Source organism: Anabaena catenula FACHB-362, assembly GCF_014698735.1.
GTDB lineage: Bacteria > Cyanobacteriota > Cyanobacteriia > Cyanobacteriales > Nostocaceae > Anabaena > Anabaena variabilis_A.
This window is the reverse complement of sequence record NZ_JACJTQ010000023.1, coordinates 1-57,671: the sequence shown is the minus strand read 5'-3', so window position 1 is coordinate 57,671 and position 57,671 is coordinate 1. Positions and strand designations below refer to the sequence as shown.

The 57,671-nt window shown below is 40.4% G+C and carries 46 protein-coding genes and 1 pseudogene (1 of these 47 running past the window's edge); 18 read left to right on the top strand and 29 right to left on the bottom strand.

Going from position 1 to position 57,671, the window contains the following annotated elements; translation table 11 throughout:
- On the bottom strand, window positions 1–224 hold the 5' portion of the coding sequence (locus H6G68_RS15680; RefSeq protein ID WP_190907474.1) for a chemotaxis protein CheB. It extends 4,000 nt beyond the left edge of the window; only the first 224 of its 4,224 coding nucleotides appear in the window; its start codon is at window positions 222–224; the stop codon falls past the left edge of the window.
- An 845-nt stretch (window positions 225–1,069) separates the two neighbouring features.
- Between H6G68_RS15680 and H6G68_RS15675 the strand changes: the two genes are divergently transcribed.
- Window positions 1,070–1,363: a 4a-hydroxytetrahydrobiopterin dehydratase gene (locus H6G68_RS15675; protein ID WP_190907501.1), complete on the top strand. Its 294-nt coding sequence runs from the start codon at window positions 1,070–1,072 to the stop codon at window positions 1,361–1,363.
- Window positions 1,364–1,484: 121 nt separating this feature from the next.
- Here H6G68_RS15675 and H6G68_RS15670 read toward each other — a convergent pair whose 3' ends face one another.
- The 3 genes from H6G68_RS15670 to H6G68_RS15660 all read right to left on the bottom strand — a co-directional run bounded on the left by H6G68_RS15670 (window position 1,485) and on the right by H6G68_RS15660 (window position 4,083).
- Window positions 1,485–2,498 carry a hypothetical protein gene (locus tag H6G68_RS15670; protein WP_127052789.1) on the bottom strand — a complete coding sequence of 338 codons (1,014 nt, stop codon included), beginning with the start codon at window positions 2,496–2,498 and terminating at the stop codon, window positions 1,485–1,487.
- 404 nt (window positions 2,499–2,902) lie between these two features.
- Entirely contained in the window at window positions 2,903–3,733 is an 831-nt protein-coding gene (locus tag H6G68_RS15665; protein WP_190907473.1) for a FecR family protein, read from the bottom strand.
- Window positions 3,734–3,738: 5 nt separating this feature from the next.
- Window positions 3,739–4,083, bottom strand: a complete 345-nt coding sequence (locus tag H6G68_RS15660; protein WP_190907472.1) for a hypothetical protein — start codon at window positions 4,081–4,083, stop codon at window positions 3,739–3,741.
- Window positions 4,084–4,204: 121 nt separating this feature from the next.
- Between H6G68_RS15660 and moaA the strand changes: the two genes are divergently transcribed.
- Entirely contained in the window at window positions 4,205–5,191 is a 987-nt protein-coding gene (moaA, locus tag H6G68_RS15655; protein WP_190907471.1) for a GTP 3',8-cyclase MoaA, read from the top strand.
- A gap of 141 nt (window positions 5,192–5,332) precedes the next feature.
- Here the strand turns inward: moaA and rpsD are convergent, their stop codons facing one another.
- Window positions 5,333–5,941, bottom strand: a complete 609-nt coding sequence (rpsD, locus tag H6G68_RS15650; protein WP_127052685.1) for a 30S ribosomal protein S4 — start codon at window positions 5,939–5,941, stop codon at window positions 5,333–5,335.
- 515 nt (window positions 5,942–6,456) lie between these two features.
- On the opposite strand from rpsD, the gene H6G68_RS15645 reads away from it, so the two are divergent.
- Window positions 6,457–7,044: a hypothetical protein gene (locus tag H6G68_RS15645; RefSeq protein ID WP_190907470.1), complete on the top strand. Its 588-nt coding sequence runs from the start codon at window positions 6,457–6,459 to the stop codon at window positions 7,042–7,044.
- A gap of 445 nt (window positions 7,045–7,489) precedes the next feature.
- On the opposite strand, the gene hetR is transcribed toward H6G68_RS15645, so the two are convergent.
- The 7 genes and pseudogenes from hetR to H6G68_RS15610 all read right to left on the bottom strand — a co-directional run bounded on the left by hetR (window position 7,490) and on the right by H6G68_RS15610 (window position 18,661).
- Window positions 7,490–8,389 (bottom strand): heterocyst differentiation master regulator HetR, encoded by a 900-nt coding sequence (gene hetR, locus H6G68_RS15640; RefSeq protein WP_127052682.1) that lies wholly within the window; start codon window positions 8,387–8,389, stop codon window positions 7,490–7,492.
- A gap of 254 nt (window positions 8,390–8,643) precedes the next feature.
- Window positions 8,644–11,004 carry a DMT family transporter gene (locus H6G68_RS15635; protein ID WP_190907469.1) on the bottom strand — a complete coding sequence of 787 codons (2,361 nt, stop codon included), beginning with the start codon at window positions 11,002–11,004 and terminating at the stop codon, window positions 8,644–8,646.
- Between the two features lie 478 nt (window positions 11,005–11,482).
- Window positions 11,483–12,742 carry an inorganic phosphate transporter gene (locus H6G68_RS15630; protein WP_190907468.1) on the bottom strand — a complete coding sequence of 420 codons (1,260 nt, stop codon included), beginning with the start codon at window positions 12,740–12,742 and terminating at the stop codon, window positions 11,483–11,485.
- Window positions 12,743–12,936: 194 nt separating this feature from the next.
- Window positions 12,937–13,983, bottom strand: coding sequence for an alcohol dehydrogenase catalytic domain-containing protein (locus tag H6G68_RS15625; RefSeq protein WP_190907467.1), 1,047 nt, complete (start codon window positions 13,981–13,983; stop codon window positions 12,937–12,939).
- Window positions 13,984–14,607: 624 nt separating this feature from the next.
- Window positions 14,608–15,435: pseudogene (locus H6G68_RS15620) on the bottom strand (formylglycine-generating enzyme family protein); the annotation flags it as partial.
- Between the two features lie 497 nt (window positions 15,436–15,932).
- The gene (gene dxs, locus H6G68_RS15615) at window positions 15,933–17,840 is read right to left on the bottom strand and encodes a 1-deoxy-D-xylulose-5-phosphate synthase (protein ID WP_190907465.1); all 1,908 of its coding nucleotides are present in this window, start codon (window positions 17,838–17,840) and stop codon (window positions 15,933–15,935) included.
- A gap of 149 nt (window positions 17,841–17,989) precedes the next feature.
- A complete protein-coding gene (locus H6G68_RS15610) occupies window positions 17,990–18,661 on the bottom strand; it encodes an S-layer homology domain-containing protein (RefSeq protein WP_190907464.1) in 672 nt (223 codons plus the stop codon).
- 227 nt (window positions 18,662–18,888) lie between these two features.
- On the opposite strand from H6G68_RS15610, the gene rpiA reads away from it, so the two are divergent.
- Window positions 18,889–19,599 carry a ribose-5-phosphate isomerase RpiA gene (gene rpiA / locus H6G68_RS15605; protein ID WP_071191963.1) on the top strand — a complete coding sequence of 237 codons (711 nt, stop codon included), beginning with the start codon at window positions 18,889–18,891 and terminating at the stop codon, window positions 19,597–19,599.
- Between the two features lie 396 nt (window positions 19,600–19,995).
- Window positions 19,996–21,177 carry an aldo/keto reductase gene (locus H6G68_RS15600; protein WP_190907463.1) on the top strand — a complete coding sequence of 394 codons (1,182 nt, stop codon included), beginning with the start codon at window positions 19,996–19,998 and terminating at the stop codon, window positions 21,175–21,177.
- A gap of 11 nt (window positions 21,178–21,188) precedes the next feature.
- On the opposite strand, the gene H6G68_RS15595 is transcribed toward H6G68_RS15600, so the two are convergent.
- The 4 genes from H6G68_RS15595 to H6G68_RS15580 form a co-directional block, all read right to left on the bottom strand.
- Window positions 21,189–21,347 (bottom strand): hypothetical protein, encoded by a 159-nt coding sequence (locus H6G68_RS15595; protein WP_190907462.1) that lies wholly within the window; start codon window positions 21,345–21,347, stop codon window positions 21,189–21,191.
- 49 nt (window positions 21,348–21,396) lie between these two features.
- On the bottom strand, window positions 21,397–21,951 hold the full coding sequence (locus H6G68_RS15590; protein ID WP_190907461.1) for a DUF4276 family protein: 555 nt from the start codon (window positions 21,949–21,951) through the stop codon (window positions 21,397–21,399).
- 2 nt (window positions 21,952–21,953) lie between these two features.
- A complete protein-coding gene (locus tag H6G68_RS15585; protein WP_190907460.1) occupies window positions 21,954–23,423 on the bottom strand; it encodes an AAA family ATPase in 1,470 nt (489 codons plus the stop codon).
- An 88-nt stretch (window positions 23,424–23,511) separates the two neighbouring features.
- Window positions 23,512–24,822, bottom strand: a complete 1,311-nt coding sequence (locus H6G68_RS15580) for a hemolysin family protein (protein WP_190907459.1) — start codon at window positions 24,820–24,822, stop codon at window positions 23,512–23,514.
- Window positions 24,823–25,038: 216 nt separating this feature from the next.
- Between H6G68_RS15580 and mfd the strand changes: the two genes are divergently transcribed.
- A complete protein-coding gene (mfd, locus tag H6G68_RS15575; protein ID WP_190907458.1) occupies window positions 25,039–28,533 on the top strand; it encodes a transcription-repair coupling factor in 3,495 nt (1,164 codons plus the stop codon).
- A 208-nt stretch (window positions 28,534–28,741) separates the two neighbouring features.
- On the opposite strand, the gene H6G68_RS15570 is transcribed toward mfd, so the two are convergent.
- The 8 genes from H6G68_RS15570 to H6G68_RS15535 form a co-directional block, all read right to left on the bottom strand.
- Window positions 28,742–29,785: a hypothetical protein gene (locus H6G68_RS15570; protein ID WP_190907457.1), complete on the bottom strand. Its 1,044-nt coding sequence runs from the start codon at window positions 29,783–29,785 to the stop codon at window positions 28,742–28,744.
- A gap of 333 nt (window positions 29,786–30,118) precedes the next feature.
- Window positions 30,119–31,234 (bottom strand): LptF/LptG family permease, encoded by a 1,116-nt coding sequence (locus H6G68_RS15565; RefSeq protein ID WP_190907500.1) that lies wholly within the window; start codon window positions 31,232–31,234, stop codon window positions 30,119–30,121.
- A gap of 394 nt (window positions 31,235–31,628) precedes the next feature.
- Window positions 31,629–32,357, bottom strand: a complete 729-nt coding sequence (gene lptB, locus H6G68_RS15560) for an LPS export ABC transporter ATP-binding protein (RefSeq protein ID WP_071191955.1) — start codon at window positions 32,355–32,357, stop codon at window positions 31,629–31,631.
- Between the two features lie 28 nt (window positions 32,358–32,385).
- Window positions 32,386–32,883: an LptA/OstA family protein gene (locus tag H6G68_RS15555; RefSeq protein WP_190907456.1), complete on the bottom strand. Its 498-nt coding sequence runs from the start codon at window positions 32,881–32,883 to the stop codon at window positions 32,386–32,388.
- A gap of 192 nt (window positions 32,884–33,075) precedes the next feature.
- On the bottom strand, window positions 33,076–33,465 hold the full coding sequence (locus tag H6G68_RS15550; protein WP_190907455.1) for a DUF309 domain-containing protein: 390 nt from the start codon (window positions 33,463–33,465) through the stop codon (window positions 33,076–33,078).
- On the bottom strand, window positions 33,462–33,827 hold the full coding sequence (locus H6G68_RS15545) for a ferredoxin thioredoxin reductase catalytic beta subunit (protein WP_190907454.1): 366 nt from the start codon (window positions 33,825–33,827) through the stop codon (window positions 33,462–33,464). Before H6G68_RS15545 ends, H6G68_RS15550 begins: the two co-directional genes overlap by 4 nt.
- A 211-nt stretch (window positions 33,828–34,038) precedes the next feature.
- On the bottom strand, window positions 34,039–35,196 hold the full coding sequence (locus tag H6G68_RS15540) for a DUF58 domain-containing protein (RefSeq protein WP_190907453.1): 1,158 nt from the start codon (window positions 35,194–35,196) through the stop codon (window positions 34,039–34,041).
- Window positions 35,193–38,339 carry an alpha-mannosidase gene (locus tag H6G68_RS15535; RefSeq protein ID WP_190907452.1) on the bottom strand — a complete coding sequence of 1,049 codons (3,147 nt, stop codon included), beginning with the start codon at window positions 38,337–38,339 and terminating at the stop codon, window positions 35,193–35,195. The genes H6G68_RS15540 and H6G68_RS15535 overlap by 4 nt, the downstream gene beginning before the upstream one ends.
- Window positions 38,340–38,596: 257 nt before the next feature.
- Between H6G68_RS15535 and H6G68_RS15530 the strand changes: the two genes are divergently transcribed.
- A complete protein-coding gene (locus H6G68_RS15530; RefSeq protein ID WP_190907451.1) occupies window positions 38,597–40,042 on the top strand; it encodes a hypothetical protein in 1,446 nt (481 codons plus the stop codon).
- 177 nt (window positions 40,043–40,219) lie between these two features.
- On the opposite strand, the gene H6G68_RS15525 is transcribed toward H6G68_RS15530, so the two are convergent.
- Window positions 40,220–41,284, bottom strand: a complete 1,065-nt coding sequence (locus tag H6G68_RS15525) for a DUF6765 family protein (protein ID WP_190907450.1) — start codon at window positions 41,282–41,284, stop codon at window positions 40,220–40,222.
- Window positions 41,285–41,421: 137 nt separating this feature from the next.
- Here H6G68_RS15525 and H6G68_RS15520 point away from each other — a divergent pair, with 137 nt between their 5' ends.
- The gene (locus tag H6G68_RS15520; protein WP_190907449.1) at window positions 41,422–44,394 is read left to right on the top strand and encodes a leucine-rich repeat domain-containing protein; all 2,973 of its coding nucleotides are present in this window, start codon (window positions 41,422–41,424) and stop codon (window positions 44,392–44,394) included.
- 49 nt (window positions 44,395–44,443) lie between these two features.
- Here H6G68_RS15520 and H6G68_RS15515 read toward each other — a convergent pair whose 3' ends face one another.
- Window positions 44,444–45,424, bottom strand: a complete 981-nt coding sequence (locus H6G68_RS15515) for a lysophospholipid acyltransferase family protein (protein WP_190907448.1) — start codon at window positions 45,422–45,424, stop codon at window positions 44,444–44,446.
- A gap of 227 nt (window positions 45,425–45,651) precedes the next feature.
- On the opposite strand from H6G68_RS15515, the gene H6G68_RS15510 reads away from it, so the two are divergent.
- The 3 genes from H6G68_RS15510 to H6G68_RS15500 all read left to right on the top strand — a co-directional run bounded on the left by H6G68_RS15510 (window position 45,652) and on the right by H6G68_RS15500 (window position 49,107).
- Window positions 45,652–46,536 carry an alpha/beta hydrolase gene (locus H6G68_RS15510; RefSeq protein WP_190907447.1) on the top strand — a complete coding sequence of 295 codons (885 nt, stop codon included), beginning with the start codon at window positions 45,652–45,654 and terminating at the stop codon, window positions 46,534–46,536.
- 235 nt (window positions 46,537–46,771) lie between these two features.
- The gene (locus tag H6G68_RS15505) at window positions 46,772–47,632 is read left to right on the top strand and encodes a Tab2/Atab2 family RNA-binding protein (protein ID WP_190907446.1); all 861 of its coding nucleotides are present in this window, start codon (window positions 46,772–46,774) and stop codon (window positions 47,630–47,632) included.
- A gap of 161 nt (window positions 47,633–47,793) precedes the next feature.
- Window positions 47,794–49,107: a TldD/PmbA family protein gene (locus tag H6G68_RS15500; protein WP_190907445.1), complete on the top strand. Its 1,314-nt coding sequence runs from the start codon at window positions 47,794–47,796 to the stop codon at window positions 49,105–49,107.
- Window positions 49,108–49,187: 80 nt separating this feature from the next.
- Here the strand turns inward: H6G68_RS15500 and H6G68_RS27800 are convergent, their stop codons facing one another.
- Entirely contained in the window at window positions 49,188–49,346 is a 159-nt protein-coding gene (locus tag H6G68_RS27800; protein ID WP_339327867.1) for an AAA-like domain-containing protein, read from the bottom strand.
- Between the two features lie 21 nt (window positions 49,347–49,367).
- On the opposite strand from H6G68_RS27800, the gene H6G68_RS15490 reads away from it, so the two are divergent.
- Window positions 49,368–49,505, top strand: coding sequence for a hypothetical protein (locus H6G68_RS15490; RefSeq protein ID WP_190907443.1), 138 nt, complete (start codon window positions 49,368–49,370; stop codon window positions 49,503–49,505).
- Between the two features lie 96 nt (window positions 49,506–49,601).
- On the opposite strand, the gene H6G68_RS15485 is transcribed toward H6G68_RS15490, so the two are convergent.
- Entirely contained in the window at window positions 49,602–49,754 is a 153-nt protein-coding gene (locus H6G68_RS15485) for a hypothetical protein (RefSeq protein ID WP_190907442.1), read from the bottom strand.
- A 305-nt stretch (window positions 49,755–50,059) separates the two neighbouring features.
- Here H6G68_RS15485 and H6G68_RS27795 point away from each other — a divergent pair, with 305 nt between their 5' ends.
- Window positions 50,060–50,719, top strand: coding sequence for a WD40 repeat domain-containing protein (locus tag H6G68_RS27795; protein ID WP_339327868.1), 660 nt, complete (start codon window positions 50,060–50,062; stop codon window positions 50,717–50,719).
- A 25-nt stretch (window positions 50,720–50,744) separates the two neighbouring features.
- Complete coding sequence (locus H6G68_RS15475) at window positions 50,745–53,378, top strand: chloride channel protein (RefSeq protein WP_190907441.1); 2,634 nt, start codon at window positions 50,745–50,747, stop codon at window positions 53,376–53,378.
- 20 nt (window positions 53,379–53,398) lie between these two features.
- Here H6G68_RS15475 and H6G68_RS15470 read toward each other — a convergent pair whose 3' ends face one another.
- Window positions 53,399–53,605: a hypothetical protein gene (locus H6G68_RS15470; RefSeq protein WP_190907440.1), complete on the bottom strand. Its 207-nt coding sequence runs from the start codon at window positions 53,603–53,605 to the stop codon at window positions 53,399–53,401.
- Window positions 53,606–54,073: 468 nt separating this feature from the next.
- On the opposite strand from H6G68_RS15470, the gene H6G68_RS15465 reads away from it, so the two are divergent.
- The 4 genes from H6G68_RS15465 (at window position 54,074) to H6G68_RS15450 (ending at window position 57,492) form a co-directional block, all read left to right on the top strand.
- Window positions 54,074–56,233 carry a Tex family protein gene (locus tag H6G68_RS15465; RefSeq protein WP_190907439.1) on the top strand — a complete coding sequence of 720 codons (2,160 nt, stop codon included), beginning with the start codon at window positions 54,074–54,076 and terminating at the stop codon, window positions 56,231–56,233.
- A gap of 93 nt (window positions 56,234–56,326) precedes the next feature.
- The gene (locus H6G68_RS15460; RefSeq protein ID WP_190907438.1) at window positions 56,327–56,653 is read left to right on the top strand and encodes a 2Fe-2S iron-sulfur cluster-binding protein; all 327 of its coding nucleotides are present in this window, start codon (window positions 56,327–56,329) and stop codon (window positions 56,651–56,653) included.
- Window positions 56,654–56,819: 166 nt separating this feature from the next.
- Entirely contained in the window at window positions 56,820–57,209 is a 390-nt protein-coding gene (locus tag H6G68_RS15455; RefSeq protein ID WP_190907437.1) for a phage holin family protein, read from the top strand.
- A 91-nt stretch (window positions 57,210–57,300) separates the two neighbouring features.
- Window positions 57,301–57,492, top strand: coding sequence for a YqaE/Pmp3 family membrane protein (locus H6G68_RS15450; protein WP_190907436.1), 192 nt, complete (start codon window positions 57,301–57,303; stop codon window positions 57,490–57,492).
- Window positions 57,493–57,671 lie beyond the last annotated feature (179 nt).

Genomic DNA, 57,671 nt, shown 5'->3' with positions numbered 1-57,671 from the left:
AGGCTCTGATGATTGGGGTCTAAGTGCTGAATCAGTACAAATGCCATCCCAGTATCGATTGGTAAATTCTCTAGCAGTTCGGTGAATGCTTCTAATCCCCCCGCAGAGGCTATAATCCCGACAATTGGAAATAGTTTATTGCTTTGAGTCTGCTGTTTTTCTTCCCCGACTTCTACAGCTTTGGTATCGGATTGGATTGGTTCAGAAGACTTTTTATCGTTCATATAAAATTAGTTATTCCTGTCATTAACCCGGCAAAGAATTTTAGATTTTAGATTTTAGATTTTAGATTGACCTCAGTTGTCTAATGTAGTTGCGCTGAATAAATAATTTGAGATTTGGGATTTTAGGTTTGTCTTCAGGTTTAAATTCGGGTGATTCTCTACGTTGCCGGAGCGTGTCGTAGACAGATGCTGGGTTTAGCTTGCTTCCCCGAAGGAATACAGACCTTTTTATAGCCGTTGCTAGGGTAATTAGGAGAACCATTATTTCCGAGATCCTGATTGATACAGACAAGAATTTTAAAAAGCTCACCGCTGTGTCCTAGCGCGAGTGTAGCTATTAGCTAACTACTGACGCTCATAAATTTAAAATCCGGTCAATTATTTCTTGAACGACTACTAGTAAAGCATGGCAAAAATAAGCCTACCATTCAAAATCTCTGAAAACCTTAAGCTGTATTATTTTTAATTTTTAATTTTTAATGCCAAGAAAGCAGCAGTAGTGGATAAATTATGCAAATTTAGTACAAATATGTGGTGGTTTGATAAATAAAGGTAAATACCTGTTAGGACTATTTTAGCTGTTATTTTTACTCCATAACGTAAACTACCATAAATTGAGTTAAAGACATATCTAGCAGCAGGTAGATAAATATGTTTAATTTTATGAAGAGCGATTATCGCCAACTAATCTATGAGAAGTAAGTTTTCTCGTCAGTGTTGGTAATTGGTAATGGAGAAAATTCTTACCCATCTCTGAGTGCATCTATGTCTGTTGATGAACCCCAGTTATGGGAACTTGGTAGTATAAAGTGAAATATCTACATAAATCAGGAGTGCAGTCACCGATGGCAGGACATAAGCTCAGTGAAGCAGAACTACAACAAGCCCTTACTAGTTTACCTGGATGGCAAATCAAAGAAGGCAAATTATACAAAGAATATAAATTTAACTCTTTCCCAATTGCGTTAGGTTGGATGGTTAGCGTTGGTGTTCACGCGGAAACAATGGGACATCACCCCGAATGGTTTAATGTTTACAACACCGTTCGGGTGAATCTGGCTACCCACGACATTGGTAATGCTATCAGCAATTTAGATATTGAACTGGCGAAGAAAATGGAAGAAATCTATAATTCGTAATTCGTAATAATGCCTCCGGCAGGCTATCGCCAACGTAATTCGTAATTGGGAACAGGGAACAGGAATTAATTATGATCCTCTTCTTTCTAGTTCCCAATGACTAATGACTAATGACTAATGACTAATTAGTTTCCTGAATCTGTAACCTAATGGTGTGTTGTGTTGCGCCACTGAGTTGCAGTTCCATGATTTCGCCTCCAAGTGGTTCTACGCAAGTGAGGAGCGATCGCAGATTGGGTGTACTCGCGCCAGTATCAACATACAATCTATCGGCTAAGTTACTGATTTTTTTCCAAGTCATATATAACTTAGCAATGCTTTGTTCCATCTGCGATGCCTGATTTACCAAGTCAGCCGCAATACTTAAACAGCCGATTCTTTGCGCTTCTTCTAAGGCTGTTTCAATATCTACATTTTCCTCTGTCAGCGCCTGAACTTGGGCAGCTGATTTGAGATATTTTCCTAATTGACGCGCTTCTGTGGTTGCCTGCTTGAGAGTATCAACATCAGGATTGGCGGCTATATCCCTTTGTAATGCCTTTTGGTGTGATTCAGGCAGTTTCTCCATTTCCTTCACCAAAGGGGCAATGTAGCGCGGTGGTAGGGTGTTATCTGCGGCTTTTTCCCTAACTTCCTCTGGTAATAAATCTGAGGACATAGCTGTCCATTCATCGGTGAGTTGACGGACTTCTCTGCGGGTGATGCGATCGCCTTTTTGCGCGGCTTCACTCACCATCTGTTGCACTTCTGGGGAGGCTTTGGCGGTTTCTACAAAGGCACGTTTACTAAAATTATTGACACTACCTGGGTCAAGTTTGCCATCTTCAATTAGAGTATCAGCACTATTTGCGAGTTGAATCCAGCTATAAGCTTGAGTTTTACTAATTTCCCGTTCTTTGAGCCATTTGAGAAAACCTGCACCGCGTCCGTCTCCGTTTTTCTTTTCTCTGTCACGGACTGAGCGTAAAATGCGACCACGCCAAATTTCTGTTTGTAAATCAAAGCGATCGCATACTTGCCATGCTACATCTAGCTGCTGTAAAAAGTCAGACTCCAGAATCTGTTCATCTTCTGGATCTGGTAGTTCAAAGTCTAAGTCTACTGGCTGTTGCAGTGCAGCAGCAAGGTCATTCATAGAGTCGGTATCTTGCACGATGGATAGCTGGTTGGTGTATGCGATTAGCCGATTGCGACAAACAATAAGCAGTTAAGTATTATAGTTGATAAATTTAAAATTACGTGAATTAGACAAATCCAGATTTTTAATTGACGTGTGTTGCTGCTATAAGTCTTGAACCGAACACGATATCAAATATCAAATAGTTCATAAAACTTACGCACTGTACAAATTAATCATTACAGCAGATTGCAGATCAATGAGGTACAGAATCAAAATTGAAACCTAGACACATTCGCCAGTTTTACTCCTGACTCCTGACTCCTGACTCCTGACTCCTGACTCCTGACTCCTGACTCCTGACTCCTGACTCCTGACTCCTGACTCCTGACTCCTGACTCCTGAATGTATTTCAGAAAAGATTAAGGAACTACTAATTCATAATCTTGTTTTTTACCTAAAGGTGTTGTCACTGTTACTGCAACGCGGCGGTTAGCAGGCATGGGGATGGTAATATCAAATTTTCCACTGCGATCAGTAGTCAGCGGTTGATTTGCAAAAATGACCAAGTTCACTGGATCAACTTTACCAATAATTCGGGCTTGTTGATTTCCTGCCTCTTCCAGTACCTGTAAGTTTAAGCTTGTATCATTTCGTAATGGCAACGGTGCTGATGGTGGTTCTCCTGGAATCACTAAGCTCTGAAAACCTTTATTAATATAAACGCTTTGACCCTGAGCAGTTGTTGATACACTGCCTGTGAGAGTCGCTACCCCTGTTTTACCAGTCGGTTGGACACTCACACCAAATTCCGTCCCTCGCACACCTGCAATCCCTGCTGGAGTCTCTATTTGCAAGCTGGAGTCTTTATGTGTAAAGGGACGCACCTTGAGCCGTACCTGTCCACTTCTCACTTGTAAATTGGTGATATGTCCACCATTTCTAGTCTGTTGGAGTTTTTGAATTTCGAGTTTTGTATTTTCCGCAACTTGAACAAAAGCAATACCAGTATCCAGCGCCAGCATACTACTAGAACGCTGGCCGGTGCTGATGCTATCTCCTACATTTTTTAGTTTTACGCCTATGCGTGCCGATTGGGAAGTTTTTCCATTTTGATAGGTTACATCTCCAGAAACACGGCGAACTTCTATGTAGCGGTTGACTCTTAGCTGGAAGTTATTCTGAGCCGATACTCGACTGATAGTCAATATTGCAATTACAAGTACACTTAATAACAGCCAGCGTTTTTTCATTTACGTCACCGAAAGTAGACCACCCTTGCATCTAATTTACGCGATCGCAAGACTACTTCTAAATTTTTTGCTGAGATATAATTATCAAATGCACCTGCATGGATAAATTTACCCAGTCGGTTCTGGGAAATAAACGCATCTGTTACACACTGTTGTATAGATTTAAGTTTTATTTCTTCATCTCCCGGAACTACGACAACGTAAGGATATTTGGATATTCGCCCCAGAACAATTACTTTCCCCTGCTGGACTCTATTAAACTGCTGTGAAGAATTGGGAATTGGAAAACAATTGTCTGCATAGGCTGTAGTTCCCATTAGTTCCCAACTCAGTCCAATTACTGAACTCATCACAATTGACCATTTCATCTCATTAAAAATACTGTCGTGCTACCCTTGCTACTATACTACTGATTAGGAACCGATGAGATAGTCTAGAATTCAGTCTCACCAAGCTTTGAGCTAAAAAACCATGAACCAGGTAGACTATCTCCGCATTAGTTTAATCGATCGCTGCAATTTCCGTTGTCAGTACTGTATGCCAGAAGGTGCAGAACTGAACTATATTCTCAAGCAACAACTGTTAACTGATGATGAACTCCTCACCTTAATTCAAGAGGTATTTATCCCGGTAGGTTTTACCCGTTTTCGTTTGACTGGTGGGGAACCCCTATTACGTCCTGGTGTGGTGGAGTTAGTCAGAAAAATTGCCAATCTTCCCCAAACCCAAGATTTAGCAATGACTACCAATGGGTTTTTACTAGCCCCAATGGCGCAAAATCTCTATAATGCAGGTTTAAGAAGGATTAATATTAGTTTAGATTCTCTCGACCCAGATACCTTTGAGCAAATTATCGGTAATCATGGACGTGGACGTTGGCAACAAGTTTGGGCAGGAATTCAAGCAGCTTATCATGCTGGCTTTGACCCACTGAAGTTAAATGTGGTGGTTATTCCTGGTGTTAATGACCATGAAATTTTGGATTTAGCGGCTTTGACCATTGACAAACAATGGCACGTCAGGTTTATTGAGTTTATGCCTATTGGTAATGATCAATTATTTAGCGATCGCGGTTGGATATCTTCAGCAGATTTACGTCACAGCATCCGCGAACGTTGGGGATTGACAGAATCTCAAATTCGTGGTAATGGACCTGCTGATGTGTTTCAAATTCCGGGAGCCAAGGGAACATTAGGATTTATCAGCCAGATGTCAGAATGTTTTTGCGATCGCTGTAATCGAATGCGTCTTTCTGCTGATGGTTGGCTACGTCCCTGCTTATTAAACGAAACTGGTCAAATTGACTTAAAAACCTGTTTACGTGCCGGCGTTAGCACTGCTCAATTACAGCAGCAAGTTAAGAACATACTTGACATCAAAGCAGAAATTAACTTTAAACAGCGCGACTCTGGTACTGTCGGCACTTACACCCGTACCATGTCGCAAATTGGCGGTTAGTCATTAGGAACAGGGAACAGGGAACAGGGAACAGGGAACAGAACCAAAGAATAAACTATTGCTTTTTGCCTTTTGCCTCTGACTCCTGACTCCTGACTCCTGACTCCTGACTCCTGACTCCTGACTCCTGACTCCTGACTCTTACGCTTGACGTGAGTAGTATTCCACCACAAGTAGTTCATTAACTTGAAGCGCTACCCATTCTCGTTCAATCACGCTGTTGACTTTACCAATCAATTTGGTTTTATCAAATTCTAAGTGATTAGGGAGGTTAGCTAAACCAGGATATTGCAAGTTAGCTTCTACCAATTTCTTGGATGCTTCCTTATTCCTGACAGCAACTTCTTCACCGGGGCGGCACTGATAGCTGGCAATATTAACTACACGACCGTTAACAGTTACGTGACCGTGATTTACCAGTTGACGCGCTGCGGGAATGGTGGGAGCCATACCCATACGGAAAACCGTGTTATCTAAACGCATTTCTAACAATTGCAGCAACACTTGTCCGGTAGAACCAGTTACACGTCTTGCTTTCCGCACATAGCGTAGCAGTTGCTTTTCAGTCAAACCATAGTTCATGCGGAGTTTTTGCTTTTCCTCTAGACGGATAGCATACTCAGAGCGCTTTTTACGGTTTTGACCATGTTGTCCTGGTGGATAAGCACGTCTAGCGCTTTTCCGAGTTAATCCAGGCAAGTCGCCTAAGCGACGGACAATTCTGAGGCGTGGTCCTCTATATCGGGACATGAGTTTCCTTAATTTAATCCTGTTTAAACTTTACCCAAATATTCTATTATGACATTCCCCGAACCAATTAGCTAGAGGATTCTTGGTTGAATGAGATGTCTCCTGAAAAGCGCTCTCTAAATACTCGTCCTCTTGAACTAAGTAACGAGTTAAAACACTTACAAAAGACTTCATCTCCACTGTACTGACTTTAAATAGGTCTTAACCTAAAAAGCAGTATCTTCCAAGCTTTCAGGGCATGACCCTGCGTTCCCATGCGTCCCACGGTACGTTTAACTTAGATGTTGCGAAAACACTGCTCACGCAACGTTGACTATGATTTAAGTCGTTTTCGCCACAAACTACCCAGTATAGTCTAACCTAAGACCAAATTAGTCCCCGATGCCAATGGACAAAAATACGATCATTAGGCTTGGGAGCTATCTTAGGCAGACAATTGCGCCGAAATTCCTTGATTGTAGAGGAGTTTGAGCAGATTCTAAGTTAGCATAACCTTGGGTGTTTGGAGAATAACTATGTTAGCAACCAAAAAAGAAACTCGCAGTTTTCAGAACCAAAAAAGCAGTCGTACTTTGAGAATTTTGACAGCACCAGTTTTAGCCCTGGCTGGATTATTGACAACCATTGTCCCGAGTATAGCTGTTACAGATTCCTATAGAAATGATTACCGAGTCTGTGCAGCACAACTTTTGAGTGTGGGTGTCACACCACAAGCGGCATCTCAAAGTTGTGCCAAAGCTCTACGTCCAAAAGAGTTGTCTACTTGTGTAGCTCAAATTAAAAAACAAACACAAATTGATCCTACTGATGCCCTGAATTCCTGTAATCAAGCCCGCCGTCCTGAGGACTTAGCTGCCTGTGTAGTTGGCATTAGCAAAAGTACCCAGGAGGCAGTTAATCCAGCCGCTTTAGCCTACTGTGGACGCAGTTTGTTGCCTGTGAATTTTGCTCAGTGTGTAGTTGGCTTGCGTAAGGAAATCGATTTCACCCCGATTCAAGCTTTAGATACTTGTATTGATGCTACTGATCGAGCTATCAGTATCGGTTATGGGTCTACAACACCACCAGGATTCACCCCCACTACAAAGTCAACCCAACAATAATAGGTGAAGGCAACTGGGGGAAGCAAGGGTGAGAGCCGCTTACTTAAATTTTCACTGACTTTAATTCAGGTGGGGTCAGATTCCCATGCTATAACACTCCCTGCTCCCCTGCCTTCTGTTGAATTTTGGGTTGCTATCTCTTTTAGGGGTGGGAGTGTAAATTTGACCGACTACTACCACTATGTGAGAACTTTGCTTGCTACACATATTAGCCGCGCTCATGGCATGAAGAAGGGCTAGAAAAAATATCTTGACTTTCGTCCCCGATTAGACTGGGAGGCTGTGGCACAAATAGTTTATATCAATTCACTTAACTAAAGCTACAAATGAATCTCCGCGTCCCCGTCTCTTTGCGTCTTTCCATTTGTATCAGTCTTAAAGTGAAACGGTATTAGTCAAGGTGGGAGTTCCAAAAATTAGAAGATTACTTCTAACTTTTGCGACTTTATTCGTCTTGACTGCCAAAAACCATTTGTAAGATCATTGGCATTCCTCCATCTTGGTGATATTTATCTGCCCAAGCGCGGATAATTTCATCAAGTTCCTCCATAGCCTGATCTAATCGTTCGGGAGGAATATCTAGTTCTTCTACAGCACGCATGGCATTGGCTTTGCGTTCTGCCCAATCTTTCATCATGCGAAAGTATCGAGCAGTGTCTTCTACCATTGTGTAAGTGCGTTCCTGATCGTCTGCTGGGGCATAAAAAGGACGAGTCAGAGCGTAGAAAGGCATTCCCCAAGGAGAATCAATGCGTGTCACTGTACCTGAGTATAGTAAACGGCGCTTGATATGTTCTGCCAAGGCTTCACTCAGGGGCATTTGGTGGTGAGGTGGTAACTCCTCTTGCGATCGCTTGTGTAGAAATTCAATTAACTCTAGAAACTCAAAGGAGGTGATTAACTGGGCATCAGGCAGATTTTTAGGCAGCTTGCGCTCAATTTGTTTTTTTTCTTCACTTGTCAGACTTGTACCAGGTACACGGGATCTTCCTGGTAGCCAAGGATATTTTTCCATCCAGACATAGGGCAATTGAATCAAATAGCGAGGTTCTTGAGAACCCAGCATTTTTAGCAATTTGCCTTCAGTCAGCGCAAGTCTGACTTCCTCAACAATGATTTTGACTCGCTTCGGTTCCAGATGATGCAAATGGCCTGTCATTCGCAGGTTTTGTCCCTGCTCTAGATAGGTCATATAAATTGCACACTTAGCGGCAGTTGCGGCTGCATCTAAAAATGCTCCATGCCTATGCCCACTTGTTCGCATGGCACTAAAAGCTAGATAAAGCATGATCTGATCCATCGCACTTGGGCCAAGACGTTTGATCAGATCTATGTCGTTACTCATATTCACAGACAGATGAATGGCACGTTTACAAGAGTGGGATTCAAATTAAATTATCTAGTATACACCAAACTGCAATATAAGTCTTCCGTCCAGATAATTAATTATGTTTGAATCATGACTTTTTTTGTGATTCTCAGATACATTAACAATTTTCCCAGGATTCAGCCTAGGAAAAATGACGAGTTTGAAGCTCCGCATTTTGGGAATGGGGAGAGTCAAGCTCTGGGATGTTGAGTTTCATTGCTCTTGGTGATTTAGTTCTTGGGACTAGAAGATTTAACTTGATTTTGCATTTTTTCAAAGCTGAAAGCAACAGCACCTAAGGTTACTAATAAAACTCCCAGAATTTGTAACAGATCCAAGGTTTCCTGAATCATTAAGCCAGCAAAAATCACTGTTAAAACTGGTACAGTAGCGCCAATAATTGCTGATTGTGGCGCACCTAGTTTGCGAATCCCAAAGTTATTGAACAAATAACCGCAAAGAGTTAAGACACCCAACATAAAAGCACTTAGAATCACTTCCAGTAAATTGGATGATCTAATTGCTAAACTCCAATCACTAGGTAAGGGAAGCATTAAGCAAATAAAGCTTAACAGTAACATAGTGGCGAAGTTAATTAAAGCAAAAGAAACTGGATGCAGTTGAGTGGCGCATAACCTAGTAAAAATTACATACACAGCAAAAGCTATTCCGGACATAATTCCTGAGATGGTTCCCAAAGAAGTATTGCTCATGGCTGTGGAATAACTACTCAGGATTATTAATTCACCACAGAAAATGGTAGCGTAAGCCCCAGCACTGATTAAATTAGGACGCTCTCTAAACAGAAACCACGCCAAGAGTCCACTAATCACCGGATAGACAAAGAACAGTGCGATCGCAATTCCTGTAGTTACTGTACCAATGGCAATGTAAATAAGTACTTGGGACAAAAACAAAAAGCAGCCACTCACCACTGACAATATTAAAACCCGCTTTGTTTTTGCACTATTAGAAGTGGCATTTCTGCCCACTGAATCAAATAGATTTTGCAGATCTTGCCAAATTGGTGGATGCAATATAGGAGCCAAGAGTAGCATCAATGGCACAACCACTAATAACCTCAGCATCAAAATCAGGAAAATATTACCCAAGGTTGGTGAGATGAATTGCTGTGTCTCAAACTCTCCCAGAAGCTGAGAATCTTTATAAAAAAGCGCCTTAATAGCTACGTTATAAAGGGACGATACCACCGTTGACAAAACAACCAACAAAAAGCCTACCTGAACCGGAGACCAGTTTGGGGCGCTACGGGATCTTTGTCGTCGGGTAGCGACTTCCTGCTTTGGCTTTAGTGCAAAAGGAGGTGGAGATTTAGTTGTGCTTTCTGACAAGTTTGGAGTCAGAACAGAAATTGGCTCTGTTTTATTTTCCTGGGGTGGCTGTTTTGATGCAAAAGGAGGTGGGGATGTAGTTGTGCTTTCTGACAAGTTTGGAGTCAAAACAGAAATTGACTCTGTTGTATTTTCCTGGAGGGGTGGTTCTGTTGTAGATTGCTGTTCTGTCCAGTTTGGAGTCAGAACAGAACTTGACTCTGTTGTATTTTCCTGGAGTGGTGGTTCTGTTGTAGATTGCTGTTCTGTCCAGTTTGGAGTCAGAACAGAACTTGACTCTGTTGTATTTTCCTGGAGTGGTGGTTCTGGTGTAGATTGCTGTTCTGTCCAGTTTGGAGTCAGAACAGAACTTGACTCTGTTGTATTTTCCTGGAGGGGTGGTTCTGGTGTAGATTGCTGTTCTGTCCAGTTTGAAGTCAGAACAGAACTTGACTCTGTTGTATTTTCTGGCGGTGGAGGTAAAGTTACCACAGCCTCTGTGGATGTAGTTTCGGTGTTTGGTAATTCCTGGGGTAGCAGAGAAATGGGTTCAGTAATTATTCTCTCTGAGGATTTTTCCAAGAAACCGTTTTTGTAAGGCTCAGTCAGTTGTAATACAGTTGGCGCACCTCCTGTTACAACCTTGAGGGAAGTTGTTTCTCTGGTTTTGTCCAGTTCACCGCGTAGGCGATTAATGAACTCTGCTAAAATCTCTTCTCCTTGCTGCTGTTGGTCGTACATTCGGGACAACTGCTGAGAAAGATGACTTTGATAATTTTTTAGTTCTTGTTGCAGCGAGCTAAAAGCAATTGTGACAGTATCATCAAGATTGTCCAACATTTGGCCGACATTCTCACTGATCTGACTGCCTGAATTGGTTGTGACTTCAGCAGACCTCAAAGCAGATCGTTCAGAAGATTCACCTTCAATTGATTGAGTAGCTAAAGTCTTCAGGGAAGATTGTAGTTGTGAAGATATGTGTTTTGCCAAAACTTCCGCAAGCTGACGAATTAAAACTTGCTGTTCGGTAATTTGTCGAGCTTGCTGTAACTTTTCTTTTTCTTCTATCAATCGTTGAATGTCGTTAGCTAAACGGGTTTTTTCAGCCTCCAACCGCTTGACATCATCCTGCAACGACCTGAGAACATTCTGTTGCAAATTTTCTAAATCTTCAACTATATCCCAGAGGGCATTTTCTGCTGCTCTGGGTAAGTCACCCCTGCTTCGTGGGTTGTCTGGTCGCTTCTCAAATCGCCCCATGAGTTTCTAACCTCTAACACCTTGACGATAAATCAGTTATCAGTTATCAGTTATCAATTTTCAGACTGATAACTATTGACTGTTTACTGATAACTATTCACTGTTTACTGTTTACTGTTCACTGATAACTGTTTCAAAGCCTTGCAGATGGGTAGGTTACTAAAAACCACAATCTGTGCGAAGTGTAAATTGCGTGACAGTTTCCGTTGCTCTGAGGAATTAAAGTATTTTTCTTTTGAAAAATAGAAGATATTGCCATCCCCTGCACAATATTCTAGTAAATGACCAACAATTCTGCAAAAATATGCTGTTTAGGAATAATTGCAGAATATAGCGGTTTTTGATTGGGTAGGATTCCCATTTAAGGTAGGGGTACAGCACCGAAAATTTTGTAGTGAAACAGCAATCTTACTTACGTTGTTTCCCTAAAATGTATTGCATTCAAATGAGAACCAGTATGTAAGAATCTCCATAAATTTCATTTTGAATTGAAGATCATCCGGATAATGCTAAAGATAGCAGCACTGAGAATGGCACTGATAGGGACTGTAATTATCCAGGCTGCGGCGATTCCTTGGAGGGTTTGAAATTTAATTGATTTGAGGTTCTGCACTAGTCCAATGCCCACTACGCCGCCAACGAGGGCATGGGAGGTGGATACTGGTAAGCCTAAGCGGGAAGCTAGTAAGATAGTGGTGGCGGTGGCAAGTTCGGCGCAAAATCCGCTACTAGGTTGTAAGGATATGATATTTTCGCCGATGGTGGCAATAACTTTTTTACCCCAAATTGCTAAACCGGCGACAATGCCAATGCCACCAAGGATGAGAATCCAAATGGGGATGTTTAGTCCATTGTTGGGGACGCTACCTGTGCGCTGGATATAGGATATGACTGCTAGGGGTGCGATCGCATTCCCAACATCATTTGAACCATGTGCAAAGGCCACAAAACAAGCACTCAGGAGTTGAAATCTTCCAAATAAGCCTTCTACTGGATTTTGGATTTTGGATTTTAGCTTTTGGATTGTGCTGTGATCTAATTGTCGCCAGCTATAAAGTGTCAGTCCTATTGCTGCGGCTGCACCTGTGAATATGGGGATGTCGTGGGGGGGTAGATTTAATCCGACTTCTTCAATTAAAAACTTTGTCAGTGGTTGGGTGAGGGATGGTAGGACAATTACACCAAATACACTCAGTAAAATTGCGCTTAACCAGGGAATCCATTCTTGTAAATGTAGGAGGGGATTCGGTTGTTCTAAAATCCAGCGCTGAATGAGACTGTAAAAAAAAGCCGCTACTACACCACTAATTACAGGTGTTAAAACCCAACCGATGGTAATTAAACCAATAGATGACCAGTCTATAGCATTTATTCCCAAGGCTACCCAACTAAATCCAGCGATCGCACCCACAACGGCATGAGATGAGGATACAGGTAAACCGCGTGATGTGGCAATTTGTAGCCAAACTCCAGATGATATCAGTACCGCTACCATCCCTAAAACTAAGGTTTGCGGTGTGGAGATGAATAAATCAGGGTTGGCAATTTTCGTCCCTAAAGTTTCCGTTACCCCATGTCCAAATAAGACAGCACCTGTAAATTCGAGGATGCCGGCAATAATAATTGCTTGTTTGAGGGTGACAGCTTTAGAACCTACAGAAGTCCCCATAGCATTGGCTACATCATTTGCGCCAAGATTAAAAGCTACATAAAAAGCTAAGACAGCGAGAATAATCATAGTTATCTGAATCAGGATTTATAGGATGATTGTCTGAATCAGGATTTCCAGGATTTTAGGATGTACAGGATGAATCTTGATTGTTTTCCATGTTGTATTTTTGTAATCTTGTCAATGGGAGCGTATGGCTAACGCCACGCAAGCTAGAGCCATGTATCCTGATTCAGACAATTAATCCCTAACCCAAATTTGATTTACGGATAAATTAGAATTTTATAAGTTTCTGGTGTAGGTGCGATCGCTTGGTCTACGGCTTGTGATAAATCTTGTAGGGGATAGCGATCGCTAATTAAGGCTTTGACATCAATCCGGCGATTAAAGACAATATCGGCTGAAAGACTTTGTAAACGGTAAGATGAACTGTAACTACCCATCAAGTCGATTTCCCGACGATACAGAACATTTGGATTCACGGGAATTGTCAACTCATCGGGAAACTCCGCGAAAAACAGGATTTTTCCACCTTTGCGGGTACAGTCTAAGGCTTGAAAAAATGCTTTGTCACTGGGTACAGCTAACAAGGTGACATCTACACCCATTCCCCCAGTTAAAGCTTGAATTTTGGCAGGTAAATCAGGATCACGAGCATCAAAAGCGGCTTCTGCTCCTACATTCAGAGCTTTTTCAATTCTAGAGGGAAGTAAATCAGTAGCGATCGCTCTGGCTCCAAAATACTTCACCAACATCATAAACATTAACCCAATTGGCCCAGCCCCAGTGATTAACACAGTTTGTCCTGGCGCAATTTGAGCCTTTTTCACCGCTTTTAAACAGCAATTAGTCGGTTCTACAAAACTCGCTTCTTCAAAACTAATATCATCGGGGATAGGAATTAAACCCCCATTCTCCACAATATGGCCTGGTACTTTCACATACTCTGCAAAACCGCCACCACTAGCGTTAAAACCTGCGGTAGTCGAGATATTCTTATAAACATCGCACATGGAGAAATTATCATTTAAGCAGTAGGTGCAACGCATACATGGTATATGGTGCATCACCGCAACCCGTTGTCCTACTGTCCAACCTTTCACATTAGAACCTACCGCTGCAATAGTTCCAGCGGTTTCATGTCCAAATATACGTGGCGGTTCATACAAAGGATAACGAATTTTTTTAATATCTGACTGACACAAACCTACAACCCGCACCTGTACTAGTACTTCATCTGCTTCTAGTGTCGGAACTGGGATTTCTTCGTAGGATAATTGATTTACGCCTCTAAATACTTGTGCTTTCACGTTGGTTTCTTATCGTTCAACGTTACTAGATTTAGCATTTTGTGATCAACTTTAGGTGATGATACCGTTTCTTGATGAAAATGTGTCTAATTATTCTATGTAAATGGGCTTTACTAAGATAAGTTACTACAAGACTTGTTTGTGCAGTTCTATAATTATATGCTTATGGATAACCAAACATAAGTTTTTTAAATCAGCCTTTTTCAAAAAAAACGCACTACTATGTTTATTGAGAATTTGTCTAGGCTATTGTCAATAATATTGAGAATACTGTCAATAACTCAACGAGTTTACTAGGGTATTGACCTCTTGACTTTTTATGCTAATATTTAATGAGACAATTGGGTACTCTATTGAAAAAAATAAGATTGGAAATAATTTCCCAACTTCTTCAATACATCTCGTGCAGATTCTCAAATTCTGTAAATCCTGATTCTGATGATGGAAAATCTCTGAATCAGCATGGTTTGGATTCAAGGATGTACAGGATGAAAATAACTAAATCGTGTAAATCAGCAAATCCTCATTCAGACAATAAATATGCTTAATTTAAAAATGTTTTCCGCCTAACGGCGGGGGCAAGTAAAAAGAATTAAATTAAGAAGTGTAAAGGGCAAGAAAGCCTCAGGCAATCACCACAACCACACGAAACCCAATAATCCTACGCAACTCAATACCGATACGCGCAGACAAAGCTAATCCGATGCGATTGGCAGACCGACAATACGTAGCACCGCCGCCCCAGGCACCGCCACGCACCGAACTGAATCCTTCAATATTAGTATTTGTCCAAGGACTACCATCGGTCGGCGCACCGTTGTAATTATTGTGATAGTAATCTTGACACAATTCCATTATATTACCACACATATCATACAAACCAAAAGAATTTGGTGGAAATATTCCTACATCTGTGGTTTGTTGACGATCTTGCCCTTTTGGGGCAGAAGCGTAGGGATAATTACCATGATAATTTACTAAATCTGGGGTAATGCTTTCCCCAAAGTAAAATGGTGTGGTTGTCCCCGCTCGACAAGCATATTCCCATTCAGCTTCACTGGGTAATCTGTAGCCTTTTTTGGTCTTTTCGCTTAATGCTTGACAGAATTTTACTGCATCATCCCAAATCACTTGTTCTACTGGTCGGTTTTCACCTTTGAAGTTAGAAGGGTTACTCCCAATAATAGCTTGATATTGTGCCTGTGTGACTGCATATCTACCCATGAAAAACCCAGCAACTGTAACTTCATGTTGAGGACTTTCGTTTGATTTTCTATCTTTCTCGCTTTCCGGTGAACCCATGAGGAATGTTCCTCCTGGTATTTGCACCATTTGTAATTTGACACCATTTCCTAAGTCTTCTTCAAAGTATTTTGCTTGTTGCTTACTGCGTTTAACAATGCTTCCTTTTTCATCTGTGGTGACAACTTCAAACGAAAAGCTTTGTAAATGATCCTGTGATTTAGAAATTAACAAATCAGAACTTTCGGAAGATGTTTCGGACATAATCTATTGTATTCAGTATTTATACAAAATAATATACACTAATCTATAACTATAGGAATAGTCGTTTTAATAAATTGTAGTGAGTATATTCGACTGAACGAAGGATAGCTATGATGTTTATTGTCTGAATCAGGATTTACAGGATTTATAGGATGTTCATGGCGATGAATATTGTGATGTACTCATATGCTTGATTAATTGAGATCATGAAAATTTATTAAAATCCTGTCATCTTGATAATTCTTGTGATCAAAAAAATCGGTTAATTTCCTAGACCCACGTCATCCTGTAAATCCTCAAATCCTGTAAATCCTGATTCAGACAAATAGATAATCCTTATTCATCAGAAACTGTAATGAGGCTCCAAGTCCAGGATCAAGGAAGGCAGAGCCTTCAAGAATTCATTCCCATACAGAGTATGGGAACGAGAAAAAGAAAATTATTTAGACAACAGCAGCAGCTTGTTTTTTAAAGAAAGCTTGCAAAACAGTTTCTGCAATTTGCCGACTAGTTAAACCTAATGCTGCATAAGATTCCTCTGGTGTGGCATGATCTACCAAAATATCTGGTACACCAATTCGCTTCACAGGAACCAAAACATCAGCATCCATTAAAGCCTCAGCCACCGCAGAACCAAAGCCACCCATTAAACAGCCTTCTTCCAAAGTGACAACTCGGCCAATTTGTTTAGCCAAAGGTAAAATCAACTCAGTATCCAAAGGCTTAACAAACCGGGCATTAATCACAGTTGCTTCGATGCCATGTTCGCTGAGAATTTCCGCCGCTTGCATACTTGGGTAAACCATTGTGCCGTAACCGACGATTAACACATCATCACCCTGGCGGAGAATTTCCCCTTTCCCGATTTCCAAAGGTTCCCAACCTTCTTCCATCAATGGGACACCGTGACCATTACCGCGAGGGAAACGCATAGAAATGGGGCTACTGGTGTGGTTAATACCAGTCACCACCATCCGTTGTAATTCCGCTTCGTCCTTGGGAGCCATCACTACCATGTTGGGAATACAACGTAGATAGGCGATGTCATACATACCTTGGTGAGTCGGACCATCAGCACCAACAATACCCGCCCGATCTAAACAGAAGAATACGGGTAGGTTTTGGATGCAGACATCGTGAATAATTTGGTCAAAGGCGCGTTGTAAGAAAGTGGAATAGATAGCAGCAACGGGGCGCATTCCTTCACAGGCTAAACCAGCTGCTAAAGTCACAGCGTGTTGTTCAGCAATACCCACATCAATGTATTGATTGGGTAGTTTAGCTTGGAGTTTATCTAACCCTGTACCGGTAGCCATTGCTGCGGTAATCCCGACGATTTTGGGATTTTGTTCTGCCAGTTTCACCAAAGTGTGAGAAAAGACTTTAGCGTAAGCTGGAGGTTTGGGTTTACTGGAAGGAATAGCCTTACCAGTGGTTAAGTTAAAGGGGGTTTGGGCGTGGTAGCCTACTTGGTCTTTTTCAGCTAGTTCATAGCCTTTACCTTTAGTTGTCACCACATGAACCAAAACCGGGCCAATAATTTGATGTGCCTGTTGGAAGGTAGCAATCAACTCTTCTAAATTATGTCCATCCACAGGCCCCATGTAGGTAAAGCCCAGTTCTTCAAAAACTGCACCAACTTTGGGAACCGCTAAACGCTTCATTCCTTCTTTGATGCGTTCTAGTTCTGGGGAAAGAGATTCACCAACAAAAGGAATATGTTTGAACTGTTCCTCTAAATTATCTTTGATAAATTGCACCGGTGGGCTAAGGCGCATTTTGTTGAGATAGCGGGGAATAGCACCAACGTTGGGGGAGATGGACATCTCATTGTCATTGAGAACCACCAGCAGGTTAGTTTTGGGTAAGTGTCCAGCGTGGTTGATGGCTTCTAAGGCCATACCACCGGTTAAAGCACCATCTCCAATGACAGCAACGGCTTTAAATTTTTCCCCTTTTAAGTCGCGGGCTAAAGCCATACCCAAGGCGGCTGAGATACTGGTAGAAGCGTGTCCAGCACCAAAGTGGTCAAACTTGTTTTCACAACGCTTGAGATAACCTGCAACTCCGTCTTTTTGTCTGAGAGTGTGGAAGTCACTGTAGCGTCCTGTGAGTAGTTTGTGGGGATAAGCTTGATGTCCCACATCCCAAATGACTTTGTCCCGATCTAAGTCCAACGTCTGGTAAAGCCCAAGGGTTAGTTCTACAACTCCCAAACCGGGGCCTAAATGCCCCCCAGTTGCTGCTACGGTTTGTAAGTGCTTATCTCGAATTTGACGAGCAATTTGTTGCAATTGGCGAATCGACAAACCATGCAACTGGTTAGGATGGGTGATTTCACTCAGGTGCATATTATACGGTTTTCCTCTCTATACTCTACTTTTGGCATTAATTAGATTTTCCCACTTCAGGTGGCTACAAAAAGCTGGCAGTTATTAATGTCGTTTGTAGAAGTATAACTTTGGTTAGTTATCCGCAGCCATTTCTCCCCGTCTCCCTATCATAATTGGGGTACACCGGGGACTACTGGTGTCTCTGGTTGTTTCTGTTGGCGTTGCAAATATTTACTTAAGACGTAAGCCATGTCACCACGGGTCATGGGGCGTAATGGGTTAATATTACCTTGGCTATCTGTGTTGATAAATTCTTCACTGACTACGGTAGCGATCGCTTTTCTGGCCCAAGTGGGTATAGTCTCTGCATCTGGGTGTGCTGTCAAAATTTCGTTGACGGTATCGTTGGGGAACTGAAACACTCCATAGGCCTGGGCAAAAATTGCCAAGCCTTCAGCCCTAGTTACCTTTTGATTGGGAAAGAACATATTCCCGCGATAGCCTTTCATGATGTCGGTTTTGAGAACTATCTGAATATCTTGATATGCAGGGTGAGAATTTGGCACATCTGGTATCAGTGTTGCATTTTTTTGTGCAATAGCTTGGCGCTTTTCTAAACGAAAGGCTTTAACTAAAATTGATGCTAATTCAGCCCGACTAATTAGCCTTTCTGGATAAAATTGACCATCTGTAAAATCGGTAATTAAATTGGCGTTAATCACCTTTTGTATATAATCTGAGCTTGTCACAGGTAGTTGTTCTGTTGTGTTTGCCTGTGCAATTACTGGGTAGGTTTGCAGTAGGCTGACTAAACTCAATGTACCTAGTAATTTTTTCATGTCAACTATGATTTTAGAAACGCATGATTGGTGTTGACGTTTTTTGAATAACTGAAGTTGCCGATTTTTTATATTATTAATTATGAGTATTTTTTTATGTATAATTTGAAAGTTTTTCTAGTGTAAATATCAGCAATTACCCATTACCTATTATCCATTACCAATTTTGTAGTATAGTCGGCTGTGATAGTGTCTTTCCCAAAGTTAATTTTTCAGGAGTTTTGAGAATGTCCGTAGCAGCAGACCCCGTGAAGTTGATGAAGCAAGAAGTTGGCAAAGCCGCCGCCGCCCTGGTAAAATCGGGTTCTATAGTTGGGTTGGGTACGGGGTCAACTACAGCCTACACAATTCAGTATTTAGGAGAACGCCTCAAGTCTGGTGAACTCAAAGATATTGTTGGTATCCCCACCTCGTTTCAGTCGGAAGTTCTAGCAAAACAGTACGGCGTTCCTCTCACCACTCTCGACGCTATTGACCATATTGATATTGCTATTGATGGTGCTGATGAAGTAGATCCCCACAAAAACTTGATTAAAGGCGGTGGTGCAGCACATACCCGCGAAAAAGTGGTAGATTATCTGGCAGAGCAGTTTATTGTTGTGGTCGATGCTGGTAAGTTAGTAGACCGCTTGGGTTCTAGTTTTGCTGTTCCAGTGGAAGTTATCCCTATGGCTATTACCCCCGTTCTGAATGCGATTAAAAAACTCGGTGGTAAACCTGAACTCCGCATGGGTGTAAGAAAAGCAGGGCCAGTCATCACCGACCAAGGTAACATGGTTGTAGATGTGAGATTTGACAATATTAGCGACCCTGTGAATTTAGAGAAAACACTGAATAATATTCCTGGTGTTTTGGAAAATGGGATCTTTGTCAATTGTGTTGATTTAGTTCTGATTGGCGAAGTTATCGATGGTAAACCTGTTGTCCGCCAAATGTAGTTAATCGACAGTTTCAGGTCAAGTCGCTTCGCTCCAATTAAAAATTAAAAATTATTAATTAAAAATTGCAATCAGTGGGGGCTTGTACCCACCACTGATTGTAGACTACTGAATCTTTGATTCAGTGGGGGCTTGCACCCAAAATTAATTAATTAAAAATTATTATTAATCTTAAATTTTTAATTTTTAATTTTTAACTTTTAATTAAAAAAAGAGTCAGGTGACGCACCCTCAAATTTTGTGAATTATTGGATTAGGTTATGTAGCAGGTTACAGGTTACAGTGTGAAAAGTGTTTTGGTGTCTAGGTTTTCTAATAAGTTGTATTCTAACCACCTTGCCGGTTGTTATACTTGTAAAGATTAAATATTCAAAATCTCAAATCTAAAATTCTGCAATGCTATATAAAAGATTTGGACGTACAGAATTACAAATGCCCGTATTTTCCTGCGGGGGAATGCGATATCAATTTAAATGGCAAGATGTTACACCAGCAGAAATTCCCGCAGATAATCAAGAAAATTTAGAAGCGACGATTCGTCGTGCATTAGAAATTGGGATTAATCACATTGAAACTGCCCGTGGTTACGGAACATCAGAAATGCAATTGGGTAAAATTTTGCCCCAGTTTCCCCGTGAGAAATTAATAGTTCAGACTAAAGTTTCTCCTGTGGAAAATCCCCAAGAATTCCGCCAGACGTTTGAAAAATCTTTGGCATATCTCCAGTTAGGTTATGTTGATTTGCTGGGTTTACATGGCATTAATGATGCAGAAAGTTTGGATCATAGTATTCGTAAAGATGGTTGTTTAGAAGTAGCGAAACAGTTACAAGCTGAGGGGAAAGTTAGATTTATTGGCTTTTCTACTCATGCGCCCACAGATATAATTTTACAAGCAATTAATACTAATCAATTTGATTATGTGAATTTGCATTGGTACTATATTAATCAATGGAATTGGTCTGCTATTGAAGCTGCTAATAAATTAGATATGGGTGTGTTTATTATTAGTCCATCTAATAAAGGTGGGTTATTATATCAACCATCTGCAAAATTAGTTGATTTGTGTGCGCCTTTGAGTCCAATGGTGTTTAATGATTTATTTTGTTTAAGTCATCCCCAAGTGCATACTTTGAGTATAGGGGCAGCAAAACCGAGTGATTTTGATGAACATTTAAAGACTTTAGAATTGTTAGATAAAGCCGAAGAAATTTTACCACCAATTCTTGAACGTTTAGAAAATGCAGCCATAGAAACTTTAGGAGAAGATTGGGTAAAAACCTGGGAAACTAATTTACCAACTTGGGAAAAAACACCAGAACAAATAAATATACGCGTGATTTTGTGGTTGTTAAATTTAGCTTTAGCCTATGACATGATCGAGTATGGCAAAATGCGCTATAACCTTTTAGGTAATGGTAATTCCTGGTTTCCTGGTAATAAGGCTGATAAGTTAGCAGAATTAGATTTGAGAGAATGTCTTGTTAATAGTCCCCACGCTGAAAAAATTCCGCAGATGTTAGCGAAAGCCGAGGAGATGTTAGGGGGTGCAGAGGTGAAGCGGTTGTCTCAAAGTTGAATTTTATTTTATTAAGAATCTTCTGAATAGGAATTCCAACCTTGAATTTCTACAACTTGTTGAATTTCTGATTCTAATTCTTGAAAAGCAGATAAAGCGCGTAATGGCGAAAAATTATCTATAGCCGTGGACAGGGTGGTTAGGACATCAATTGATAATGAAACTCTCACTACAAGAGGGTTTTACTCCTGACTCCTGACTCCTGACTCCTGACTCCTGCTATATCAGGTCTGCTAATCGGTGAACACGTTCGTTTACACTAAATTTATCAAGTCTACGACCACTAAGCCCACTGGCTTCTCGTAATAGTTGATAAAGAATTTCTTTAGGGTCAGGTAGTTGTTCAACTGTATGGATATTTGGCAATTGTAATGTCTGACGACCACGAGGATTATCCGCAGCTTCTCGTAGTCTTGTGTTGTCAAATAACAGCCATGCTTCCAACATCCGAACTGGAATAACACAAACATGAACTGGAACCATCACAGATTTTCTAACTTCTTCTAACGCTTTCTCAATTTCAATTACACGGTTTTTACGTGGTTCTCTTTCTGCGTCTCTATGGATAAATAAGATGTGACAAGGATAGAGTTCTAGGCTTTTAATGATACGTGGTGATAAAGTTTTTGGAACTTCGCGTAAACGTCGCAAATCTGCCCATTGTGGTTGAATAGCACAGTTAACCTGATTTTCTCGTAATAGCCAGGTGAGGATAGGCATCAATGCTTTGTCTGAACTGCCATCTGATAGTAAAGTGTAGACAAGTTCTTTCATGCCTATTCAGTAGGGGAACCAGGGATTAGAAATTGAAGGTCAGGTCTATCTACAACTCGGTGCTGATTGGGTTCTGATTCGTCAATTACTACCGGATTTAAGTAATCAAGAAGTTTACCCTTAGAAACAACATTTACTGCTTCCGGTGCTTTTTGTCGCCACGTATCTGGTAAACAACCAAAAGACAACCTTTTAAACCGTTTTCCTGAACTTACCGTTTCCTTTAATTCAGCAACCAATAGACTATCATCAGGTATTTGCATCACTACAGCAGGTGAATGAGTATTGATGATTACTTGACGCAATGGGTTATCTTTATCAATGGGATAATCAACATCAGTCGCAATGTCTTGAAGCAACTGGAGTATTTTGGGAATACGCGCTGGATGAATGCCATTTTCTGGTTCTTCCAAACACAAAAGACCTTTTGCTTCTGGATCTAATGCCAAAACTGCTAAGGCTAAAAAACGCAAAGTTCCATCTGATAATGCTCTGGCTGGATGTGCTGTACCATCTTTAGCAGTCACTATTAATGTTAGAAGTTGGCGTTTTTCATCTCGGTCAATTCCTACTTTACGAACATCATTAATTAGTTGTGCTAACCGATTAGCAACTTGGCTGTAAACTTGTGCCTCTGCTTCATCTTCTGTCAGTTCAGTTGTTGAATAATTTGTATTGAATCGTGCTAAACGATAGAGTGTGGCAGCTAAATGAGAACCATCCATATCTAAGTTTGTTGGTGATGTAAACTCGTCTGGTTGACGTAATGCTGAAGGTTCTAATTGCAGTAGCCGCCAAGATTGCATTTCTCTCTGTGCTAGTAACACTGTCGAACTATTTGCCCTGTAAACAGCAGAAAGCAAAGTTCGGGGAAGAGGTACAGCTTTTAGAGATTGAGTTTTTCCTTCCAAACGTATCTTAATCACTCGTTCTTTTCCCGTTTCATCTGTTGAAATGAAATAAGACACGCGCCCAGATACTTTAATAGCAGATTTCAGCCAAGTAGATTTATGATCAAACAATAAGTTTGCCTTGGCATCACTAAGCTTTATAGGAACTAATTCCTCTTTAAGAATTTCCAGTGAACCGAAAGACTTGAATTTATCATCTGTTCGGTAAGCAAGAGTTAAGGAGTAACGAAGAAAGGTATTACTAGCTTTTAGCTCTTGTCCTAAATCATCTACACCTTCCCCTGGTATAATCATTTCTGCCTCAAAAGACATTTCATTTGCATATTCATCACCAACTCGGTGAAATAGACTGCGTACATCTGCTGTTTTACCCTTTTCATCGCGCACAGATAAGGCAGCATCAATTAAGGGACGATCTGCGATCGCACTCAAAAATCTAATAGCATCAAATAAGTTAGATTTGCCGACTCCATTAGCACCTGCTACACAGGTAAATGAACCAAATCGAACATCTACATCGACAAGGTTTTTAAAACCAGAAACTTTTAACCTAGTCAGCATAAGATTACGTAATAAAAGGTTAGTTAATAGATGAATGATAATGGTTCAGATCAGCAATCTTAACCCATTACCAATCACCTATCACCAATTACCCATGATGATTCGTTTTTGGCACAACTAGTACTTTATCAACACGATTTCCATCCATGTCCATGACTTCAAAACGCATACCTTCCCATTCAAAATGGTCTGCGGCTGCGGGGATACGTCCTAAATGGGTGATCACAAGTCCACCTAATGTTTGATAACTACCTCTTTCTTCGGGTTCCAATTCGTCGATATCGAAAAGTTCCAAAAACTCTTCTATAGGTAACATCCCATCTACAAGCCAGGAACCATCTTCCCTTTGTACAGCTTCTGGTTGTTCCTGTCCTGGGCCTGCGGGAACATCACCGACGATTTCACTCATGATGTCATTGAGAGTGACTAATCCTTGAATTACGCCATATTCATCGACTACTAGCGCCATGTGAGTGATAGTTTGTTTGAATAACTCTAAAACTTTTAACCCACGGGTGCTTTCCGGTACGAACACAGGCTGACGTAATCCTACTGTTAAGTCTAAAGGTTCACCCCGAAAACTGCGGGCTAATAAGTCGGTGACGGGAATTACACCTAGGACATTATCAAGTCCCTCTTGACAAACTGGATACCGGGAATAGGCACTATCAACCATTTTCTCGCGGTTTTCTTCTGGGGGATCTTCTAAGTCTAGCCAGACTATATCAGGACGTGGTGTCATTAAGTAACTGACAGGACGATCACCTAAACGAAAAACTCGTTCTACCATATCCTGTTCTGCTTCCTCAAAGGTTCCCGCTTCTGTCCCTTGTTCTATTAAAATTTTGATTTCTTCTTCAGTTACTTGAGGTTCAGTAGAGGGTGTAATTCCCAATATTCGCAGCACCAAATCTGTAGATGCACTCAAAAGATATACTATGGGTGAAGCTATACTTGCTAAAGCTCGCATGGGGACGGCGACAAGGGCGGCAATTTTTTCTGGGTTGTTTAAGGCCAGCCGTTTGGGTACGAGTTCACCAACTATAAGCGAAAAAAAAGTAATCAGTAAGACGACTACGCCAAAAGCGATCGCACCACTATAGTTTGCTAAAACTGGGACTAGCTTCACATACTCTTCTAGTCTTTTGGCAATGGTAGCACCGCCGAAGACACCATTGAGAATATTGATCAGTGTAATCCCCACCTGGACGATAGACAAGAAATGATTGGGCGATTCTGCTAGTTGTAGTGCAGCCCTGGCGTTGATATCTCCTTGATTAGCCAACTGTTGTAGTCTAACTTTTCGGGCTGAGACTACGGCCATTTCGGACATAGAAAATACGCCGTTGGCGAAAATTAGCACTAAAATGGTTAAAATTTCAAAAGTGATGGAAGACATTGTTGATAATTGCCGCTATAAAGAGCGAAGGTAGCTCAAACCCTAGTATCTAGTATTAAAGACGTTTCTATAAATGCTTTGAGTATACATAAAGTAGTAGTTATGATTATGCCCTTTTATTCGCAAAGCGGCTGTTAACCCTTTTAGAATAGTTAACATAAACTTCTTATAGATTTTTTTCATCCCCTAACGACTTTCCAACTAAGCTAAGAATTTATGGCTTTTTCTTCTATTGTGCGTGCTTTGGCGCGATCGCCTCTCACCGCAGAACTAATTACTAAACTCAACAAACAACAGGAATTGCGGTTAAATGGCATTTCACGTCTACCGAAGGGGTTGGTAGCTTCAGCTTTAGCAACCCAGGAAGACAAGGATTTGTGTGTGGTGTGTGCCACTCTAGAGGAAGCTGGCCGGGTTTTCGCTCAGATGGAAGCAATGGGATGGAAAACTGTTCACTTTTACCCTACATCTGAAGCTTCCCCTTATGAACCTTTTGACCCAGAAAATGAGCTAAGTTGGGGTCAAATGCAGGTTTTGGCTGATTTGGTCAGTAGGGGCGCGGAAACCAGGCAAAGTCCAAAAATGGCAATTATTGCGACTGTGGGCGCTTTACAGCCACATTTACCACCGCCAGCAGCGTTTAAGTCTTTCTGTCTAACTTTGAAGAAGGGGCTGGAATTTGATTTAGATGCTTTTAGCAAAAAAATCACCATGCTGGGGTATGAACGAGTTCCTCTGGTGGAAACGGAAGGACAATGGAGTAGACGCGGGGATATTGTCGATGTGTTTCCGGTGTCCTCTGAGTTACCTGTGCGTTTGGATTGGTTTGGAGATGATATTGAACAAATTCGGGAATTTGACCCCACTACTCAGCGTTCTGCACTGGATAGGATTAATGAAATAACTCTTACTCCTACTAGCTTTGCACCGATTATTTTAGACGCACTTGAGGATAGTGAGAAATTAAATAGCGACTCAGAAATATTAGAAGGTAGTCGGCGGTTTTTGGGGTTGGCGTTTGCAAAACCTGCTTCTCTGCTGGACTATTTACCAGACAATACTCTCCTAGCTATTGATGAGCCTGAACAATGTTATGCTCATAGCGATCGCTGGGTGGAAAATGCCCAAGAACAGTGGGAAGAGGCAGAGGGGCAGGCTTGCCGTGAGCGTAGCCGAACGGGGGCAGGGGGCAGGGGAGAAAATTACCAATTACCTAAAATTCACCGTTCTTTTGATGAGTGTTTAGTTGAAATTGGGAATTTTAACAAGTTATATTTATCGGAATTGGCTGAGGAAAATGGTGGTCTCAATTTAGCTAGTAGACCTTTACCTGTGACACCTCACCAATTTGCCAAGTTAGCTGAGACAATTAGACAAGAGCGCGATCGCAATTTTTCGATTTGGTTACTTTCTGCTCAACCTTCCCGTTCCGTTTCTCTTCTCCAAGAACACGATTGTCCCGCGCAGTTTATTCCCAATCCCCGCGATTATCAAGCTATTGATAAACTGCAAATTAATCATACTCCCATCGCTCTCAAATATTCCGGTTTAGCAGAATTAGAAGGTTTTATTTTACCTTCTTTCCGTTTGGTTATTGTCACAGATAGAGAGTTTTATGGACAACATTCTTTAGCTAATTTTGGCTATGTCCGCAAACGTCGTCAAGCTGCATCTAAACAAGTTGATCCCAACAAACTGCGTCCAGGGGATTTTGTTGTGCATCGTAGTCATGGAATTGGTAAATTTGTCAAGTTAGAAAGTTTGACAATTAATGATGAAACCCGTGATTATTTAGTTGTTCAATATGCCGATGGTTTGTTAAGAGTTGCTGCTGACCAAGTTGGTTCCTTGTCTCGTTTCCGCGTCAGTGGAGATAAAGCCCCGGAATTACATAAAATGACCGGAAAAGCTTGGGATAATACAAAGAATAAAGTCCGCAAAGCGATTAAAAAACTAGCGGTAGACTTGTTAAAGTTGTATGCAGCGCGATCGCAACAACAAGGTTTTTCCTATCCCGCAGATATGCCTTGGCAAGAAGAAATGGAAGATTCTTTCCCTTACCAACCTACCACAGATCAGCTAAAAGCCGTACAAGATGTCAAACGGGATATGGAAAGTGAAAGACCGATGGATCGGTTAGTATGTGGTGATGTCGGTTTTGGAAAAACTGAAGTAGCAATTCGGGCTATTTTTAAAGCTGTCACCGCAGGAAAGCAAGTTGCACTTTTAGCCCCAACAACAATTTTAACCCAACAACATTATCACACAATTAAAGAACGTTTTGCACCTTATCCTGTAAATGTCGGTTTACTGAATCGGTTTCGCAGTCCCGAAGAAAAACGCAATATTCAAAAGCGGCTCGCAACTGGAGAATTAGATATAGTTGTCGGTACACATCAGTTATTAGGTAAAAGTGTAGAATTTAAAGATTTAGGACTTTTAGTAATTGACGAAGAACAAAGATTTGGAGTTAATCAAAAGGAAAAAATCAAAAGCCTCAAAACTCAAGTTGATGTTTTAACTCTTTCTGCAACTCCCATTCCCAGAACTTTATATATGTCATTATCTGGAATTCGGGAAATGAGTTTAATTACAACTCCACCTCCCACCAGAAGACCAATTCAAACCCATCTCGCACCTTTAAACCCAGAAATTGTCAGAAGTGCAATTCGTCAAGAATTAGATCGAGGTGGACAAGTATTTTATGTAGTTCCCCGTGTAGAAGGAATTGAAGAAACAACTGCAAATCTGCGGGAAATGGTTCCAGGAGGAAGATTTGCGATCGCTCATGGTCAAATGGACGAAAGCGAGTTAGAATCAACCATGCTCACTTTCGGAAATAATGACGCGGATATTCTTGTTTGTACAACAATTATTGAATCTGGTTTAGATATTCCGCGAGTTAATACCATCTTAATTGAAGATGCTCACCGTTTTGGTTTATCTCAATTATATCAATTACGGGGACGGGTAGGACGTGCAGGAATCCAAGCTCACGCATGGTTATTTTATCCTAAACAAAGAGAATTATCTGATGCAGCTAGACAAAGATTAAGAGCAATTCAAGAATTTACCCAACTCGGTTCTGGATATCAATTAGCAATGCGAGATATGGAAATTCGCGGTGTGGGAAACTTGCTAGGTGCAGAACAATCTGGTCAAATGGATGCAATTGGCTTTGATTTGTACATGGAAATGTTAGAAGAAGCAATTCGAGAAATTAGAGGTCAAGAAATACCCAAAGTTGAAGATACTCAAGTTGACCTTAATCTCACCGCATTTATTCCCTCTACTTACATTACCGATCTTGATCAAAAGATGAGCGCTTATCGCGCTGTAGCCACTGCAAAATCTAAATATGAATTAAAATTAATTGCTGCTGAATGGACTGATAGATATGGGACTATACCTGTGCCAGCAAATCAATTATTGCGAGTAATGGAATTAAAACAATTAGCCAAAAATCTGGGGTTTAGCCGCATTAAACCAGAGAATAAACAGCACATTGTTTTAGAAACTCCCATGGAAGAACCAGCTTGGAATTTGTTAGCGGAGAATTTAAAAGAAAGTATGCGTTCTCGTTTTGTTTATTCTCCTGGGAAGGTGACAGCAAGAGGTTTAGGTGTGTTTAAAGCGGAACAACAATTGCAGACTTTAATTGATACGTTCGGGAAAATGCAAGGTGCAATTTCTGAAGCTGCTTTGGTTTAATTTCGTAGGGTGGGCAATGCCCACCATTTTTTTACAAGCTGAAATTATAGTTTATCGTCATCAAAATTTAATTAAAGATAGGAACTCTAAAAGCGATAATGAAAATTGCAGAATTAACCAAAGAAGATTTTTAGTCAAATTGTCAGAACATTTATTTCATGAATATCCATATCTATCTAAATATTGATCAAATTAAACATCCTCAAGTTTACCTTTGAGAACCATTGGGATACGGTTGCACCTGCCCAGGATAATTTAAATTAGATTGGGGTAATTGACTAGGTTGTTGTAAACTATTATTAGCATTAATGCCATATCCTACTGGAGCAGTCGAGTTGACAATACCTTGACTTGGAGGCTGAACAGCATAAGGATTATTAAGTACAGCAGATGTTCCTGTTGTTGGTGTTACTACATTGGGTGCTGTCGGAATGCTATTCAAATTACCGTAGGAATTTTGTGGTGAGTCAGTTACTTTTAGCTGATTATAGCCCATAATCGAACCAGAGGATAAACCCTGATTAGGTAAGCTATTAGTAGGTGAAATTGGCTTTACTCCTACATTGCTAATAGAAGGATTTAGTTGCGTATTACTAGATCTTTTGATTGCTGCTTCTAAAGGACTAATGATAACAGTGCTTTGATTATTTGTAGTCTGATTAGTTAATCCGTTACTCAAACTAGAGACATCTGTTATTGCTGTTGGTTCGGGAGATATAGGGAAGTTATTCACATCTGAAAACTGAGTTTTCAGATCACGATTGTCAGATTTCAATAAATTTTCAGACTGCACCATAAAAGGATTTTTTTCAGGTTGTGAGCTAATATTATTAGTTATCCCCAGGCTAGATTTAAATTTTCCTTCATCAGCAGTATTTTTTTTATTAATTAAATCCTCTACAAAAAAGTCACTATTATTTAACTTAATTTTACTTGGGAAGGGAGTTACATTTGCAGATAAAGCGGCTTGTTCAAAATCAGTCAAAAAATTCGGCATATTATCAATATCTGCGGCAATAGCTTTGTCTTCATCTGAAAGTGAAGTGTCAGCAGTTTTTTCAACAGCAGTTTTTTCAGCAGCTTTTTTAGTTGGTATTTTAGTAAAAAGCTCAGGATTTATCCAATATTCCCGAATTCCCACTACTACAACCAATAAAAAAATTCCTGTTCCCCAAAAACTAGGACGCAAGAAATTGGATAACCTGGCTTTGAAATAGCGTAAGTAGGCAGGAGGATAGTGACGATGTGGCATGAGATAATAATTTTGGTAATTGAATTAGGTAACAAACTGATACAAGTTGATGCGACCTGATACTAGCTTATGAAAAGCATAAATATATAGCAATCCGATTTGATTACTGAAATTACTCATGGAGGCAGGGAATAGGGAATAGGATTCTAGAAAATTCAGGTGTACTGAGTGTACTGAGTTTTATAAGCCCAAAGCGCTGCGCCAACAAAAATCAAATAGGAGTCTTATATTGAATATTGATATCAATCTAACCCCTAATCAGTTATTAGTCATTAGCGATACAGTTTTATGACTCAAAAATTTACTTTTTTTTACACCGTCAATAGGAGTGATTTATCTTTGCGCGACTCGCGTCAATAGAAATAAACCTGTTCCCAAACCAAACAAGTTAGGCAACCAAGCACCTATAAAGGGAGAGAGAATACCTGCCTGTGCTAAAGCGCCAGAAACTGATAATAGTAAGTAGTAAGTGAAAATAACTATGACACTAATCCCAAAACTAGTTCCTCTCCCAGTACGTTGAGGTATGGTTCCCATTGCGGAGCCAACTAAACCAAAAATTATACATACAAAGGGAAAGGCGATTTTTTGCTGAATTCGTACTTCTAATTTTCTAATTTTTTGGGGATTCCCCGCTAGGCGTTCTATTTCTAGTTGTTCTAGGGCTTGAGAAATATTCATTTCCCCGTAATCTCGGCTATTTTCTGCTAGATTTAAAGGTGTACGGGGTAGTTGTAATTGTTGTTTTTGAAACCGCAAAATGTTGCGATAAGAACTGTCTGGGGCGACTAAATAAATAGTACCGTTATAAAAATCCCAAACTTGTTTTGAGCCATTCCACTCGGCAGATTCTGAGACTAAAATTTGATTCAGTCCTTCTCTAGAACGGTCAATAATTGTTAAACCTTTCATTTGCTTACCATCAAATTGGTCAGCATAAAACAAGCGTGAAAGTATTTTATTTTTGCTCCCATCTGCTTCTTTAACTTCCCGGTATTCAGGATAGTAAATATTTTGTTGTTTAAATGAAGGTTGATCTGATTTCAGTGCTTGCTCTAGGGTACGAGTTGCTTCATAATTTGCCGCTGGTGCAATTTGCTCATTAAAAATATATGTCATGCCTGTGATTAAACTGCTTAATAACACAGCAGTTAATACCATGCGATAGACACTTACCCCACAGCCACGGAGGGCAATTAGTTCACTCTCACTAGAAAGACGACTATAGGTCATCAAAGTAGCAAGTAAGGTGGACATAGGGAAGGAATAAACCATGACATAAGGCAGCTTTAATAAAAAAACTTTCAGAGCAATAGTAACTGGTAGCCCCGATTCCACTACTTTTCGCAATAATTCAAATAAGCTATCAATTGCCAATACTACAGAAGTAAATGCCCCAACACCGAATAGAAATAGAGGGAGCAACTGCATAGCCAAATAGCGATCCATGATGGAAAAAGGCAGCAGTGAACTGAGGCTGTAAAAAGATTTAATCTGTTTAGATATCATAAGTAACTTGAAAATTTAAATAGTGACATTTTTTGTGCATTAGAGATTTTTGAATATATTTATTAAAATATTTATATATGGGAATTTATATGTTGACAAAATATTAAATATTTGAATTTGATGATTAAAAATCATATAAAAAACCTAATACCAATTTAATGTGAATTTGCACAGAATCATCCAATCGTCGATTAATTCATCTGTGTTTATCTGCGTACATCTGCGGTTAATTGTTCTGGAAATCTTATTCTATGCAGCTTAATTTTCAGAAAGCTATAAATGAGATTGGAAAAAATCTATTACCTATTCCTTGTTTCCCATTTCTTGAGTTGATTTAGTTGAAAAAGTTATCACCTAAATAATATTGCCGCACGAGTGGGTTATTGTAAAGTTCATCAGCAGTACCGAAAGCCAGTATTTGTCCTTCCCGCATAATGTAACCACGATCAGTGATAGCCAAGGTTTCGCGGACATTATGATCGGTGATGAGAATACCCATACCGCGATCGCGCAATTGTCCCACAATTTCCTGAATTTCCGCAACGGCGATGGGATCAACTCCCGCAAATGGCTCATCCAAAAAGAGAAATTTTGGACCTTCTCTGCCTGCGGCTAAAGCCCTGGCTAACTCAGTTCTTCGTCGTTCACCCCCAGAAAGTTGAATACCTTTACTATTTGCCACTTTTTCTAAGCGAAACTCCCCTAATAAATTATGCAACCGCTTCGACCACTCCCATCGTGGCACATTAGTTTGCTCAAATACCAGAAGAATATTATCCCGGACTGAGAGTTGGCGAAAAACACTGGCTTCCTGTGCCAGATAGCCAATGCCCAATCTGGCCCGTTTGTGCATTGGCATTCCTGTAATATCCCAACTATCCAACCAAACTCTTCCCTGATTAGGTTTTTCTAAGCCTGTGGCGATATAAAATGTTGTTGTTTTACCGGCTCCGTTTGGTCCGAGTAAGCCAACAACTTCACCTTGAGCAACAGAAAGGTTAACACGGTTGACAATTACGCGCTTGCCGTAGGATTTGTGAATATTCTCTAAAACAATTTTCACTATTAACGTCTTGCTGAGGTGGTAGATATTAATTAGAACGTTTGAGGGCTGGTGTTTTGGGGGCAGGTTTAGCAGTTTGTCCGTTCATATTAGCGTCATCCACCATGTAGACAGATTCTACCTGACGGTTGGACTGGGGTAAGGCGATAAATCGGCCTTCGTCAATTAAATAAGTTACTTTCTCCGCCCGAATACTATTGTTACCTTGTTGCAAAATATAAACGTTGCCACTGAAATCAATTCGCCGTTCTTTACTAAAATATTGTGCTTGAGCAGATGTTGCTTGCAACTGACGAGCGGGATACAACATTTGCACATTACCACGAGCGGTGATTACTTGGGTTTTAGAGTCATATTCTTGCACATCAGAGCGGATGGTGAGTGGGCGATTTCCCCCTGCTGATTGAGCGGTAGCGGTTTGCACTTGGCTAGGGAAGGCAATTGCTCCCAACAGTGCGACTGGTAGCATCAAGGCTAACCCAAAGCGCCGTATTTGTGAACTTGGCAATTGATAGGGAGGTATCATAGCAATTGGGGATAGAAAATTTTAGGTTATGTTCTCATTATCTCAAGCAGTTTATCCAAAAAGAATATCTACTACTAAGAATATTTGTAGATAAATATTTGCTGACTACTGAAGACTATTGACGTTTTTCTCCCCAGAAGGTTTCATTCAGGAAAAACCCACAAATTATCTTTGGTATTTCTTGATGCTAATTCAGTTATTTATAGAAATCGTGGGGAAAAGCAAGGCTATATTTTCACCCCCATCACTACTAAGTATTTTTTCGGGATCACTTTGTTGGAGTACTTTCAACAATTCCACACTCTGAGTGAATAATTTTTCCACATTGATGCCGTAGTCACTGGCTGGGTTGCGTCGCAGACGATTGCTACCTTCTCCCAATAGAATCATTGCTCCTCGCAGGTTGTGATTACCCAGGTGATAGAGTGCTACAGCAATTTGCAGAATACCCTGATATAAACTTTTTTCTGGTTCAGTTGCTTCAATCCACAGGGCTTCTAAGGTGTCATGACAAGCGTAGAACTGCCCAGAGTTGAACTGTTCTACGCCTTGCCAAAACTCTTGGGGCAGGTTTTCACTCATCCCATGCTTTCTCGTACTTCTTTGATGGTTTCGAGAGATATTTCTTGTTTGTCACCAACAAAGTCGCTCTCACTGGTGAGGAACAGCATACAGTGACATTCTTTGCGTTCTCGCATGGGTACACAGGGGCAGTTCCAATAGGCAGCGCTGACTTCTGCTTCTTTGTCTTCATAGTGGCGGCAGGGACATAAAGGCGCACCGAGTTCGTCTTTATGTTTGGCTAGTCCTTCTATCACAACTGCGGTAACGGAAGGTTCAGAACAGAAGTACGTTCCAGTCCGCTTGGCGTATTGCTCGGAAAAATGCCGCATTGCCTCTAGGCTTTTATCGCTGGATTTAGTGTTAACTTCTGATGGAATCATTGGCTCGGACGCTCATAAATTTAAATATTTCTTTGCATTGTACATCAGCCTCACTAAGCTATTGCTGGGGATATTTCCCCAACCTGAGTTTTTAGAATTGGTCGGAAATCGACTCAAAGGCTTGTCAATCTAGTATCTGGCTATGAAAACGGTTGTTGACATCAGGGAAGCTAAATTTATCTAAGTTAATTAAAGTTTTGTATCAATTTCATCAGGAAGTTAATGGTTTTTGCAACTGAAGTTGCAGTTCTTGTTCACTCTGGAGGATGATGCCAGGATAATCTCGATTGACTAGGACTTGTTCTGAGGATGGATTTATATTCTCCCATAAAACCCAACGACTGCCCAGCGGTAACTCAGATAGGGTTTTGGGGTTTTGGGTGAGCCAAATTAAGGGGTAGTTATCTGGTGGTGTATTTGTTTCTTCTAGGGGGTTGGTTGCTGCTAAGGTTTCCAGAACGGGAATATCACCTTTGACTAAACCTGTGGCTGCTGTCCAAAGTTCTACTTGTAGCTTTTGCCGGTGGGCATAAAAATATAATGAGGCGGCAGCAATGACTGCTTGCTCAAATTGTTCTTCTTCCCAATTAGCTGCACTATCAAGGGCAATAATAATTTCCTGTCCTGCTGTGATAACTTCTAATTCCCTGACTCGTAATTCGCCGTAACGGGCGCTGGTACGCCAATGAATGAGACGGGTAGGATCACCAATGCGGTAAGGACGGAGCGATCGCACTAATCCTGTTGCAGCTAATTGTAATGGTACACCACGAGGATCATTTTTTTGACTCTCATTTTGCCCAATTTCATCAACTAGGGGGCAGTTGGTCAGGGGTAAAACTGTGGGATAGACAATTGCTCTGGCTTTACATTCTCGCTGACGACGACACCAAAATAAGCCCCAAGGCGCACCAGTTGCCAATTCTACTGTTTCCCAACGATACAAGCCTCGGCGTTGGGTCGGGTGGTAATATATCCAACGGTGAGAGTCTTTTGCCTCAATGGTGTCAATTGGTTGTTTGACTGGTTTTCCGAAAATGAAGGGAAGTATATCCGCAACTTGCAATAAGGTGACAGGTGTTTGGGTGGGATTATGGACTTCTATTTCAACGGTGATTTCGTCGCCAACGGTGACTGGTGGGATGGGAGAGCGTTTAACAATTAAATTTTTGAGCGATCGCGGTGCTAAGAAAGATGATACACCCACAAGGGCAAGACAAACCCCACTAATTACATATAACCAGCCCGCCATCGTGTTGATAGCAGCGCCTAAATAACAAATAGCAACGCCTATTAATACCCAACCGCCGTAGGTAGGAGATGAGGCGTGGATTTCTAGCCAATTAGTAATGTTTTTGGTAATTTTCATAGTTTCTTTTTTAACTCAAATGTAGTAATTTTCCAAGGAGCAATTTGATCAATTTCTTGATTTATCGGTGTTTCCAATAAATCAACTGCTGTTCCTAAACTGAAAAAATCACTTTGTAAAGATAACTCTGCTGTTTTTCCGTGACATTCATAAAAGCGAATTATGAATTTTTGTTGATTATCTTCACTAGGTTTTAAAGCCATTAAAATCAAATTATCTGCTGATAAATTCAGAAAACTTTGGCTTGGGCAACTATTCAATCCAGATTGTTGATTTGGTGGATTAACTAATACTTTTAATGGTATATTTAATTCATATCCATATCTAACAGTGTCGGCTGTTTCCCAAGTATCTGCATGGGAATATAAAGCATAGGTAAATTCATGTATACCTCTGTCAGCTTTCGGGTCAGGCCAATGGGGACTTCTGAGCAAAGTGAGACGGATTTGATTGCTGCGGCAGTCGTAACCATATTTACAATCATTCAGGAGGCTAACTCCGTATTTTCCGGTTTCCATATTTGTGGTTAAATCTGCCCAACGTAAAGCTGGTACTTCCCATTTTGCCTTTTCTGCGGGGGTTTGGGGGTTGGTTGAACGCCGAATAGCACCGCAGGGAATTTCATAAGTTGCAAAATCGGTTTCGACGTTGACAGGAAATGCTGTTTTAACTAATACTTGATTTTCTTGCCAATTTACAGTATTAGCAATTTTCAAAAGTGGTGAACCGGTTTGGAGAATGTAATCTTGACAAAACTGCGAATTTCCCAGTTGACGCACTACCCGCAAACGTTGTTGTATTTTTCCAGATTCTAGCCATTGAATTGATTTTAATTCGGTTGCAGGTAGAGGTTTTGTGGCATAATCGGGATCAATGTTCCAAGCGTCCCAATATTGTCCGCTATCTTCAAAAGCCTGAAGTTGATTTCCCGCACCATTTAAAATTTCCCGTTGTTGGATTTTGTCGAAGACAGATTTTAAGTCTCCGGTTTCGGGGTTTACCTGAACGCGCAAATATTCATTTTCTAATATCCAGTTTTTGGGAAGTTCGGAAATTGGGAAGTTGGGAAGTTGGGAAGTTGGAGAAAGCCAATATATGCTGTAACCTATAGATGGAACGGTTGCGAGAAATAATAAAGAGTTTTCGCTTTGTTGGGACGGAAGTTGGTTTCCGTCAATGTTGTAAATTTCCCAGGTTTGGTTATTTTGGGGTAAAGTAACGCTGACGACTTGGAAACGTTGCCAGTTGAGCGAATTAAAAATTATGATAGGTATGCTATTGGGTTGGGGTGGTTGTGGTAAAGTGATATGAGATGCGATCGCACTCAAAGACTCATCTAAGATATTATTTCCCACCTGTTCCACTTGTTGCCATTGCGGTAAAGCATCCTCATAAACTTGAGTAATGGAAGAACCGGGTAAAATATCGTGAAACTGATTAAATAAAACTTTTTTCCAAGCGGTTTCTATTTCGGATTTCGGATATATCACCCCACAGACAACATTTGCTAAAGTTGCAAATAACTCAGCTGCATATAAAAGATTTTCAGATTTGCGATTCCAGAGTTTTTGGTCTGCGTGGGTAGTATAACATCCGCGATGAAACTCTAAATAAAGTTCATCTTCCCAAACAGGTAAATTTTGACTTTGGGATTTTATTAGTTCGAGATATTTTTCCGAAGTGGTAAATTCCAACTTGGGGAAAATGGGGGAATCTTCCCAACGCCTTGCTATTTCCAACATATCACGAGTCGGACCACCACCATGATCACCGACACCAGGAAGCCAAAGAGAATCATTTAAACCAGTTTGAGTTTCCCATTCACAGACATAGTTCGCCATTTTAACAGGATCAACAGTTTCGCCTATGGGCGCAGACATAAAACTAAATATTTGACTACCATCAAGCGATCGCCACCAAAAAGCGCCATAATCAAACTTAGTAGTATCATTCCAGCGTAACTTCTGAGTCACAAAAAACTCAATTCCCGCATTTGCGAAAAACTGAGGTAAAGTTGCACAGAAACCAAAAGTATCAGGAACCCAAACCACAGGAGATATTTTCCCGAACCGTTCCTGAAAATAACGCTGACCATATAATAACTGACGGACAATAGACTCACCAGAAATCAAATTCAAATCCGGTTCCACCCAAAACCCACCCAAAACTTCCCATTTTCCCGCTTTAACTTGGGTTTGAATTTCCGCAAATAAATCTGGACGATGTTCCTCAACCCAAGCATACAACGCCGGAGTAGTATGACAGAAAATCAACTCCGGAAAATCTCCTTGTAAACCTAACACCGACTCAAAAGTACTGACTGCGGCTTTCCAAGTTTCAGAAACAGGCCATAACCATGCTAAATCCAAATGAGCATGACCTAACAAATGAATTTTAGATTTTAAACCGCAGATAAACGCAGATGAACACAGATAAGATTCTCGTATATTTAACAGAAATCTATCCCATTCTTCCTTCTTCCCTTCTTCCTTCGCGCTCTTCTCTTCGAGACGCTTCGCGAACGCGCCTTCGCGGTTCATTACCTCTTCAACCGCTTCAACCAAAGCAGATAACCGTTCCGGTGCGAACCTTTCCAAAAACAGATGAACAACAGCCAACTCATCAGCCAAAAAACCCGGATCTAGCCTATTATAATCTAAAGACTCAAAAACCAAGAGCGATCGCATCAAAGCCCCATCACAATGTCCCGGACTCACCAACCGCAAAGCAACAACAAACTCCTCCCCAGTTGAAACCCCTGGACTTAAAAGCACTCTCGGTGAACAATCAAACAAATCACCAGCCAATACCAACTTACCATTAATATAAATCTCCGCCGCATCTGCCCACCAAACCAAAGCCAACCGCAAACATAAACCTGTTAAATCATAACCTTGTAAATTTTGGGGAACAACTAATTTTTGCACCAACCACAACACTTGTTTTCCCGCTGTCCAAGGAATATGTAATTTATCATTTAGATTTACAGGTTTCCAAAGAGACAAATCTGAGTTTATTACTTCAGTAATTCCCCAATCAACCTGCTGATACAACCAAGAAGACTGGATATTAACTTGACAGCAAGCACGTAAATTCTCAATTGCGTCTGATATATATTTGGTATGGGATAGAGATAGAGTCATAATCAATAAAGATTAACAATTAATGTAAAAATTAGGTTCGGGTTTGGGATTGTCTAAATTAAACTTACTTGAGCTTATTTTCCATTATCATGATGTTATATCAAGTCCGGCTAATTAGTGATAATATCTGTTTCCCTATTCTCTACCCCAACGATATGATAAATATTCAAACCGACTTGATATCACTGACTGACGATAAGTAACAGTTTTGTGGGAGTCTCAAAACTCAAAAATACTCAAACTAGCAAATCTCTACCATGTCTTCTGGTTCCTCCGGTCCTTATCAAAGTAAAATCTTTAAATTTTTCAACCAGCATTCTCAGCGGTTGACAAAACAGTGGGAAAACTCCTTCCGAAATTTGCAAGTTGCTACTAAATGGAGTGTGGAAGCGCTACTTTATCCACTGTACCAGATGTTTCAGCCCGATGAACTTGCTGGAAAACAGTTACCACCAGAAACCCCTCCACCAGCTGACGCACCTATTCAGCACGTACTAGAGTTAGTTAAAAATTTACCATCTGCCGCAGCTTCTGATTCAGAAAATTTACAAAATGTCAACCCATTAACGTTTTTGGGTGATGCTGTGCGGGAAGCAGCTACACGTCTAGGATGGTTAAAAAAATCTCGTCTTCCTCAATCTCTACAACCAGAAAAAACCCTTCAGCACCATATACCAAAAGTGCTGGGAATTGCTGCACAATTGGAAAATCGTCATTTGGTGCTTGTGAGCAACGATAACAGAATTCTAGATGTTTTGACAATTCAACAGCAGGAAAAATTAACAAATAAAATTAATAGTGAAGTTGCTGAATATTGGCATTTTTTTAAATTAGCTGAAATTCAACAACAGCAGAAATTATTACCAGAAATCAACCGCATATTATCAAAGCTAACTACTAATCATACCCCAAACATAACAGATTTAGCTGAAACCAAGATTCCAGTACATATAGAAGATTATCCTGGTAAATTTTTGGCGTTAATGGATACAGTTATCGCTAAATTAGAATCTAAGGCTTTAGTACCTGTACAACAGCGCAGTCAGAAAATTATTCAAGTTGCTAAAACTCAGTTTGATATTTTTATTTACGGGAGAGAACAGCTAGAAGCAAGAGGAAAAATAGCAATTAATCCTGGTGACTTGGAAAATCAGACTCTGAATATTTCCGAATTAATTGCAGCAGCGATAAATTACTTTTTTGGTGGTAGAAATCTTCAAAATATTGATTCTCAACCAACTCCAGAAAAATTACCAGGTAAACCATCAAATCAAGTTGATCAAAATAATCAATTGTCAGAAGCCGATTTCAATAATTTAAATCATTTAAATAATTGGTTGACATGGAATGACTTATTCGCTAAGATAGAATTAGACTCTAAAAATGCCAGTCTAAATTCCGATACTAATTTAGTTACAGAAAATACTCATTACGAATTATCATCAAAATCACGACGGGATTTATTCAGAAGTAAGAAATTTGCCAAAGTAGCTTCTAGTTCCCAAGTTGAAATTGAGATAAAAGCCGAAAAATATCAATATGAAGCACAGCCAGATTGGATAGAAACTACTGCCACATTTTTAGGGTATGAAAAACACCCATTAGAGCAAATTTTAGCATGGTTAGATCATGTTATGCTCTGGATAGAAATGATATTTATGAATATGATTTATTTCTTGAAAGGGTTGTTGCAAGTAAGGTGAAAAAAGATAATGTCTGAATCAGGATTAACAGGATTTAAGGATTAACAGGATTTAAGGATTAACAGGATTTTAAGATGGAGATTTTTATTTGATTTTTGAAAAAATACAGTATCTTCTTCTCTCCTCTTCTGTCCTCTCTTCACTGTCACCTGTCACCTGTTCCCTGTCACCTTCTTCTCAAGCTACACAAATTCCATATTGGGGTAGCAAATCGTGAATAATATAGAATTGATGAGCTTGTAAAGCGTCATGAAATAATTTCCAATTGCTGACTAGGAAACTAGGATGATAGGGAAAAATTTCATTATCTTTATCAACGGGGCTTTCAGTTCCCAAAGCCAGGTATTTCCAGGAATCTTTACCCTTAGGAATATAGTTAATATTAGCAGCACCAAAACTAAATTTACCTTGTGCGATCGCACTTAACCATTTTTGATGACGTACACGACCTTTAACATCTTTAATATTAGCCAACATCAAGGCAATTAAACTTTTATCTGGTTCTGGTAATCCTGGGACAATCGCATCAGCATCACCTTTTAAATAACGCTGCATAGCTTTACACATATTATCAGCCGCTTCCAGAAAATCTTCAGGATTATTACGGCTAATTTTTTCACCTCTACCGTTGATATAACCCCAACGTAAAAACGGCTTATCAGGATGACTCAAAACCGCACCATGTCCTAAAGGTAAAGCCTCACTGACAAAGTAATTCTTCAACCTATCCATCAAATTACGATCTGGTTGATCATTTTCATCAAGTAGTTTTTTCGCTTCATTAACTCGATGATTAACACCAGCAAAACCTTGATGCGCCCAGGTATCAACATAAACGTGCATAGTAATACCCAGACGATGTAAACCATAAGCACTTTCACGGCGTTGAATACATTCCCTCACCATTTGTTGTGCGACATCACTATTAGGACGACAAATCAACTTTTCAATAAACTTCCCTTCAGGATCTTCACCTGCTGGTTTTCCGCCATTTCCTGGTAAAAAATGAAAAGGAATCCAAACATGATGAATTGCTAACTCCTGAAAATTGCGATAATCTAGCATTTTATGAGCGGAACTAATGCGAGTAAACATCGCCCCATTATCGAATCGAATTAAACCGCTATTAATAGCATCATCTACATACTGGGCGCAGTAAGCGATAATACTAGCATCTTCATGTTCAAAACCCGCCAGTCGCGCAACAACGTAGGTGACACCATGATGAAAGTCTATTTGCATCTTGAGTCAGTTATGAGGGAATTTACGTATAGACTATAACAATTTGGGCGCTGCTGCGTAATTTTTTACCTGATAGCGGTTCTCAAACTGCGACATCTGTTTGCTAAACTCTAGTAATCACAGTTCAGTAATTACTCATGACTGAGGCAGAACTACTACAAGCGATCGAACAAGCAGCAAGAGATGGTGTAACAGAACTTAATCTCAGAGGCAATAAACTCAGCAGTCTACCAGCGGAAATAGGACAACTCACTAACCTCCAATTCCTCTACCTCAGAGGCAATAAACTCAGCAGTCTGCCAGCGGAAATATTCCAACTCACCAACCTCCAAACCCTTGACCTCAGTAACAATAAACTCAGCAGTCTGCCAGCGGAAATATTCCAACTCACCAACCTCGAATCCCTTGACCTCAGAAGTAATCAACTCAGCAGTCTGCCAGGGAAAATAGGATCACTCACCAACCTCCAATCCCTCTACTTCAGTAACAATAAACTCAGCAGTCTGCCAGCGGAAATAGTCCAACTCACCAACCTCGAATCCCTTGACCTCAGAAGTAATCAACTCAGTAGTCTGCCAGGGGAAATAGGATCACTCACCAACCTCCAAACCTTCTACCTTAGTAGCAATAAACTCAGCAGTCTGCCAGCGGAAATAGTCCAATTTACTAACCTCGAATCCCTTGACCTCAGTAACAATAAACTTAGCAGTCTGCCAGAAGAAATAGGACAACTCACCAACCTCCAATCCCTCGACCTCAGTCACAATCAACTCAGCAGTCTGCCAGAAGAAATAGGACAACTCACCAACCTCCAATCCCTCTACTTCAGTCACAATCAACTCAGAAGTTTGCCATCGGAAATAGTCCAATTTACTAACCTCGAATCCCTTGACCTCAGAAGCAATCAACTCAGTAGTCTGCCAGCGGAAATAGGACAACTCACCAACCTCCAATCCCTCGACCTCAGTCACAATCAACTCAGCAGTCTGCCAGCGGAAATAGGACAACTCACCAACCTCCAATCCCTCGACCTCAGTCACAATCAACTCAGCAGTCTGCCAGCGGAAATAGGACAACTCACTAACTTGAAGAAATTTGGACTTCAAGGGAACGAAATAATTAATCTTCCACCAGAAATAAAAACGCGGGGATTACAAGCAATTCTTAATTTTTATCGGCAAAAGTTAGAACAAAAATCTGAGCGTTTATATGAAGCTAAATTTTTGATTGTTGGTGAAGGAGGTGCGGGTAAGACTTCTTTGGCTAAAAAAATTGAAGATAAAGATTACGAACTCCAATCAGGTGAAAAATCAACGGAAGGTATTGATGTCATCCAGTGGAAATTTCTACTACCTAATGGTAAAGAATTTCGCGTTAATATTTGGGATTTCGGTGGACAAGAAATATACCACCAAACCCACCAATTTTTTCTAACCTCACGTTCTCTCTATGCTTTAGTTGCAGATACGCGCCAAGAAAATACTGATTTTTATTATTGGCTAAAAGTTGTCGAACTATTGAGTGACAAGAGTCCAATTATCATTATTAAAAATGAAAAACAAGACCGTCAATGCGAAGTCAATGAACGCCAATTGCGAGGAGAATTTTTAAATCTCAAAGAAGTTTTACCAGCTAACTTGGCGATTAATCGCGGTTTAACAGAAATTAAAGATGCTATTCAACAATACATCAAGAAACTTCCCCATGTTGGTACACCTCTACCAAAAATTTGGGTGAGAGTCCGTTCTGACCTAGAAAACGAACTCCGCAACTTTATTAGTCTTGAAGAATATTACAAACTTTGCAAACTTCATAATTTAACTAAACGTGAGGATATGTTGTTACTAAGTCGCTATTTACACGACCTTGGTGTTTGCTTGCATTTCCAAGATGATCCTACACTAAAACACTATGTCATCCTCAAACCAGAATGGGCGACTACAGGAGTTTACAAAGTTCTGGACAATAAAAAAGTTATTAAGAATTTAGGATGTTTTAGCCAAGACAATCTGGCTGAAATTTGGAAAGATGTCCAATATACCAACATGAGAGATGAACTACTGCAATTGATGATGCGGTTTAAACTTTGTTACCCAATTCCTAATTGTGTTGGTCAATATATTGCACCCCAATTACTCGATATTAACCAACCTGAATACACTTGGGATAAATCACATAATTTAATTTTACGCTACAAATACGAATTCATGCCTAAAGGTATTCTCACTCGCTTCATTGTAGAAACACACCCTTGGATTGAAGAACAAATGCTAGTTTGGAGAAGTGGCGTTATTCTCAACCAAGACCAAACTCGTGCTGAAGTGATTGAAAACTACAATCAAAAGGAAATTAAAATCCGTGTAGTCGGAAGTCGTAAAAAAGAATTGTTGACTGTTATCACACACGAACTAGACAAAATACATCGTTCTTTTGAGCGTTTGAAATATGATACTCTTGTTCCTTGTAACTGCAAAGAATGTGAAGGAAGTCAGACACCTTATGCTTATCCACTAGAATCATTACGTAAGCGTTTGTATGCTGGGCGGTATCAGATTGAGTGCGAAAATAGTTTTAACATGGTTGATGTTCGCAGGTTAATTGATGATGTGAATCTGCCAACCCAAGAATTAAATCGGGAACGGCAAACCCCAGTTACACCCTTACAAAATGAACTTGACAACCAGAAAAAAGAATCATTTAATGTAATTAATAATATCCACTTACATCAAGAGAGTAATGCCATGTCAGAATCTTATCAATCTAAATATGACCAAAGAAATGCAAATAACCAATTTGTAGATACAGCACAATCAGGTAGTAATGTTACATTTAACCAAAATAATTACACACCAGAACAAAAACAGAATTTAGCAGAAGCAGCAGCAGAAATCCAACAACTGTTTCACCAATTATCTAAAAATAACCAAACATCTACAAATGAAATCATTACAAACGCCATTCATCAAGAAATTAAACGCAACCCCACACTAAAAGCCAGATTAATAGCTGCACTTAAAGCTGGTGGATTAGAAGCATTAAAAGCGATATTTAATCATCCTGTTTTTAGTATTCCAGCAGAAACCATCAAAGGATTTTTAGAAGCAGAATAAATCCTCTTATTTCCTCTCTGTGACTCTGCGCCTCTGCGTGAGAAAAAAATTACAACAACATCCGATTGAGAAAATGCCGTAACAACTTTATCCCCGTTGGTTCTTGATAATCTGTAGGTAACAAAGCCCGTATTGCTTTTTCCAACACTTCCAAAGCTGAATCTATTTCCTGACGCTTTGGTCTGGTAGTTGGGGGAAAATATAAAGGTTCACCCACCCGAATTGTTAACTTTTTTCTCAAAAATAAGTCATGAGTACCAATTAATGCTATCGGTACAATTGGCACGCCAGCCCGCAAAGCATAAATTACAGTCCCGCGTTTAAAGGGATGCAAATGACCCTCAGCAGTTCCCAGTCTTCCCTCAGGAAAAATCATCAACCCATCTCCACGGGCTAAAATTGCAGCAACAATGCGGTCTATGCGGCGGATTGTCTGGATATCTCCACCAGGATTAACGGTATTTTTAATAACTTGAGCAAGTTCTTGTAAATCATCCCGTCCGGCTTTAGCAGCAGCAATAACAGCCTGTTCTTCACCCCAAATTCTTTCTAAAGGAATAACACCACCGGCAAAACCTAAAATCCAGCGTTTCCACCATTTGTTATAGAGAGTGCGAGCATCACCAAGAATATAATAGTGGGGCTGGGTGGGAATTTCTGAGAGTAAAACCAATGGGTCGATGTGGTGAAGATGATTAGCAGCTAAGATTGCTGGTGTGGCCGGGATATTTTCAATGTTTTCAACTTTGACACTGAATAGGGAATGAATGAGCGATCGCACTACCCAACGTCTGATATTAGCATTAACTCGCGGTTCCGAATGTTCCTGAGTAATAGCAGATAACTGAAGGAGAGTTGTTTCTATAGTATGGCGAATAGTGCGATCGCTTGCCGCAGCTACACCTTCCCACACCCGCTGGATAGTTGCGTCAGTCAAAGGTAGTAAAGTTTCTGATTCTGGCTGATGATTTAATATCAAATCTGCATCAGCTGAGGTTTGAGGAGAAGATTTGCTAGAAGAACTATCCATAATACTTAATTTATCCCCAAAAGTTGCCAACAACCTCAAATGTAAAACTGGTTATTAAAAGTCTAAAACTCTATCATGTATCATTTCCTCCACCAAAATTTCGGTAAATAAGTCCCAAAAACGCAAATTATCTGTAATTCCTCCCACCGTTAGAAGCAATTTTCCTTACAATGTACCTTGATAGATAGGCTAATAGCTTGCTGAGAAAGAACGTAAAAAATTAACCTATGATTTACCACAGCGTCGGCACGTTTAAAGGTGTTGGGGGACTTGATCTGTATTACCAAAACTGGAATCCAGAGGGTAAGGTAAGGGCGATATTAGTACTAGTACATGGACTAGGAGGACACAGCGGTCTGTATAAAAATATCGTTGAGCATTTGTTACCTAAGCAATATGCTGTTTATGGCTTAGATTTGCGTGGTCATGGATGCTCACCCGGTCAAAGAGGTTACATCAATACCTGGGCTGAGTTTCGTGATGATGTTCGAGCCTTCTTAGAGATGATACAGAAGCAGCAACCAGGATGCCCAATTTTCCTTTTTGGTCATAGCATGGGTGGAATGATTGTCTTAGACTACACTCTGCACTATCCACAGGACTCATCTGCATTGCAAGGTGTGATTGCATTCGCACCAAGTATTGGAGAGGTAGGAGTATCACCTATACGCGTGCTTTTAGGAAAAATGCTCTCGCGGGTGTGGCCGCGTTTTTCCTTAAATACCGGACTAGACACAACTGCTGGTTCACGGAATGAGGAGATTTTGACCAGCTACACTCAAGATCAGTTACGCCATACCCGTGCCACAGCCCGGTTTTCTACAGAGTTTTTTAATACACTAGCTTGGATTCATGCTCATGCGGCAGAATGGCAAGTACCGCTGTTAATTTTGCATGGTGGTGCGGACAGAGTAGCGTTACCTGGGGGAAGTGAACTGTTCTACCAGCGAGTGACTTACCCAGATAAGCAACGTATTGAGTATCCGGGAGCCTATCATGATTTACACTGTGACATCAATTATCATCAAGTGCTGACTGATTTGGAGACTTGGATGCATCAGCATTTACCCGTTGAAGTGGGACAATTAGAGCCAGTGATGAGTAATGAGTGATGGGTAAAAATTAGTGGTCAGTTGTTTGATGCGACTGGCTATTAATCAATTTGGGAACATAGCCTACAGATGTGCCTGAGCGATCGCATTGTTGTATTTAATGGATATGATTCAGCGCCATCGCTGCAATTTTACTAATTTGACACTTCAACAGGCGCTGTTTACAGACTTCAGCAGTGAACTGGTAGAGTGGAAATATAAGAAAATATAAAGTCGCCAGATTTCACCGCAAAACATGGGCAGTATTTGGGAACTCGATTTTTACTCCCGTCCGATTTTGGACGAAAATCAGAAAAAAGTTTGGGAAGTTTTAGTTTGTGAAAGTCCTTCAGATATTCGCACGAAAACTGATTCTTTGTTTCGCTACGCTAAATATTGCCCCAGTACTCAGGTAAATTCGGGTTGGTTGCGGACAGCGTTACAGGAAGCTATTGAGAAAGCAGGGGAAGCACCGATTAAAATTCGCTTTTTCCGCCGCCAAATGAATAACATGATTACTAAAGCCTGTCAGGATGTGGGGATTCCTGCTTTATCTAGTCGTCGCACTTTGGTTCTTAACCAGTGGTTACAACAGCGGAGTGAGGAAGTTTATCCCCAGGAACCAGGGTATCAAGGGGGAACTAATGCTTCGGTGCGTTTAGATAGACCTTTACCTCAGCGCTTACCAGATGCTTTGGAAGGTAAACAGTGGGCATTTGTGACTTTAGAAGCTGGGGATTTGGCAGAAATGCCAGAGTGGGAAATTGGCTTTGGTGAATCTTTCCCTCTAGAGTTGGCGCAATTGTCGCCTGAAGCTCGCATTCCTGGTATTTTGATTTTCTCACCTAGAGCTTTACCTTTGGCTGGTTGGATGTCTGGTTTAGAGATGGCTTATTTGCACTTTGACACCAAGCAAGGGGACAGATTAATTTTAGAAACCGGCGCAACAGAAAGCTGGATTGTAGCTAATATCAGAACTCCTCAACTCCTAGCTGAGGCTAAAGGCTTTGCACAAGCAAAGGAAAAAGCCAATGGGGTACATTTTATTGGTGTGCAGTCTGATCCTCAATCTCAGACTTTTGCGGGATTTTGGCTGTTACAAGAGGTAAATTTGTAAGCAGAGGGAATGAGGGAATAGGGAATATTTTGGATCTTTCTTCTGCCCCATGCCCCATGCCCAATTCCCACGAAATTTACAACTGTTAAGACACGCTGATGGGATAATGGACTGCGTATATCTGGGATTTACAATCCAATATCCACAATTCATCAAGGGAAATGGGTTCTGCAAATTTGTCACAAGATACACTAGCCGAACATCTGCTAGAACTGTCCTTAAAATCTGGCGCTGAAGCTGCGGAAGTGTATCAATCGCGATCGCTTTCTCGTCCAGTTTTATTTGAGGCTAATCGCCTTAAACAACTAGAAACCAGTCAATCTGAAGGTACAGCACTACGGCTGTGGCTGAATGGTTGTCCGGGACTGATGGTGGCTTATGGTTCTGTCGATCCGCAAGTGATGGTAGAGCGAGCGCTGGCTCTAAGTCAACTCAACCAACCAGAACTAGTAGAATTAGTCAGTAATTCTCATACCTCTTACCCTGATTTAGGGGAATCAGTGCCAGTTGAGATGCTGATAGACTGGGGCAAAGAAGCGATCGCGCTGATTCGTAATGTCTATCCTGATGTTCTCTGTAGCACTGACTGGGAATGTGATGTTGAAAATACCAGGTTAATCAACAGCAAAGGTTTAGATTGTCACTATACTGACACTACCCTCAGCTGCTATATGTCAGCAGAATGGGTTAGGGGTGATGACTTTTTGAGTATTTCCGATGGACAAACCCAGCGCGGACAACTCAGCCCAGAAAAACTAGCTCACCAAATTTTACAGCGATTAGATTGGGCGCAAGAAAATGTTTCTACCCCAATAGGTCGTGTTCCCGTTTTGTTCACTTCCAAAGCTGCGGATATGCTTTGGGGAACTGTCCAAGCTGCTTTAAATGGGAAGCGGATATTAGAAAAGTCTTCCCCTTGGGGAGAAAGGTTAGGTACACCAGTGGTTGCACCTATTCTGACTCTTTACCAAGACCCAGAAGCTGGGCCTTACAGCTGTCCTTTTGATGATGAAGGCCATGCTACAAAGTCGTTAGTGTTTATCGAAAACGGAATTTTACGGAATTTTTATAGCGATCGCACTACTGGACGACAATTAAATATTGGCAGTACTGGTAATGGTTTTCGTCCTGGGTTGGGTAGCTATCCCACTCCCGGTTTATTTAACTTTCTCATTCAACCCGGTTCCCCATCCTTACAAGATTTAATTTACGATCTCGGAGATGGCTTAATTGTCGATCAAATATTAGGAGAAAGCGGCAGCATTTCTGGTGATTTTTCTATCAATATTGATTTAGGATATAGGGTAAAAAATGGGCAAATAATTGGCAGAGTTAAAGATACAATGGTCGCCGGTAACGTCTACACAGCCCTCAAACAATTAGTTCAATTAGGTGGTGATGCTGATTGGAATGGTGCTTGTTATACGCCTTCTCTAATCGTAGAAGGACTTTCCATCAATGGCAAAAATAATTAATAGGGAATAGGGAATGGGGAATGGGGAATGGGGAATGGGGAAATCCTGACTCCTGACTCCTTGATCTCTTGCTTTATAACTCAATTCAAGCGATCGCTAAAATACATCTGATATAATTCACATCTGATTTTTACATAATTACCTTCCTGTTTAATTAATCCCATCCCCTCCAATCTTTTCAGGGGAATAGTTTTTTGCTCTACCCTAACAAGCTCTTGATTAATAATATGTTTACTCACATCTTGCACCTGGAAATAGAGATGTCAAAACCACAACTACGTGCGAGAGGAATTAATCGCTCAATTTCAAGTAAAATAAGAGACACAACTATTTTGGGAAAAAGTGATTCCAGCGCAGTTTGTGCAGCTTTCCCCCAATCAGGTGGTAATGGTAACTGAGGGGAGCAAATAACTCCAGTGAGCTAGAAGATAAGCAATTAAAGAAAGAATGAGCCAGCGATACATTCCCAGGATTGTACTTTGACCAAAACGGTGTCAACCGAAACGGTGCTTTGCAGTTTTAAACCATCCTTCTATTTGCCACCGTCGTTTACCCCACCATTTAATAGTGCTGGCTTTGAGAGGTCTGGTGGATAGAACAAAGCGTTTTTCTAGAGAGCCGTCACGGTTGAGATAATACCAAGCCACCTTTTTCTCATATTTTGAGCTTAATAACCGCAAAACCCTACATTTTTCCCTTATTCTATATTTAACGAACCGACAAGTCAGGACACAATATTTGCGCTGTCTTCATCCAGGAATGAAGTCCCTGAATCTAGTTTTTTTGGCTTTTTACGTAAACTTACTTATATGCTGTTATATATAGAACAATCAGTATCATTAAATTACTTCATTATTCACTGTCATATTTTTGTATTTATTATTTTTTTTCTACGGGTTTATTCGGTAGGTGCAAGATGTGAGTTAATCCCAATAATGAAAGTAATACGGGAATTAGTATAGCGATCGCAGTTGAAGAAGTACAACCTTTTTTATTAGATAGTAATAATAGTTATATTAAACAATATAGATTAGATGGTACGTTAATAAAAACTTTGATGACTAATATTATTGATCCTCAAAGTGAAATAACCAGTATCAGTTTTAGTTCAGATGCTAAAACTTTAGTTTCTGGTAGTAGTGATGGGACAATTAAACTTTGGCAAAATGATGGTAAAATCATCAAGACTTTACCTAGACAAAACAGCCAAGTAACAAGTGTTAGTTTTAGTCCAGATAGTCAAATCTTTGCTTCTAGCAGCAGAGATGGCAAAGTCAAAATTAGGAAAAGCGACGGGAAAAGCACGACTTTATCTGGACATAACAGTGAAGTAACAAGTGTTAGTTTTAATTTTGATGGTAGAATGCTGGCATCTAGCAGCAGAGACGGCAAAATTAATCTCTGGAAAAACGATGGTACACTAATCTTGACTTTCAATGTTGATGATGAAGTAACAGCTATCAGTTTCAGTCCAGATAGTCAAACCCTTGTGACTGGAACTAACAAAGGTAGTTTGATTTTATGGAATTTGAATCCAAATAATTTACTTACACAAAGCCATAACTGGTTAAAAGATTACTTAAAAAATCATCCTCAATCTTTATATAATTAAAACTTCAAATTTAAATTTTAAATTTATGATTTCGCTACCAATGCTGACTCAACGCTTTCGCCATTTTTGGCAGCCTAGAAGAGGTTTAGCGATATCTTCTATGGGCTACGCCAACGCCGAAGCTTGTATTATTGGTCTTGTCGCAGCTTTATCGGCGGTATTACTGAAAGTGGGTTCAGGATGGTTAGGAACATGGCGAGTTCATAGTACCCACGTTTTACCAGCTTGGCTGACTTTACCTTTAATTGGGATGAGTTTTGGGTTTTTGGCTGGTTGGTTGGTGCAAAGGTTAGCACCAGAAGCAGCGGGTAGTGGTATTCCCCAAGTCAAAGCCAGTCTCGCCAATATCCCAATTAAGTTATCCTGGCGGGTGGCATTTGTGAAGCTACTCAGCGCGATTATTGCTTTGGGTTCGGGAATTACCTTGGGAAGACAAGGCCCCACAGTCCACGTCGGTGCAGGGTTAGCAGCGGGAATGAGTCGTTGGGTTCCTACTTCCCCAGAACACCGACGACAAATGATTGCGGCGGGTGCTGGTGCGGGTTTATCAGCTGCTTTCAATGCACCTTTAGCGGGGGTGTTGTTTATTATTGAAGAGTTACTACAAGATTTATCAGGACTGACTTTAGGAACTGCGATTATCGCCTCTTTTATTGGTGGGGTAGTTTCCCGGTGGTTAGGTGGTGGGAGTCTACAACTGAATCTGCAATTAATGAATTATTCTAGCAGTTTCTCTGTGCTAGAAATTCCGATTTTCTTGCTATTGGGTGTTTTAGTGGGGTTGCTGGCGGGGTTATTTAATCGGGGACTGATTTTTAGTATTAAAGCTTACCGTCGATTGCACATTAGCTTACCGCTACGGGTGGCTTTAGCTGGCTTGGTTTCTGGTGTGATTGTGGCTTTACTTCCGGAATCTTATCGAGATAATGCTGGTTTACGGGAGTATTTGATTACAAGTGATGCTAATGCTCCTTTTGCAGCCATTACTTTTATCGCTCAGTTTATCTTAACTTTAATTGCTTTTGGTTCTGGCGCACCTGGGGGTTTATTTGCACCGAGTCTAATTTTGGGTTCTTGTTTAGGACACATTGTTGGGGTGTGTGAGTTTCAACTTTGGGGGTTAGGTTCTCCGACTACCTATGCTTTAGCGGGAATGGGAGGATTTTTTAGCGCTGTTTCCAAAGTCCCCATTACGGCGATTGTGATTGTGTTTGAAATGACGACAGATTTCAATCTGGTGTTACCGTTAATGATTGTCTGTGTGACATCCTATCTAGTGGCTGATAACGTAGTACCTGGTTCGCTGTATGACAAACTTTTACAATTAAATGGCATCAACATTCAAAAAGATGCACCCAGAGTAGGAATATTAACTCAGTTAACAGCCCAAGATGTGATGCAGCAACGGGTGGAAACTCTGGATATAGAGATGGCTTTTGATGAAGTTATTCAAGCATTTTCCCGTTCTCACCATCGTGGTTTTCCGGTGGTGGAAAACTGTAAATTAGTAGGAATTGTTACGCAAACAGATTTACAGAAAATACCGAAGAGTCGGGATACTCCTTTAAGGGAAATGATGACACCCCAACCGGTCACAGTCACTCCCAAGCAAACACTGGGTGATGTTTTGTATTTATTAGATCGTTATCAAATCAGTCGTTTACCAGTGGTGGAAGGGCAAAAACTGATTGGAATTATTACCCGTGCAGACATTATTCGGGCGGAAGCAGATCATATTAATTGTGAAAATGGAGTTAGTGGACCACAACCAGAACCTTCTTATGTAGTTTACCAGACGCGATCGCCTAATATTGGCAGAGGCAGATTATTAGTCACTCTCGCTAACCCAGACACAGCAGAGACTCTGTTACAAATGGCAGCCACTATTGCCCGCGATCGCTATTATGAAATAGAGTGTTTACAAATCATCCTCATCTCCCGTCATAGTTCCCCAGCCGAAACACAAGTTAAGACTACAAAAAGTCGCCGTTTACTCAGACAAGCGGAAGTTTTAGGGAAAAAATGGCAAATTCCCATCCATACGCAAATTCGAGTCGCCCATGATGTCGCCCAAGCCATTTTAGAGACAGTTAAGGAACGACACATTGATTTGATTTTTATGGGTTGGAAAGGTAACACTTCTACCCCTGGGCGGATTTTTGGCACGGTTGTAGACAGTATAATTCGTCAAGCTACCTGTGATGTTATCTTGGTCAAGTTAGGTAATATTTCTGACTCTTCCCACTTCAACCGCTGGCTAGTACCAATGGCTGGAGGCCCCAATTCCAAGTCAGCTATTAAACTATTACCTGCTTTAGTAACATTAGGTCATGATACTGAAATTCGTCTCATGCAGGTATTTAAACCTTCAGATAAACCCTCAGAATTGCAGCCTGATCTGACAGTTTTAGAAGCATCTACTCGTCAACTCATGCGTCACCGCAATTTACACAGTACAGTTACCGCTACATCAGTACAAGCAGATGCTGTTGCCGAAGAGGTAATTAATGTTGTCAAAACGGAAGGTTATGATGTTGTGGTTTTAGGTGCTTCTCGTGAGGGCTTATTACAACAAGCAATTCAAGGTAATATTCCCGAAACTATCGCTTCTGGTGTCGAAAGTACAGTCATTTTGGTAAGAGGGGCAATTAATTCCTAATATTTTCACAGCTGATTGTTTTAATTTGTCCGCAAAAGTTTATCACTACCAATGAGGATAATTATCAACAATAGGAATTGAATCTGCCAAGGTGCTAAAACTAAACTCAAAATGAAACTAATAGCGGTAAATACACGCGCTATGTATGCAATTTCATCCGTACTTTTTTGACAACAATAGCCAGTTATTAAAGCAGTAAATAGTGGAATCAGAAAAAATAAAGGCATTTTACTAAATCCTGAACTAACAGACTATAGGTTGAACAGCGGCGAAGTCAACCCATATTTGAGAACAACTATTTATCATACACGTAAGTAAGTTGCTTTTACAATATTTTTTTAAAGTTATGATGTGAAGAATCTCAGATATTGTAACTATCTGGTAGATTAGCTTAACAATCGTAGTGCTAGTACAGCAGGAGTCAGGAGTCAGGAGACGCTTCGCAGACCTTCGGTTCAGGAGTCAGAAGTAAAACAGGCGAATGTGTATAGGTTTCAATCTAGATTCTGTACCTCATTGATCTGCAATCTGCTGTAAGTAGATGGTATTATTTAAACATAAGACTTTTACCTAAACTTCTCCTTTTCTGTAGTAGGAAAAAGGTTGGGCGTTACGTATATCTTAAGTTTAATTACGCCATTTTGCTTAAAACACCTAACATATTACCAAAGTAGCATTTTCAACGTAAACACCCAATGCTGAACATTCCTCAACTACTAGCAACTGAACTCCAACTTCAACCTCATCAGGTGCAAAACGCGCTGGAACTTTTGGCCGAAGGTGCGACAATTCCCTTTATTGCACGTTATCGCAAAGAACGCACCAATGAGATGAATGAGGTGCAATTGCGGGATTTATCTGATAGGTATACATACTTAACAGAATTAGAAGAAAGAAAGAAAGTGATTTTGAATGCGATCGCAGAACAAGGTAAACTCAGCGATGAATTAAAAGCCAAAATTACCTCCTGCTTACAAAAAACAGAACTTGAGGATTTATACCTACCATATAAACCCAAACGTCGCACCCGCGCCACTATCGCTAGAGAGAAAGGACTCGAACCCCTAGCAGCTTTTATTAAATCATTAAATGTCAAAAATGGTGTCACAGTTTCCCTAGAAGCAGAAGCAGAGAAATATATTTCTGAAGAAAAAGGCGTAAAAACCGCAGAAGAAGCTTTAAAAGGTGCATCAGACATTTTAGCGGAAGAAGTAGCAGAAAAAGCAGAATTACGCGCCTATTTACGGGTTTATCTTTTAGAATCTGGTTTGTTTATTTCCCGCATCAAAGATGAACATCCAGAAGGTACAACCAAATTTGAAATGTACCGCAACTATCAAATCAAAGTTAAAAATATAGCCCCTCATAATATGCTGGCCTTGTGTCGGGGAGAAACCGAGAAAATATTAAACTTTGAAATTGCTTTTGATGAAGATTTCGTACTTAATTATTTAGAATTACAAGAAATTAAAACCAAAGTTCGCGCAGTTCGGGATTTTTATCAAGCAATGTTGAAAGATGCATTTAACCGATTGATGAAAAATTCTCTGATTGGGGAAGTAATTTCTGAGAAAAAAACCTACTCTGATATTGAATCTATCAAAACCTTTGAAGCGAATTTACGGGAATTGCTGTTATCAGCACCAGCAGGAATGAAACCAACTTTAGCCATAGATCCAGGTTTTAGAACAGGGTGTAAAGTAGCAGTACTAGAACAAACAGGCAAATTTTTAGAATATCAAGCAGTGTTTCCCCACCAAGCTGTCGAACAACGCAAAAAAGCCGCACAAACCATCAAGAACTTAATTGAAAAATACCAAATTGAATTAATTGCTATTGGAAACGGAACAGCTTCCCGTGAAACCGACGAATTTGTAGTAGAAGTATTAGCAAACTGCGAACGCAAACCCGTTAAAGTCATGGTAAATGAATCAGGTGCATCTATATATTCTGCCAGCAAAGTCGCACTAGAAGAGTTTCCTGATTTAGATATTACCGTACGCGGTGCAATTAGCATCGGCAGAAGATTACAAGATCCCTTAGCCGAATTAGTAAAAATCGATCCCAAATCCATAGGAGTCGGACAATATCAACATGATGTTGACCAAAAATTGCTGAAAAAGAAATTAGATGAAACCGTAGAAAGCTGCGTTAACTATGTAGGCGTAGATTTAAACACCGCTTCCAAAGAACTTCTCACCTTTGTTTCCGGAATTACCCCCACAGTAGCTAACAATATTATCGCCTATCGCAACCAAAATGGAGCCTTTAAAAATCGCCGCCAACTATTAAAAGTAGCCAAATTGGGACCAAAAGCCTTTGAACAAGCAGCAGGCTTCTTAAGAATTCGCGGTAGTGAAAACCCCTTAGACAATACAGCAGTACATCCAGAAAGTTACTCACTTGTAGAATCCATAGCCAAAGATTTACAACTACCATTAAATCAAGTCACAGAAATTGCCGAAAAACTCAAAAAAACCAACATCAAAAAATACGTCACCGACACAATTGGAGAACCAACACTGCGCGACATCCTCAGCGAACTAGAAAAACCAGGAAGAGATCCCCGTGCAGAATTTAAGTATGCCACATTCAAAGATGGAATCAAAGAAATTAAAGATTTACAAATAGGAATGGAACTAGAAGGAATAATTACCAACGTCGCTAACTTCGGTGCATTTGTTGATATCGGCGTACACCAAGATGGACTAGTACATATTTCCCAACTTGCAGATAGATTCGTAGATGATCCTCAAAAAATAGTCAAAGTCGGACAAGTTGTCAAAGTCCAGGTTTTAGAAATTAACGAAAAATTAAAACGTATAGGTTTATCAATGAAAGCAGTCAAACAATAGAATCAAACCTCACACAAAGGCGCAAATCAACTCTCTCTACGCCTCTGGGTGAAAAAAAACATATCTTTACCTAACAATAAATCCCAAATTGATATGAATATTTACCAAATCAGATTAATCAACGAAAAACTAGGATTAGATTGCACAATTCAAGTACCAGATGATCAATATATAATCGACATAGCAGAAGAGACAGGTATCCGCATACCATCTGGTTGTAAACAAGGAGAATGTTCAGCTTGTGTAGCTAAACTTATTAGCGGTGAAATTGATCAAAGTGAACAAAAATTTCTCCGTCCCCATGAAATCCAAGCTGGTTATGTCATTACCTGCGTAAGTTATCCCTTATCTGATTGCGTATTAGAAACACATCAAGAACAACATTTATATAAAACCTCCCTCTACCATAAACCTGAATAACTAAAAAACCCTCCGCGTTCCTCCGCGTTAACCTCCGCGTTCCTCTGCGTTTAAAAAATCCTCCTTCCGACATAACCCAATTCAGCCTAAAACTAGAGGTTAAAACCTAAATTTTACTAGAAGATAGGAACAGTATATGTGTTGCTGTTACTTAAAGGTAAAAACAATGTGGGGAACATTTTTAACTATACTCGCTACAGCCTTAAGCCTGCTAATTGTTGATTTAATTGTTCCAGGCGTTAATCTTGCCAATTTTCCTTCAGCTTTAATTGCAGGTTTAGCTATCGGTTTGATTAACGGTTCAGTCAAACCAATCATTTCCACACTATCTTTACCATTGACATTCTTAACATTAGGTGGATTTTCCCTAATAGTCAACGGAATCTGCTTTTGGTTAGCATCAATTTTAGTTCCTGGCTTTAGTGTTCACGGAATTATTGCTTTTATTCTCGGGCCAGTAGTCCTATCTTTGGCTAACACCTTCATCAGTAAATACTTTGCTGAAAGAAATCCTGAATTACAAAGTACTCCTACTAACCCCAGAATATCCTCTTAATTCACATCTTTCACTCCAAAACCCTGCCTACGCGGGTTAAAAACTCCTGACATTTGCTGTCAATGCAAAGTTCAAAAATTCGCAAAACACCATGAAAATAATTCGTTTGCTGCTTGGTTTTTTCTTACCTCCATTAGGAGTTTTTCTCACCGTTGGAGTTGGTTCAACTTTGTTCCTTAACATCTTGCTTACCCTTCTGGGTTGGCTTCCTGGTAGTATTCATGCAATTTGGGTAATTGCCAAACATGATGAAACCCAGAATAGAGAGGAAGGTATTTACTAATTTAGGTAATTGGTAATTAGTCTTATTAATTGTTGACTACAATACCTTGTCCAAATTGGAAAAAGCCTTGATTTGTAGCGACTGTCTTGATTGTCAAGCGATCGCTCTTGTTGACGCAACAGGGGAACGCTGTGCTAGATTGGGCGGTGGTAGGTACGGGCATGAAGATTTTGGATTGG

What these genes read in the sequence shown, in the direction of transcription:
- H6G68_RS15675 (WP_190907501.1), top strand. Translation starts at nt 1,070, where the DNA reads ATGGCAGGACATAAGCTCAGTGAAGCAGAACTACAACAAGCCCTTACT.
- H6G68_RS15670 (WP_127052789.1), bottom strand. Translation starts at nt 2,498, where the DNA reads ATGAATGACCTTGCTGCTGCACTGCAACAGCCAGTAGACTTAGACTTT.
- H6G68_RS15665 (WP_190907473.1), bottom strand. Translation starts at nt 3,733, where the DNA reads ATGAAAAAACGCTGGCTGTTATTAAGTGTACTTGTAATTGCAATATTG.
- H6G68_RS15660 (WP_190907472.1), bottom strand. Translation starts at nt 4,083, where the DNA reads ATGAGTTCAGTAATTGGACTGAGTTGGGAACTAATGGGAACTACAGCC.
- moaA (WP_190907471.1), top strand. Translation starts at nt 4,205, where the DNA reads ATGAACCAGGTAGACTATCTCCGCATTAGTTTAATCGATCGCTGCAAT.
- rpsD (WP_127052685.1), bottom strand. Translation starts at nt 5,941, where the DNA reads ATGTCCCGATATAGAGGACCACGCCTCAGAATTGTCCGTCGCTTAGGC.
- H6G68_RS15645 (WP_190907470.1), top strand. Translation starts at nt 6,457, where the DNA reads ATGTTAGCAACCAAAAAAGAAACTCGCAGTTTTCAGAACCAAAAAAGC.
- hetR (WP_127052682.1), bottom strand. Translation starts at nt 8,389, where the DNA reads ATGAGTAACGACATAGATCTGATCAAACGTCTTGGCCCAAGTGCGATG.
- H6G68_RS15635 (WP_190907469.1), bottom strand. Translation starts at nt 11,004, where the DNA reads ATGGGGCGATTTGAGAAGCGACCAGACAACCCACGAAGCAGGGGTGAC.
- H6G68_RS15630 (WP_190907468.1), bottom strand. Translation starts at nt 12,742, where the DNA reads ATGATTATTCTCGCTGTCTTAGCTTTTTATGTAGCTTTTAATCTTGGC.
- dxs (WP_190907465.1), bottom strand. Translation starts at nt 17,840, where the DNA reads ATGCACCTGAGTGAAATCACCCATCCTAACCAGTTGCATGGTTTGTCG.
- H6G68_RS15610 (WP_190907464.1), bottom strand. Translation starts at nt 18,661, where the DNA reads ATGAAAAAATTACTAGGTACATTGAGTTTAGTCAGCCTACTGCAAACC.
- rpiA (WP_071191963.1), top strand. Translation starts at nt 18,889, where the DNA reads ATGTCCGTAGCAGCAGACCCCGTGAAGTTGATGAAGCAAGAAGTTGGC.
- H6G68_RS15600 (WP_190907463.1), top strand. Translation starts at nt 19,996, where the DNA reads ATGCTATATAAAAGATTTGGACGTACAGAATTACAAATGCCCGTATTT.
- H6G68_RS15590 (WP_190907461.1), bottom strand. Translation starts at nt 21,951, where the DNA reads ATGAAAGAACTTGTCTACACTTTACTATCAGATGGCAGTTCAGACAAA.
- H6G68_RS15585 (WP_190907460.1), bottom strand. Translation starts at nt 23,423, where the DNA reads ATGCTGACTAGGTTAAAAGTTTCTGGTTTTAAAAACCTTGTCGATGTA.
- H6G68_RS15580 (WP_190907459.1), bottom strand. Translation starts at nt 24,822, where the DNA reads ATGTCTTCCATCACTTTTGAAATTTTAACCATTTTAGTGCTAATTTTC.
- mfd (WP_190907458.1), top strand. Translation starts at nt 25,039, where the DNA reads ATGGCTTTTTCTTCTATTGTGCGTGCTTTGGCGCGATCGCCTCTCACC.
- H6G68_RS15570 (WP_190907457.1), bottom strand. Translation starts at nt 29,785, where the DNA reads ATGCCACATCGTCACTATCCTCCTGCCTACTTACGCTATTTCAAAGCC.
- H6G68_RS15565 (WP_190907500.1), bottom strand. Translation starts at nt 31,234, where the DNA reads ATGGATCGCTATTTGGCTATGCAGTTGCTCCCTCTATTTCTATTCGGT.
- H6G68_RS15555 (WP_190907456.1), bottom strand. Translation starts at nt 32,883, where the DNA reads ATGATACCTCCCTATCAATTGCCAAGTTCACAAATACGGCGCTTTGGG.
- H6G68_RS15550 (WP_190907455.1), bottom strand. Translation starts at nt 33,465, where the DNA reads ATGAGTGAAAACCTGCCCCAAGAGTTTTGGCAAGGCGTAGAACAGTTC.
- H6G68_RS15545 (WP_190907454.1), bottom strand. Translation starts at nt 33,827, where the DNA reads ATGATTCCATCAGAAGTTAACACTAAATCCAGCGATAAAAGCCTAGAG.
- H6G68_RS15540 (WP_190907453.1), bottom strand. Translation starts at nt 35,196, where the DNA reads ATGAAAATTACCAAAAACATTACTAATTGGCTAGAAATCCACGCCTCA.
- H6G68_RS15535 (WP_190907452.1), bottom strand. Translation starts at nt 38,339, where the DNA reads ATGACTCTATCTCTATCCCATACCAAATATATATCAGACGCAATTGAG.
- H6G68_RS15530 (WP_190907451.1), top strand. Translation starts at nt 38,597, where the DNA reads ATGTCTTCTGGTTCCTCCGGTCCTTATCAAAGTAAAATCTTTAAATTT.
- H6G68_RS15525 (WP_190907450.1), bottom strand. Translation starts at nt 41,284, where the DNA reads ATGCAAATAGACTTTCATCATGGTGTCACCTACGTTGTTGCGCGACTG.
- H6G68_RS15520 (WP_190907449.1), top strand. Translation starts at nt 41,422, where the DNA reads ATGACTGAGGCAGAACTACTACAAGCGATCGAACAAGCAGCAAGAGAT.
- H6G68_RS15515 (WP_190907448.1), bottom strand. Translation starts at nt 45,424, where the DNA reads ATGGATAGTTCTTCTAGCAAATCTTCTCCTCAAACCTCAGCTGATGCA.
- H6G68_RS15510 (WP_190907447.1), top strand. Translation starts at nt 45,652, where the DNA reads ATGATTTACCACAGCGTCGGCACGTTTAAAGGTGTTGGGGGACTTGAT.
- H6G68_RS15505 (WP_190907446.1), top strand. Translation starts at nt 46,772, where the DNA reads ATGGGCAGTATTTGGGAACTCGATTTTTACTCCCGTCCGATTTTGGAC.
- H6G68_RS15500 (WP_190907445.1), top strand. Translation starts at nt 47,794, where the DNA reads ATGGGTTCTGCAAATTTGTCACAAGATACACTAGCCGAACATCTGCTA.
- H6G68_RS15490 (WP_190907443.1), top strand. Translation starts at nt 49,368, where the DNA reads ATGTCAAAACCACAACTACGTGCGAGAGGAATTAATCGCTCAATTTCA.
- H6G68_RS15475 (WP_190907441.1), top strand. Translation starts at nt 50,745, where the DNA reads ATGATTTCGCTACCAATGCTGACTCAACGCTTTCGCCATTTTTGGCAG.
- H6G68_RS15470 (WP_190907440.1), bottom strand. Translation starts at nt 53,605, where the DNA reads ATGCCTTTATTTTTTCTGATTCCACTATTTACTGCTTTAATAACTGGC.
- H6G68_RS15465 (WP_190907439.1), top strand. Translation starts at nt 54,074, where the DNA reads ATGCTGAACATTCCTCAACTACTAGCAACTGAACTCCAACTTCAACCT.
- H6G68_RS15460 (WP_190907438.1), top strand. Translation starts at nt 56,327, where the DNA reads ATGAATATTTACCAAATCAGATTAATCAACGAAAAACTAGGATTAGAT.
- H6G68_RS15455 (WP_190907437.1), top strand. Translation starts at nt 56,820, where the DNA reads ATGTGGGGAACATTTTTAACTATACTCGCTACAGCCTTAAGCCTGCTA.
- H6G68_RS15450 (WP_190907436.1), top strand. Translation starts at nt 57,301, where the DNA reads ATGAAAATAATTCGTTTGCTGCTTGGTTTTTTCTTACCTCCATTAGGA.